Raw genomic sequence first — 56,336 nt, 5'->3', positions numbered from 1 at the left:
CGAACCGACCAACGGTCTCGACCCCGTCGGCCGCGACGAGATGCTCGGCCTGATCCGCCGTATCCATACCGACTTCGACATCTCGGTCCTGGTCACCTCCCACCTTCTGGGCGAACTCGAGCGCACCTGCGACCACGTGGTCGTCGTCGACGGCGGCAAGCTGCTGCGCTCCAGCTCCACCACGGACTTCACCCAGATCACGACGACTCTCGCGATCGAGGTCACCGACACCGACGAGCACCCCGACGGCACCCGCGCGGTGCGCGACGCGCTCCACGCGCGCGGGGTGACCGTCCAGGACGGCAGCGGGCTGCCGGGCTCCGGACACGTCCTCCTGCTCACCGCCCAGGGTGAGGAGACCTACGACCTGGTGCGGGACGTGATCGCCGACCTCGGACTCGGCCTGGTGCGCATGGAACAGCGCCGCCACCACATCTCCGAGGTCTTCACGAACGACACGGACACCGGCGCAGGCACGGATACAGGAACAGACAAAGACACCGGGGCCGGCGGCGGCAACGGCGAGCAGCGGAAGGAGGCGGTCGGCCATGGCGGTTGAGCAGCCCCTGCGGACACCCGCACCGACGCCGGGTGACCAGACCCGGATCCACAACATCGGCTACCGCTCCTACGACGGGCCCCGCCTCGGCCGCTCCTACGCGAGGCTCTCGCTGTACTCGCAGTCCCTGCGCGGCTCCTACGGACTCGGCCGCTCGGCGAAGTCCAAAGTGCTGCCGATGCTGCTGTTCGTGGTGATGTGCGTGCCCGCCGCCATCATGGTCGCCGTCGCGGTCGCCACGAACGCGAAGGAACTGCCCGTCGAGTACACGCGCTACGCGATCATCATGCAGGCCGTCATCAGCCTGTACGTCGCCGCGCAGGCACCCCAGTCCGTCTCGCGCGACCTGCGCTTCAAGACGGTTCCGCTGTACTTCTCGCGGCCCATCGAGACCACGGACTACGTGCGCGCCAAGTTCGCGGCACTGGCCTCGGCCCTGTTCATCCTGACCGCCGCTCCCCTGCTCGTGCTCTATGCGGGCGCGCTGCTGGCCAAACTCGATTTCACCGACCAGACCAAGGGATTCGCGCAGGGGCTCGTCTCCGTGGCACTGCTCTCACTGCTTTTCGCCGGCATCGGCCTCGTCATCGCGGCGGTCACCCCGCGCCGCGGCTTCGGCATCGCCGCCGTGATCGCCGTCCTGACCATCTCCTACGGCGCGGTCTCCACCCTCCAGGCGATCGCGGACGTCCAGGACAGCTCCGGTTCGATCGCCTGGATCGGGCTGTTCTCGCCCATCACCCTCATCGACGGTGTGCAGGCCGCCTTCCTGGGCGCGAGCACCACCTTCCCGGGCGGAACCGGACCCTCGAACGGCGAGGGCGTGGTGTACGTCCTCTTCACCCTCGGCCTGATCGCGGCCTGCTACGGCCTTCTGACGCGCCGCTACCGGAAGGTGGGCCTGTGACCACGCTCTCCATCGACCACGTCTCCCGCTGGTTCGGCAACGTGGTCGCCGTCAACGACATCACCATGACCATCGGCCCCGGCGTCACGGGCCTCCTCGGCCCCAACGGCGCCGGAAAGTCCACCCTCATCAACATGATGGGCGGCTTCCTCGCCCCCTCCACCGGCACCGTCACCCTCGACGGCCAGGCCGTGTGGCGCAACGAGAAGATCTACCGGCACATCGGCATCGTCCCCGAGCGCGAGGGGATGTACGACTTCCTCACCGGCCACGAGTTCGTCGTCGCCAACGCCGAACTGCACGGACTGGGCGCCAAGGCGGCCCAGCGGGCCCTGGCGACGGTCGAGATGGAGTACGCGCAGGACCGCAAGATCGCCACGTATTCCAAGGGCATGCGGCAGCGCGTGAAGATGGCCTCCGCGCTCGTCCACGAGCCGTCCCTGCTCCTGCTGGACGAACCGTTCAACGGAATGGACCCGCGCCAGCGCATGCAGCTGATGGACCTGCTGCGGCGCATGGGCGACGAGGGCCGCACCGTGCTGTTCTCGTCCCACATCCTCGAAGAGGTCGAGCAGCTCGCCTGGCACATCGAGGTCGTCGTCGCCGGCCGGCACGCGGCCAGCGGTGACTTCCGCAAGATCCGCCGCCTGATGACGGACCGCCCGCACCGCTACCTGGTGCGCTCCAGCGACGACCGTGCCCTCGCGGCCGCGCTGATCGCCGACCCGTCCACGTCCGGCATCGAGGTCGACCACAACGAGGGCGTCCTGCGCGTCCAGGCCGTCGACTTCCCCCGCTTCACGTCCCTGCTGCCCAGGGTCGCGAAGGAACACGGCATCCGCCTGCTCACGGTCTCGCCGTCCGACGAGTCCCTCGAGTCCGTCTTCTCGTATCTCGTCGCGGCGTAGGAGGCCGAACCATGTACGACCCCACAGTCGCCCGACTCACCTACCGGGCCCTGCTCGGCCGTCGCAGGGCCCTCATCCTGGGCGCCCTGCCCCTGCTGCTGATCGCGATCTCCCTGGCGGTGCGCGCCCTCGCCGGTGCCGACGACCAGACCGCGGCCGACGTGCTCGGCGGGCTGGCGCTCGCCACCATGGTGCCGATCATCGGTGTCATCGCCGGCACCGGCGCCATGGGGCCCGAGATCGACGACGGCTCGGTGATGTACCTGCTGTCCAAGCCGATCAAGCGGTCCACGATCATCTTCACCAAGCTGATCGTGGCGATCGCCGTGACGATGGTCTTCTCGGCGGTGCCCACCCTGATCGCCGGCTTCATCCTCAACGGCAACGGCCAACAGGTCGCCGTCGCCTACACGGTGGCCGCGCTGGTCGCCTCCATCGCGTACGCGGCGCTCTTCCTGCTGCTCGGTACGGTCTCCCGGCACGCGGTGGTGTTCGGGCTGGTCTACGCGCTGGTCTGGGAGGCCCTGTTCGGCTCCCTGGTGCCCGGCGCCCGCACGCTGAGCGTCCAGCAGTGGTCGCTCGCGGTTGCCCAGAAGGTCTCCGGCGGTGACCTGGTCACCTCGGACGTCGGTCTGACGACCGCGACGGTCCTGCTGGTCGTCGTCACCGTCCTGGCCACCTGGTACGCCGGTCAGAAGCTGCGCACGCTGACGCTCGCGGGAGAGGAGTGACCTCACCTCGTTCCGCACTCTGTTCCACTCCGGCACACCGGGTACAGGGGGACACCGAGAGCTACGGCTCCTGATCCGGCGGAAGGACCGATCGCGATGGCGGGTGGGGCGTTCGGGCACGACGAACGACGGGTGCACGGGAGCGACGACCGGCCCCACCCCGGCCCGACGACCCGTTCGACCTCCGGCCCGACGACCGGGCCCGTGGCGGGGACACCGAGGCCGGGGAGAGGGCCCTCACAGCTCCGGACGACGTGATCCTGGACGAGGCCTTCATCCGCGCCGCGGAGACCGCCGAGCCGTCCGCCCGCGCCCGCCTGCTGACCGAACGCTGGCGGCACGAGGAGCCGGATCCGCGGCCCTGGCGCTCCGACGAGCCGCCGACGGGATGGTTCTTCAGCAAGGCACGCCGACGCGGGTGGCGGCGCCGGCGGGGGTGAACGCGGCGGGGCCGCCGGTGGCGGCTCGCTGGCCCATGGACGGCGGGGCTCCGGGCCCCGCCGTCCATGGGCCCTCGGCCCCGCGTCTTCGGCATGTCCTGTCGGCCGGGCCGGGCCCTAAATGAGTGGCATCCGACTCGCCCGGCGGGCAGAGTGGCTGTGTCCGCATCGCCGGGTACACCCGGTGTCGTGATCCGGGAGAGGAGCGGGACGGTGTCCATGCACGGCAGTACGTCCAGCTCCTGCCAGGGCAGCCGACGGCGGGCTCCGGGGTAGTTCCTGCTCCGTTGCCGAGCCCGCCCCACGGGGAGCTGCCCGGGGCGGCCGCTTCGAGCACGCGCATCAGTCGCGTGGGCCGCCCACCCGGAGGATTGGCCGAGAGGTAAGGCACCGGCTTGCTGAGCCGCGGTCGGGCGAAAGTCCGCGCACGTTCGATCCGTGCATCCTCCGCACGACGTTGAACCCGCGACGCCCGCTGAGTGCGGGCGTCGCCGGTTCAGGCCTCTCGGCCCAGCAGTCGCTCCAGCACCACCGCGATCCCGTCCTCCTCGTTGGAGGACGTCACCTCGTCGGCCACCGCCCGCAGTTCCTCGTGGGCGTTGGCCATGGCGATGCCGTGCGCGGACCAGGCGAACATCGGGATGTCGTTGGGCATGTCGCCGAAGGCGATCGTGTCCGCGGCCTTCGCCCCGAGCCGGCGAGCGGCCAGGGACAGCCCGGTGGCCTTGGACAGGCCGAGGGGAAGCAGTTCCACGATGCCTTCGCCCGCCATGGCGACGGTGACGAAACCGCCCGCGGTACGGGTGGCCACCTCGGTGAGTTCGTCGTCGGTGAGTGTCGGGTGCTGGATGTACAGCTTGTTCAGGGGCGCCGCCCACAGGTCCGACGCGTTCATGAGCGGCGTCGAGGGCAGCCTGCCCGTCACCTCGTAGCCGGGGCCGACCAGCACTTCGCCGTCCAGACCGTCGCGGCTCGCGGCCAGGTGCAGCGGACCGACCTCCGCCTCGATCTTGGCCAGCGCCACTGAGGCCAGCTGCCGGTCCAGTGTCACCGACGTGAGCAGCCGGTGCGCCCCGGCGTCGTACACCTGGGCGCCCTGGCCGCAGACGGCGAGCCCTTGGTAGCCGAGGTCGTCGAGGATGGGCCGGGTCCAGGGGACCGCGCGGCCGGTGACGACGATGTGGGCGGCGCCCGCCGCGGTGGCGGCGGCGAGCGCGTCCCGGGTGCGGTCGGAGACCGAGTGGTCGTCACGCAGCAGTGTGCCGTCGAGATCGGTGGCGACAAGCCGGTACGGGAACGGCGCGCTCACGCGGTGACCGGTTCCAGGAGCTCCCGGCCGCCCAGGTACGGGCGCAGCACTTCAGGGACCCGCACCGAGCCGTCGGCCTGCTGGTGGTTCTCCAGGATGGCCACGATCGTGCGCGGCACGGCACACAGGGTGCCGTTGAGCGTTGCCAGCGGACGCACCTGCTTGCCGTCCCGCACGCGGATCTGGAGCCGACGGGACTGGTACTCCGTGCAGTCCGAGGTCGAGGTCAGCTCACGGTACTTGCCCTGGGTCGGGATCCACGCCTCGCAGTCGTACTTCCGCGCGGCGGAGGAACCCAGATCGCCCGAGGCGACGTCGATCACGCGGAACGGCAGCTCCAGCGACGTCAGCCACTGCTTCTCCCACTCCAGCAGCCGCTGGTGCTCCTCCTGCGACTCCTCCGGAGCGACGTAGGAGAACATCTCGACCTTGTCGAACTGGTGTACGCGGAAGATGCCGCGGGTGTCCTTGCCGTGCGAGCCGGCCTCGCGCCGGAAGCAGGGCGAGAAGCCCGCGTACCGGAGCGGCAGCCGGTCGGCATCGATGATCTCGTCCATGTGGTACGCGGCGAGCGGCACCTCGGACGTGCCGACCAGGTAGAGGTCGTCCTTCTCGAGGTGGTAGACGTCCTGGGCCGCCTGGCCGAGGAAGCCGGTGCCCGCCATGGACTGGGGCCGGACCAGGGCAGGAGTCAGCATCGGGGTGAAGCCGGCCGCGGTCGCCCGGGTGATCGCGGCGTTCACCAGCGCCAGCTCGAGCAGGGCGCCGACGCCGGTCAAAAAGTAGAAGCGCGACCCGGAGACCTTGGCGCCGCGCTCGACGTCAATGGCGCCGAGAATCTGGCCGAGCTCCAGGTGATCCCTGGGCTCGAAGCCCTCGGCGCCGAAGTCACGGGCGGTGCCGTGCGTTTCCAGCGTGACGAAATCCTCCTCGCCGCCGACCGGGACGTCGGGGTGGACGAGGTTGCTCAGCCTGCCCAGAAGCTCCTGCGTCTCGGCCGCTGCCGTGTCCCGTGCCGCGTCGGCCGCCTTGACGTCGGCCGCGAGTGCGCCGGCCTTCTTCAGCAGTTCGGCCTTCTCGTCGCCGGCCGCCTTGGGGATGAGCTTGCCGAGCGCCTTCTGTTCGGCGCGCAGTTCGTCGAAGCGGACGCCGGACGACCTGCGCCGTTCGTCGGCGGACAGGAGGGAGTCGACGAGCGCGACGTCCTCTCCACGGGCGCGCTGCGAAGCGCGCACACGGTCGGGGTCCTCACGGAGCAGGCGAAGGTCAATCACGCGGTCAAGGCTACCGGTGCGGGGTGACGCCCCACGACTCACTATTCGACCGGAGCCACTCTTCGACCGTTATAGGTGAATTGCGCCCTGTGTCCATAAGAGTTGATTCGAGGTCTCCATGGGGCGCCTCGGTGGCGACCCGGGGTCGCCCCGGGATCAATCGAGGCCGATCGAGGACAGGGGGTGGCCCTCTCCCTGAAAAAAGGGGGCAGTCCGCAGGCAGCCCGTTGACTGCAATTCCTTACGGGAACCGGGACGTGGCGCCCGGTTGTCCACAGGCATCCACGGACTTCCGGAAGTTATCCACAGGGTGTGAAGAAGATCTGTGGACTTCGGAATCGACCGCTCCGAAACCTGCGACCGGAGGCGAGGATTCCCATCGCGAACCCCCCTTTTACCTCCACTTTCGGGTGGAAAGAGGCCACCCCAAAGGATTGACGAAAGGGAAAGGGCGAACGAAGGGCGATCCCCGGGCGAGTAGACGTGATCATGGACAGTAGGGCGATTTGTCGATGAAACGGCACAACGCTGTCGACTTGTCCCCAGGTCGAGAAGTGGGCCTGTGGATAACTTCTGTGGATAACGAAAATCAGAAGATAAGACTGGTAAGACCGGCCACAAGCAACCCAGGGCCGCCCGCGACCGATCTCCCACCTGGCCTCAGGCCCTCAGAACCGGCCGTCCTGGCAGCGTGCCACCCAGTCCGCCGCGGACGCGAATTCGTCGTCCGAGGTCCCGGGCTGGAGATCCCGCACCACCGTCGGCCCTGCATCCGCACGCGGGTACGAACCGAGGAAGCGCACCTGAAGGCAGACACGCTTGAGACCCATCAGCGTCTCGGCCACCCTGCGGTCCGAGATATGGCCCTCGGCGTCGATGCAGAAGCAGTAGTTGCCGATACCGGCACCGGTGGGCCGGGACTGGAGCAGCATGAGGTTGACGCCGCGCGTGGCGAACTCACCCAGTAGATCGCGCAGGCCACCGGGGTGGTCGTCACGCTGCCACAGCACGATGGACGTCTTGTCCGCACCGGTGGGCGCGGCGGGCCGTGCGGGCCGTCCGACCAGGACGAAGCGGGTCTGGGCGTTCTCCGCGTCGTGGATCCCGGCCTCCAGGGCCTCCAGCCCGTACCGGGCCGCCGCGAACTCACCGGCGAAGGCCGCGTCGTACCGGCCCTCCTGCACCAGCCGGGCCCCGTCCGCGTTGGAGGCGGCCGATTCCCAGACGACGTCCGGGAGGTGCTTCTTCAGCCAGTTGCGGACCTGCGGCTGGGCGGCGGGGTGGGCGGTGACGGTCTTGATCTCGGACAGCCTGGTGCCGGGGCGGACGAGCAGCGCGAAGGTGATCGACAGCAGCACCTCGCGGTAGATGGTCAGCGGGGTGCCCGCGACCAGTTCGTCGAGAGTGGTGGTGATGCCGCCCTCGACGGAGTTCTCGATGGGGACGAAAGCGGCCTCGGCCTCCCCGGCGCGTACCGCGTCGAGCGCGGACTGCACGGACACGTACGGGATCAGTTCCCGGGTGGCGGCCTCCGGGAGAGTACGCAGGGCGACTTCGGTGAAGGTGCCCTCGGGGCCGAGATACGCATAGCTCGCTGGCATGACCTCACCCTAATGGGCCCACGCCGGGGGCATCCCCGGACGCCCGCTCAGGAGGTGGCCCCGCGAGTGGCATGTGCGTGACACGAGGGGCCTCAGCCCTCCAGCAGCCGCTGCCCCACATACTCGCCCTCCGCCGCGCCGCCCGGCACCGCGAACAGTCCGCTCGCCTCGTGCCGGAGGAACGGCGTCAGCGCGTCGCCCCGGTCGAGTTTGCGCTGCACCGGCACGAAGCCGCGCAGCGGGTCGGCCTGCCAGCAGACGAACAGCAGACCCGCGTCGGGCGCGCCGTCCGCGTCCATGCCGTCGTGGTACGAGAGGGGTCGCCGGAGCATCGCCGCGCCGCCGTTCTGGTCGGGGCGGGTGATCCGGGCGTGGGCGTTGATGGGGACCACCGGATTGCCCGTGGAGTCCGTCTTCTCCAGGTCCATCTCGGACGTCTCGGTGCCTCCGGACAGCGGCGCCCCGTCGGACTTGCGGCGTCCGACGACGGCCTCCTGCTCCCTGACCGCGAGCTTCTCCCAGTCGTCGAGCAACATGCGGATACGGCGGACGACCACGTAGGAGCCGTGCGCCATCCAGGCGGGGTCACCGTTCGCCGGTACGAAGACCCGCTGGTCGAAGTCGGATTCGGAGGGCTTGGGGTTACGGGTGCCGTCGATCTGGCCCATCAGGTTGCGTGCGGTCATCGGGCGGGCGGTGGCGCCGGGTGAGCGGTTGAACCCGTTCATCTGCCAGCGCACCCTGGCCGCGGAACCGGCGTCCCTCTGCACGGCGCGCAGTGCGTGGAAGGCGACCAGGGCGTCATGGGCACCGATCTGCACCCACAGGTCGCCGTTGCTGCGGGTCTTGTCGAGGTGGTCGGAGGAGAAGTCGGGCAGCGGGTCCAGGGCCACCGGACGCTGCTTCTCCAGTCCGGTACGGGCGAAGAAGCTGTGGCCGAAGCCGAAGGTGAGGGTCAGCGAGGAGGGCCCGGCGTCCTGGGCCACACCGGTGTCCCCATCGGCGCTCGGCTCGCCTGCCATGAGCCGCCGGGCCGTGTCCGACCAGCGGCGCAGCAGGGCAGCCGCTTCCTTGCGCCCGGCGCCCGGCGCGAGGTCGAAGGCGATGAGATGGCCGCGGGCCGGGAGCCCGTCGGTGATGCCGGGCTGATGTTTCCCGTGAAACACTGCCCGGCCCTCGCCCACGGAGGTCAGCGGGGTGGCTTCGGCGGGTGCGGCGGCGGCGTAGCCCACCGCACCGCCCGCGGCACCGAGCACGATCCCGGTGGCTCCGGCGGTGCCGAGCAGACGGCGCCGGGAGATGCCCTCCCGGTCGGCGGGCGCGGCGGTGCCTCCCCGGGGTTCTGGCGCCGCAGTGGTGCGGGCCTCCGGAATGGACTGGTCAGCCATGGTGGTTCAGCCGATCTGTGCGTTCTTGGAGACGGTCACCTGGTCGATGTCGGAGGTCCGTACGGTCACCTCGACCGTCCAGTCTCCTGCCACGGGGATCTGTACTCCGCTCGCCGACCAGTGTCCGGTGGCGAGGTGGTCGGGGACGACGGGCAGCGGTCCGACGTCCTTCGCGTCGAGGGTGAAGGCGACTTTGAGCTCGGGGACGTCGAAGGCCTTGCCGTCGGTCCGCTCCACATAGACGTGCATGTCGTTGCCGCCCACCCGTGCGGGGTCCAGGTCGACGGTGACGACGCCCTTGCCGTCCTCGCCGCCGGTGTCGAACGGCATGTTCAGGGTCAACGCACCGGTTCCCTGGGCGGACGAGGGCGACGACGTGGCCGAGGACGACGAGGCGGCCGACGCGGCCTCCTGCTCCGTACGCCCCGGCTCGGTCTGCGTCAGCACGGTGGTGACCGCGAGCAGGACGACGGCGATACCGGCCTCGGCGAGCACGGAGCGACGCAGCCCGAAGCGGTTCGGGTCGGAATCCCGCAGCCGCTTCTGCCGGGCGGTCGCCACGGCGGCCCGCTGCCGGGCGAGTTGCACGGCCCGCGCGGAGTCCACGCCGGCCTCCGCCCCGGCACCGGACTCCTCCGAACGAACCTCGGCAGGCCCCGTGTCGTCCGCGGCCTTCTCCCGTTCCGCCTCGGTGTCGGTGTCGGTGTCGGTGTCGGTGTCGCCCTTCTCCGTACCGGTCGCCCCGGCACCGCCCTTCCCGGCTGCCGCCCCGCCCTTCGCGGCCGGCACCGCCGCCACGGTTTCCTTCGGCCCCTCCCGGAGTGCCACCGACGCGCCGGGCTCCGCCAGCCGCGCCGTCCACCGGCGGGAGGCGTACGCGATCCCGACCATGACCACCACGAGCCCGATCTTGGCGAGCAGCAACTGCCCGTACCGGGTGTCGGTGAAGGCCGACCAGGAGCCGAGCTGCCGCCAGCTCTGGTAGATCCCGGTGACGACCAGCGCGACCACACTGCTGAACGCGAGCCGCGAGAACCGCCGGACGGCGGCCGCGTCGACCGCGGTGTCGGCAGGGGCCCGGTAGAGCGCGACGAGCAGGGCGGTAAGCCCGCCGAGCCAGGCGGCGACGGCCAGCAGGTGGACGACGTCGACCGGCATCGCGATGCCCGGCTGGAGTCCCTGGGAGGCGTGCTCGGACATGGCCCAGCTCGCGGCGAGCCCGGCCGCCACGACCGTCCCGCCGATCGCGAGCCCGAAGGACAGGTCCCGCTTCTCCTCGTCGTTCCGCTGGTACTGGGCGGCGCCGAAGAGCACCGCGATGAACAGGGCCGCCGCGGCGAGCAGCAGCAGCCGTGACACGAGAGCCGCGCCGGTCTTGGTCTGCAGTACCTCGCTGAGCAGCGTCAGGTCGAAGACGTCGGCGACCTTCCCGGAGCTCGTGTAGGAGCCGCGTAGGAGCAGCAGTGCGAGGGTGGCCGCGGTGAGTGTGAGCCACCCGGAGACGACCAGCCGCTGTACCGCCCGTACGCCGGAGCCGCGCCGCCAGCAGGCGAGCACGAAGGCGGCTCCGCCGACCATGATCACGAACCCGGCGTACGACAGGTACCGCCCGATGCCGTACAGCGAGCCGACCAGTCCGTCGTCGGAGGCCTGGGCGGTGGCCTCGACGGAGGTCTCCGAGGGGGCCCCGACGGAGAAGGTGAAGGCGCCGGCGACGGGATGGCTGTCCGCGGAGACCACCTGGTAGGTGACGGTGTAGGTGCCGTCGGGCAGCCCACCGAGCAGCCGCACGGTGTATGTGGTGCCGCTCGCGTCGGCCGGGTCGCCCTTGTCGACCCGCTCGCCCTTGGGGTCGAGGACGCGCAGGGCGTCGTCGCTCACCGCGACCGGTTCGGAGAAGGTGAGCGAGACCTGGGCGGGGGCCTTGTCGACCACCGCCCCCTGCCGGGGATCGCTGCCGGTCAGCGCGGCGTGCGCGGAGGCGGGAGCGGCCCCGGCCAGGAGCGCGCCGGTGACGGCCAGGAACAGCAGCACCAGGATCCGGACGCGGGGGGCGATGGTCTGGGTCACAGGGGTTTCTCCCTCAGTGTCCGTGCTTCGGGGTGTAGGTGGCGGGCTTCACCGGAATCTCGACCGTGACGGGGTCGGAGTGGGCGAAGCGCAGCTCGACGGAGACCTTCTGACCCTGTTTCGGCTGCCGTTTCAGCTGCTCGAACATCAGATGATTGCCGCCGCTCTCGAGGACGAGGCTGCCGTGGGCCGGGATGTCGAGCGCGTCGACCTCCTGCATGGCCCCGTCGACGGTCTCGTGCACGGTGACGTGGCCGGCGGCGTCACTGCTGACCGAGGTCAGCTGGTCGGCCGCGCCGCCCTTGTTGCTGATGACGAGAAAGCCGGCCGCCATGTCCGACACCGGCTGCGGCATGTATGCGGAGCCGACGGACAGGTCCGCCTCGCCGCCCGAGCCCGAGTCGTCCGGGTCCGAGCCGCCACAGCCGGCCAGGGTCAGCATCCCGGCGAGGACCACCACCGCGAGGCCGTGCGGCCTCCCGAGGAGCTGTCTCGCAGGCGGCTGCCTTTCCGCGAGCCGTTTCCCCGCAAGCCGGTTCACGGGTTCTCACCCTTGATGATCTTGGGGAGGTCCGCGGTGTAGTCCTCGACGGTGGCGTCCTCGCCGTAGAGGAGGTAGCCGCCGTCGGTCTTCGGGGAGAAGGCGATGACCTGGGTGCCGTGGTCTGAGACGACCTGGCCCTTGTCGTCCTTGCGCGGCGCGTCGATCGAGATGCCGAGGGTGCGGGCGCCGGCCTGGATCGTGTCGAAGTCGCCGGTCAGACCGACGACCTGGGAGTCGATGCCCTTGAGCCACTTGCCGAGCGCGGCGGAGGTGTCCCGCTCGGGGTCGGTGGTGACGAACACGATCCGCAGTTCGTCCTGCTGGTCCTGGGGCAGCTGCTTCTTGGCCACCGCGAGGTTGTTCATGGTCAGCGGGCAGACGTCGGGGCAGTGCGTGTAGCCGAAGTAGACCAGCGTGGGCTTGCCGGCGGTCTCCGCGCGGAAGTCGTACTCCTTGCCCTGCGTGTCGGTGAGGACGAGGTCCGGCTTCTCGAACGGATTGTCGAGGGCTGTGGCGGCCTTCTCCGCACCGGCCTCCTCGGAGACCATGGCGATGGGGTTGTCGCTGTCGCCGCTGCCGCAGGCGGAGAGGGTCAGGGTGGCGGCGGCGAGCAGGGCCGCCGCCGCGAGGGTCTTCTTGCGCATGATGAGGTCCAGAAGGTAGGTGCTCCGGCGCGCACCGGGGCTCCACGGGGCCGTGGACGGCCCTGGCGCGCGCCGTTGAACAGGGGAGGGCTCAGGCGTCGGCGCGTCGGCGTCCGGCGAGTACGCCGTAGGCGACGCCCGCGGCGCCGACCACGATGCCGACGATGCCCAGGATTCGGGCGGTGGTGTCCGCGCCGTCCGCGTCGTCGGAGCCGGCCGCCGTGGTGCTCTCCGCGGAGGTGTTCTCGGCCTTCTCGTCGGCCTCGCCGTCCGACGCACCGTGCGCGTGACCGTCGGCGGAGGCCTCGGCCAGGGTGAGCACGGGGGCCGGGAAGTCGGGCTCCTCCTGGCCCTCCTGCGGCACCTCGATCCAGCGGACGACCTCCTTGTTGGAGTATGTCTGCAGCGCCTTGAAGACCAGTTCGTCGGCGTCCTCGGGCAAGGTGCCGACGGACACCGGGAACTTCTGGAAGAAGCCCGGCTCGATGCCGCCGTTGTCATCGCCCGCGGTCCAGGTGACCTTGGTGACGGCCTCGTCGATCTTCTTGCCGTGCATCTCCAGCGGCTTGTCCAGCTTGGACTTGGTGACCTTGATGTCCCAGCCGTCGACCGGCTGCGGCATCACGGAGGCCAGCGGGTGGTCGGTGGGGAACGTCACCTCGAGCTTGGTCGTCGACGCGTTGTCGCGCTCGTTGGGGACCTTGAAGTCCACGACCGCGTAACCGCCCTTGGCCGCCTCGCCCTCGGGCTGCACGCTGACGTGCGCGAAGGCGGGGGCGGACAAGGTGAGGACGGCGACACCGGCGACAGCGCCGACGGCGGCGATACGGGAAGTCTTCATGGCAGAAGCACTCCGCTTCAGTTGGGTTTCGCTGACGGTGAGGGATCCGCGTACGGGCGTACGTCCCCGCCGGTCGTCGGCGGCCGGGGCCGCAGACGGCTCGCTCGTGCGGAAGAAGTACGGGCGAAGCAAGCGGGAAGCAAGCGGGAAGTGCGCGGGAAGTGCGCGGGAAGTGCGCGGGAAGGCGGACGCACACGCGCGTGCCGTGCCGCACGCCGGCGCCCCTCTCCCGTCCGGAGGTCCGGCGGTGGCGGAGTGGTGGCCCGGCCGCGTCAGGCGGCGAGGGCGAGTGCGGTACCGGCCGGGGGCGGACCCCGGCGGATCACCGTGTGCTGGAGTGCGGTGATCCGGGGCGTGGGCGGTACGGGCGGTGCGGTGTGCAGCCGGCGCGGGGCCACCCGCGGAGCCCCCGGGAGACCCGCGCGCAGGGCAAGCACCAGAGCGAGCGCCGCGCGGAGGGACCGTACGAGGGCGCCCTCGGCGACTCCGTGCGCCGACAGTTCGGTGAGCCGCAGCAACGCCAGGTCGCCGCGGCGCAGCAGCCAGCCGGTGGCGAGCGCCGCGAGGACGTGCACGAGCAGCATCGGCAGGGACGGCAGCAGCGGCACCACCGAGCCCGCGGTCGAGGGGTCAGCGGCCAGGGACAGGGCGCCCTCTTGGGCGTGCCCCGCGTGGGTCCCGCCGACCGTGCTCTCCGTGCCGGTCGTGCCGGGGTGGATCCGGGCGTCGGTGAGGATGCGCTGAGCCTGCGCGGGGCTGATGGCCGCCGTGCCGGCACCGCACATCAGCCGGGCCGCCTGCTCGATCAGCGAGGCGTCGGACACGGACCCGGTCACGGAGGGCGACGCGGCCGACGACACGTTCGCGGTGGCCGTGGCGCCGTGCTGGCCGATGCCGAACACGGTGTGCAGCACCGCCTGGCCGACCGCCAGCAGGGTGGCGACGCCGGGCAGGGACCGCGCACGTCCGGCGAGCGGCAGCGCGGCCACGAACGTCCCGAGGAACCCGACGCCCAGCGTCCACAGCGGAACGGCGGCGTGGGAGGCGAGTGTGTGACCTGCCCCGGCCAGCACGACACAGACCGCGGCGAACACCGCGGCCCGCGGCATCCGGAGCCCGCGTCCGGAGCGCATCGTGTGCGGGTGGGGGGCAGTCATGGCGGGCTCATCATCGCACTGGGCCTCCGGCTGCCGTACGGCAGGTCCGCAAGGAGAGCTACGGCCGGAAGGTCGCCTCTGTGGCGGGACGTCCCACATACACCGGTCGGCCCCATGATGCACCCGCCGTATGGGGGTTATCACGTCAGCGGGACGCTTACAAGCGTGTACGCAGGGCAATAGGTAACGGTATGTCGAGCCGCGGCCGGGAGGCTGGAGCATGAGCATCTGGTGGTCACTCCATCTGCGCCGTGATGCTGCGAGCGTGCCGCTCGCGCGTCGCCTTCTTCTCGGCGCGATGGAGACCGCGGGCGTCGACCCCGACATCTCCTACGATCTCTCCGTCGCCCTCACGGAGGCCTGTGCGAACGCCGTCGAGCACGGTGGGGGCACCGTCCGGGGCGGATTCGCGGAGGCGTACCGGGTGACCGCCTACCTCGAGGGCGAGAAGTGCCGTATCGAGGTCGCCGACGCGGGTCCCGGCTTTCCCGCCGTGGCCGGTGGCCGCGCCCACCCGCCGGTCCGCCCCGCGCCCTCCGACGCGGAGCACGGCCGTGGCCTCGGTCTCATCCAGGAACTCGCCGACCACGTCCACATCGGCAACAAGCCCGACCGGGGCGGCGCCGTGGTGAGTTTCGACAAGATCCTCAAATGGCGGAAGGGCGCGCCGCTGATGGCGGTGTGACCCCACCACCCGATCGCACCGAACCCGATCGCACCAACCCCGTCGCACTGCGGCCGGGCGCCCCTCCCGGGCGCCCGGCCGCAGTGCGACGTGCGAACATCGGCTCGTCGAGCGGCCGCTCGAGCGGTTCATCAGCCCCTTGGGAGTCCTTGAGAGCCCTTCGAGAGCCCTCGAGCCGTGATCAGCCCTTGAGGGCCGCCATCCACGCCTCGACCTCGTCCGACCGCCTGGGCAGCGCGGCGGAGAGGTTCCGGTTGCCGCCCTCGGTCACCAGGATGTCGTCCTCGATGCGGACGCCGATGCCCCGGTACTCCTCGGGGACGGTCAGGTCGTCGGCCTGGAAGTACAGGCCCGGTTCGACCGTGAGCACCATGCCCGGCTCCAGGGTGCCGTCGACGTACGTCTCGGTGCGCGCGGCGGCGCAGTCGTGGACGTCCAGGCCGAGCATGTGGCCGGTGCCGTGCAGCGTCCAGCGGCGCTGCAGACCCAGCTCCAGCACCCGCTCCACCGGGCCCTCGACCAGACCCCACTCGACGAGCCGCTCGGCCAGGACCCGCTGGGCGGCGTCGTGGAAGTCGCGGTACTTGGCGCCGGGCTTCACGGCCGCGATACCGGCCTCCTGGGCGTCGTACACGGCGTCGTAGATCTTCTTCTGCAGCGTGCTGTACGTGCCGTCGACCGGCAGCGTGCGCGTGATGTCCGCCGTGTAGTACGTGTGCGTCTCCACGCCGGCGTCGAGCAGCAGCAGGTCGCCGGAGCGGACCGGGCCGTCGTTGCGCACCCAGTGCAGGGTGGTGGCGTGCGGGCCGGCGGCACAGATGGAGCCGTAGCCGACGTCGTTGCCCTCGACCCGTGCGCGCAGGAAGAACGTGCCCTCGATGTAGCGCTCGCTGGTGGCCTCGGCCTTGTCGAGGACCTTCACGACGTCCTCGAAGCCGCGCGCCGTGGAGTCGACGGCCTTCTGCAGCTCGCCGATCTCGAAGGCGTCCTTGACCAGCCGAGCCTCGGAGAGGAAGACCCGCAGCTCCTCGTCGCGCTCGGCGGTGACCTTGTCGGTCAGCGCCGTCTCGATGCCGGCGTCGTGGCCCCGCACGACGCGCACCGGGCCGGTGGCCTCGCGCAGGGCGCCGGCCAGCTCGCGCACGTCGGCGGCGGGGATGCCGTACCGCTTCTCGGCCTCGGTGAGGGAGAGGCGGCGGCCGACCCACAGCTCGCCCTGGCCGTCCAGCCAGAACTCGCCGTTCTCGCGGTTCGAGCGCGGGAGGAGGTAGATCGTCTCCTGGTGGCCGTCGGCCGTCGGCTCCAGGACGAGGACGCCGTCCTCGGTCTGGTTGCCGGTGAGGTACGTGTACTCGACCGATGCGCGGAAGGCGTACTCGGTGTCGTTGGACCGCGTCTTCAGGTTGCCCGCGGGGACGACCAGGCGCTCGCCCGGGAAACGCGCGGACAGCGCGGCGCGGCGGGCGGCGGTCTCCGTGGCCTGGGGGATCGGCTCGAGGTCGCGCAGCTCGGTGTCGGCCCAGCCGCTCTTCATGTTCTCGGCCAACTCGTCGGACACGCCGGGGTAGAGGCCGTTCTTGCGCTGCTTGACGGGCTCTTCCTCGGCAGTCTCGGGACCCGCCGTGGCTTCGGGACCTTCGGGGCCTGTCGTCCCGGCGGTCTTGTCGAACGCGGTCGGGAACTCTTCTGCCACAGCGGTCATCCTCCTCGATAAGGCTCTGGACCTCCCCCAGGGTGTCGGTTGCGTCCGAGCCGGGGGACCTTCCCCATCGTACGGTTACCGGCGAAACGGTCACCGGGGGAAGGGCCTGTTACCAAGGGCGCGCGGAGGGCGACGGAAACGGGCAAAGGAGCGGGTACGGGAGCGGACAAGGGAAGGGGCGCAAGCGCAGATACGGGCATCGAGCCGGCCGTGGACCAGTACCGCGAACCGGCACCTTCCTGCCTCTCCGGTTCCCGCCTGCCCGGCATCGTCTCCTTCCCGCCCCGCCCCGGCCCGGCCCCGCACGGGGCGGCTATTCGAACCGCGCGGCCAGCAGGACGACGTCCTCCGTGGAGTCCGTCGTCTGCACGCCCTCGGGCAGCACGGTGCGCAGAACGTGGTCGGCGATCGCGCCCGGGTCGCGGCGCAGCGCCTGGGGCACTCCGGCCGCAGCCGCGTGCAGCCGCGCGAAGGCGCGGTCGGTGGGGTCACCGGTGCGGTGCAGCAGCCCGTCGGTGTAGAGCAGAACCGTCTCTCCCGGTTCCACGTGAACCTCCACGCTCGGCGCCTCCCAGCAGGCGAGCATGCCCAGGGGGGCCGAGACCGACGTCTCCACGAACTCCGTACGGCGCTCGCCGAGCAACAGCGGCGGGCTGTGCCCGGCACCGGCCAGCGTGACCCTGCGCAGCGCGGGTTCGCAGTAGCCGAACAGCGCGGTGGCCGACCGGGCGGGTTCGGTGAGCCTCAGCAGCAGTTCCAGGTCGGACAGGACGGCGACCGGGTCCTCGCCCTCCATCACGGCGTAGGCGCGCAGGGATGCCCGCAGCCGCCCCATCGCGGCGACCGCGCTCGGTCCGGCCCCGGTGACCGACCCCACGGCGAGGCCGAGGGCGGCGTCCGGCAGTGGCAGCGCGTCGTACCAGTCCCCGCCGCCGTGCGGGGAGGTGCGGTGCCGGGCGGCGAGCTGGACGCCGGGGATCCGGGGCAGGCGCGAGGGGAGGAGCTCCTCGGACATGGTGGCCATGGACGCACGCGTGCGCTCGAGTTCCAGGAGGCGGGCGAGATGCTCGGCGGCGTAGCGGGCGTAGAGGCCGACGAGGTGCCGCTGGCGTTCCGACGGCTCGGCGGGTTCGTCGTAGAGCCACACCGCGGCGCCCAGGCGACGCGCTGCCTCCGCTGTCCGCGCGGCGTCCGTGCCGGCCCCGGGGGCGAGGGGCAGCGTGTAGCTCGCGGCGTAGCCGAGGCGGGCGGCGACCTCGCGGTGGCGGGGGTCGAGCCCTTTCTCGGCGAGCAGGTCGGGCACGGCGACGCCGTCGTCGGTACCGGGCAGTCCCTCGAGGATCCTGCCGTACGGCACCGCGCTGCGCGGGATCGTCTCGATGTGGCCGAGATCCGCACGGGCCAGGCCGAGACCGATCATGGTGTCCGGTCCGTGACCGTCGGCGGGTTCCAGGACGACGAGACCGCGCCGGGCGCCCACCAGGGCGGCGCCGGCGCGCAGCAGCTCCTGGAGCGCCTCGTCGAGGGAGCTCGTGCGGGCCAGGTGCTCGGTCAGCTCATGGAGGGTCGTGAGGTCGGAGACCCATCCCGCGAGTCGGTCCTGCAGGAGCACACCCGGTGCGTTCTGGGGGTTTGCCGGGGCGGCCGGAGAGGTACTCGTGGCTACGGACGCGACAGTGTGTGCGGGGGCCGGAACCGTCGAATCGATTCCAGCCACTTTCGGAGGGTGCGGGGCGTTCATGGCGTCCGGCTTTCATGCCGGTACAAACTGCTCAAAAGCATCGCAAACCCCCATGTCATTCTGCGTCGCCGGCAGTGTCTCCACATGTACACGTTCTCGTGAGGAGATGTCCAGCATTGTCCTGCTGGGATTAGTGGTGTCCGCGAGGTCGGAGGGAGTCCGGAAGACTTCGCTCCCGCCCTCTTGCCGAAAAGGGAACTTGGCTTGAAACTGCCTCAGGGGGAGGCTGATTGCGGTCGACTGGGCTCGCTCGACGGAGCGTCACAGCGGTCGTGATGGGTACGCACTCGGAGAAGGCCAGGGGTGGTTGGGAATCACCCGGGAACCTGGTGACGGACCCGGGCGTCTTAACCACCGACGACCGTGCCCCATCCTCCCGTGGCGGAGGCGGAGAGAAACACGCGCGACGGTAAACGCCAGACTTCGCCACCCCTACGCCACCCCCGTGCTTCCGATCGACGCAGTATGGGTGGTACGGCCGCGGAGGCAGTCCTTGTTCGGCCCGTGGGGCTCCCCCTGCCCGGTGCAGGGGTGTGATGCGCCAACAGGTACGCACAGTAGGTACGCACAGTGCGGTGATCGACACATGTTGTGATGTGGACCACGGTGTTGCCAGGCGTGCAACGGAAAGGAACGAGCGCTCATGCGCGAGATCCTCGGAAGGCGACGCAGGCTCCTGTCCCAGCGAGGCGACAGCGGGCCCCAGCTGATCGAAGCGGCCCTGACCTTCGCCTCGGACTGGCAGTGGCCGGTACTCCCGGGTGTGGCGACGGACCCGCAGGGCGGGTCCCGCTGCGGCTGCCCGGACCCCGAATGCACAGTGCCGGGCGCCCATCCCTTCGACCCCGGGCTCCTCGCCGCCACCACCGACGCGCGCATGGTGCGCTGGTGGTGGGGCAACCGGCCCACGGCGCCCGTCGTCCTGGCCACCGGGGGCAGGGCACCTTGCGCGGTCTCCCTGCCCGCCGTGCCGGCCGCCCGCGCCCTGGGCGTCCTCGACCGGCTCGGCATGCGGCTCGGCCCGGTCGTCGCCTCGGCGGACCGTTGGGCGATCCTGGTCAAGCCGTACTCCCTGGAGCAGCTGGGCGAGCTGCTGTACGCCAAGGACTTCGTCCCGGGCTCGCTCCGCTTCCACGGCGAAGGCGGCTATCTCGCCCTGCCCCCGTCCGCCACCGGCCTGGGCGATGTCCGCTGGGAGCGCGCGCCGCTGCCCGGCTCGGCCTCGCCCTGGGTACCGGATGTCGAGGCCGTTGTGGACGCCGTGGTCGAGGCCCTCACCGGTACGGGTGTGAGCGCGCCCGAGCTGTAGTGGCTGCCGACGCGCGCGGCGTCCGGTACTCCCTGTCGCCGCGCGCGGCATCCGGCGGCCTGGCCGGCCCCATGGTTTCCACTGTCTCCGCCGGAGCCCCAGTGGGGGATGGCCTCTCGCGGCACCGCACGCGCTGGTCGCGCAGCCGCCGAGTTCGCCGACCGGGCCGGACGGGGGCCGTCGGCCCCTGTCGCGCTGCCGACCTGAGTTCCGGGAGAAACCGTCCCATGGGAACCGGTGGTTGACGCGCGACCGCGTTCTGTGGAGAAGCGCGGTCAAGCAAAGACCCGGTTGCTGGCGACGGGGGATGCACCAGCAACCGGGCTACTGGAACGGTAACAAGAGATCGGCTGTTAGCAAATTCGATCTCAGCTTTTCCGGTCACCGACTGGCTTGTCTCCACCGGGAGTTGTGGGCGAAGCCGGTCATGCGGACCGGGCGGTCGTACGGGCGGGCCAGGCAGCGCGACCGGGAAGTGTGCTTGTGCCTCAGCTGAGGGTGACCTGGCGGTTGGTCAGGCCGCCGCGTGCGCGGCGCTCGTCGCCGGTGAGCGGGGCGTCGGTGGCCAGGGCCGCGGCGAGGCGCTCGGCGAACTCGGCCGCAGGCTTCTCCATGTCCTCGGCGCCGACCCCGCTGGGCAGGTCCCAGACCGGGACGGTGAGTCCGTGAGCGCGGAAGGAGCCCACGAGACGGGTCCCCTCGCCGAGGGAGGAGCGGCCTGCGGCGTGCAGCCGCGCCAAGGCGTCCAGAAGCTGCTCCTCGGGATGCGGCATGACCCACCGCAGATGGTTCTTCTCGGGCGTCTCGCACCAGTACGCGGAGTCCACGCCCGAGAGCTTGACGGTCGGGATGGCCGCCGCGTTGGCCCGCTCCAGGGAGGCGGTCACGTCCGGGGCGGCGTTCTCCGGGTCGGGGACCCAGAACTCGAAGCCGCTGTGCACCACCGGCTCGAACGCGCCCTCGGGGTCGAGGAGATCCTGCAGCCGGGGCCCCTCGGCCGGAGCACGGCGGGCCTGCACCGGGGTGCCCGGAGTGGCGGTGAGCGCCCGCTGGAGGGTGTCGGCGAGATCGCGACTGATGTCACCGGACGAGGTGTCGTTCTGCAGGCCGAGGAGGACCGAACCGTCGTCACGGCGCAGTGCGGGCCAGGCCATCGGCAGCACGGTGGCCAGGGTGACCGACGGGACGCCGTCGGGCAGGCCGCCCTTGAGGGGCAGTTCGACGGTGGCCGCCGGCACCAGTTCGCGCAGCGCCACCCAGTCGCACTCGCCCGGAAGTCCCTCGAACGGGCGCTGCACCAGTTCGGTCACGGCGTGTGCGGCGGCACGGCCGTGGCAGGCCTTGTAGCGGCGACCGCTGCCGCAGGGGCAGGGCTCGCGGGCGCCGACGACCGGAAAGTTCCCGTCAGCGCCTGCGGCGCGGGCTCCGTCCGTGAGCTGCGGGCGCTTGGCCTTGGTCTGAGGGCGCTTCTTGGCCATCGTGGGTGTCTCCCGGTTACGGCTCGTCTCGTACGGGCGGGAGCCTAGTCGTTCACGACGCGGCCGAAGGGACCCTGTGGACAACGCGCCGCCTGTGGACGACACGCGAGCAGTACGGGACCGGGGCCTGCGAAGCGGCCGCGAGGACACCGCGAGACGGCTGGCAGCGGTGGCCTCGCGGCCGACGGCGGACGACCACGCGAGGGTGTTCCCGGGGCCCCGGGCGCGTGCGCCGGTCAGTCGAGGCGGTCGAAGGCGTCCGCGAACTCCAGGCCGGACATCTCGGGCATCCCGGTCACCGTGGGGGCCGTCACGCGCGTGGCGAAGTCGTCGCGCCGGTGTCCGGCGTCCGGGTCGTACACGTCGTCGTGGACGACGACCCATACCGTGACCTCGCCCGGCACCTCGTCGCGTACGCCCCAGTCGTCGGCCAGGGCCGTGATGATGTTCAGCCCCCGGCCGCCGTGCGCGGTGACCGACGGGGTCGCCGGGGCGGGCCGGGTCGGGCCTCCGCCATCGGTGACCTCCACGATGAGCCGGCCGCGGGGATCCACCTGCCAGGCCGCGCGGACGTCGCCGTCCCCGGCCAGGGCGTCACCCAGGGGTCTGCCGTGCTTGCACGCGTTGCTCAGCAGTTCGGAAAGGATCAGTACGGCATCGTCGATGACCGTGTCCGCCACGCCGCCGTCGCGCAACTGCAGGCGCATGCAGCGCCTCGCCTTCCCCACGCCCGCAGGGCCATGGGGTACGGCCATGCTCGACGACGTGGGCACCTCCTGTGCCACCACCAACGCCACCCCCGAGACCTCCTTCGCCCCACGCCACGGTGTGAATGCCCCATGGGCCCGAACCGGAAACCGGCCCATCCATGTGCGGTGACGCACTCGAAACAACTGGGCACGTACCGAATGCGCCGGAGCACTCCCCGTAACCAAGTGGCTGGATTTCGTCGATGTGGCCGAGATGTGAGGATGGAGTGAGGAGGGCCCTGCGGTCAAGAGCCCTGCACGGACAGCACGGCTGCCTGGCTGGTCCACCCCGTGCCGCTCAGCGGCCGAGCTGGTCGAGCACCGCGCGGGGGCGGTTGGTGATGATGGCGTCGACCCCGAGACCGACACAGGCGTCCACGTCCTGGGGATCGTTCACGGTCCACACGTGTACCTGGTGGCCGGACTGCTTCAGGCGCTCGATGTACGCGGGGTGGCTGCGGACGATCCGGATCGAGGGGCCCGCGATCGGCACCCCTTCCGGCAGCCGCCCCTCGCGCAGGCGGGGCGAGACGAACTGCATGAGGTGGACCGTCGGCAGGGTGGGCGAGGCGGCGCGCACACGGTGCAGCGACCGTGCGGAGAAGCTCATCACGCGTACCGGTGACTCTTCAGGGGAGCCGGGGGTGTCCAGGCCGAACCTCTTCAGCAGGAGCAGCAGCCGCTCCTCCACCTGTCCCGCCCACCGCGTGGGGTGCTTGGTCTCGACGGCCAGCTCCACCCGGCGGCCGGCGTCGGAGACAAGCTCCAGCAGTCGCTCCAGGGTGAGGACGGAGGTCGCTTCCCGGTCCTCCGGTCCGTACTCCCAGTCGGGCTCCTCGACCCGTCCCCCGAGCGGCGCGCGCGTCTTCCAGGAGCCGAAGTCCAGGGTGGACAGATCGGAGAGTTCCAGTGCCGACACCGCACCGCGGCCGTTGGACGTACGGTTGACGCGACGGTCGTGAACGCAGACGAGATGACCGTCCGCGGTCAGGCGTACATCGCATTCGAGCGCGTCCGCACCGTCCTCGATCGCCTTGCGATACGCGGCCAGGGTGTGCTCGGGCGCGTCCTCGGAGGCTCCGCGGTGGGCGACGACTTGGGTCGGACGCTGACGTGCATGGGTCACCGCGTCATGGTGCCATCGCGTAGGGGGTACCTGTGCGGTCGCGTGGGTGCCGAAGGTCCGGGCGACGTGGAGGTCCGACCGAAGACATGGGGATGGTGCACCCTTAGTGAGTAATGCCCTATATAAGGGAGGGTCTCGCACCCACAGGAACGGCTTATGGTGCCCTGACGGCCCATGGGAAAAGCTGACGTCATACAAAGAGACATGCACAGCTGAAGCGCGCCGGACTCGTCGACATGCGTGAACGAGCGTGGATGAGTGTGACCGAGTGCGACCTGGAACAACAGCCGTGGATCGAGGAGAGAGAGCTGTGAGCACCGAGAACGAGGGCACAAGCGAGGGCGCATCGGCACCTCCGGCCCCGTCCGTACCACCCACGCCGGTGGAGGCTCCCGCTGCTCAGGCGCATCCGCAGCGCCAGGCTCCGGACGGGGGCAGCCCGACGACCCCCCTGCCCCCGGTCCCGCCGAACGCGCCGGGGACGGCGCAGGGCCACGGCTCGTCGCAGTACCCGGCATACGGCGATGGCGACCGTGGCGGATACGGCGAACCGGCCGGACATACCGCTCAGGCTGCCCCCATCGGCCAGGGAGGTTACGGCGCCCAGGACCAGCCCCCGTCCGGCCCTCCGCCGGGAGCTCCCTCCTCGCCCGACGCCTCCTGGCCCCCGCCACCGGCGCCGGGCACCCCGTCGTACGGCGGCGGCGCAGGTCACGGCGCGGACGGCTGGGGCTCTTCCTACCAGCAGCCGCCGGCGCCGAAGAAGGGCGGCAGGCGCGGCCGCCTGATCGCCACGGTGCTGCTGGCCGCGCTGGTCGCGGGCGGCCTGGGCGGCGGCCTCGGCTACACGCTGGCCAAGAACAACGACAGCAACGGCTCGACGACCGTCTCGTCGTCCACCAGCGGCGGCAACGTCAAGCGCGACCCGGGCACGGTCGCGGGCGTGGCCGCCACGGCGCTGCCGAGTACGGTCACCATCGAGGCGGAGAGCAGCAGCGGTGAGGGCGGGACCGGCACGGGATTCGTGTTCGACACCCAGGGGCACATCGTCACCAACAACCACGTGGTGGCGGACGCCGTGGACGGCGGCAAGGTCGCGGTGACCTTCCCGGACGGCAAGAAGTACGACGCCGAGGTGGTCGGCAACGCCCAGGGTTACGACGTCGCGGTCATCAAATTGAGGAACGCCCCCTCGAACCTGAAGCCCCTCACGCTGGGAGACTCCGACAAGGTCGCCGTCGGTGACTCGACGATCGCCATCGGCGCTCCGTTCGGCCTGTCCAACACGGTGACGACCGGCATCATCAGCGCGAAGAACCGCCCGGTGGCCTCCAGCGACGGCACCGGCAGCCAGGCTTCGTACATGAGCGCCCTGCAGACCGACGCCTCGATCAACCCGGGCAACTCCGGCGGACCGCTGCTGGACGCCCAGGGCAATGTCATCGGCATCAACTCCGCCATCCAGTCCACCAGCAACGGCGGCTTCGGCACCGGCCAGTCCGGTTCCATCGGCCTGGGCTTCGCCATCCCGATCAACCAGGCGAAGTACGTCGCCCAGGAGCTGATCAAGACGGGCAAGCCGGTGTACGCCAAGATCGGCGCGTCGGTCTCCCTGGAGGAAGGCACGGGCGGGGCGAAGATCACCGAACAGGGCGCCGGCGGCTCCGAGGCGGTCGATCCCGACGGTCCCGCCGACCAGGCCGGCCTGCGGCCCGGTGACGTCATCACCAAGCTCGACGACCGCGTCATCGACTCCGGCCCGACCCTGATCGGCGAGATCTGGACCCACAAGCCGGGCGACGAGGTCACCCTCACCTACGAGCGCGGCGGCAAGGAGCAGACCACGGAACTCACACTGGGCTCCCGCGTCGGCGACAGCTGACCCCACCCCGCCCGCACCGACCCGTTACCCTTGTCCCCGCGTCGCCGATCACCCGGCGAGCGCGGGGAGGTGTGCCCGAGCGGCCTAAGGGAACGGTCTTGAAAACCGTCGTGGCAGCGATGTCACCGTGGGTTCAAATCCCACCGCCTCCGCACGTGAGTGGCCTCTGACCGGGATGAACGGTCGGGGGCCGCTCTCGTTCCCATGTCCCGCGCCCGACCGCTGTTCCCCGTGGGTCCCGCCCGGTCGGGCAGGCGGGGGCATGTGCGCCGTCGGTGCGTGCCGCGGGATGCGCTTACCCGTCAGGTCATCGACCCCGGTGCGTCGGCATGACAGGCTCTCGGCGTACGGAGCTCGACCGACCGGAAGGACGTCATGCCCGCCTACGCCATAGCTCACCTGCAAGAGGCCGCCCCGCACCCGGAGATCGCCGAGTACATCGAGCGACTCCCCGCCACCTTCGAGCCGCACGGCGGCCGCTACCTCGTGCACGCCACGCAGCACGAGGTGAAGGAAGGCAGCTGGCCCGGGCACCTCGTGATGATCGGCTTCCCCGGGATCGCCGAGGCGCGGGCCTGGTGGGACTCCCCCGCATACCGGGAGATCGCACCGCTGCGCTCTCGGCACATCGAGGGCGACATCATCCTGGTCGAAGGCGTCTCCGAGGGCTACGACCCGACTGCCGTCGTGAAGGCGATGCGGGAGGCCCTGCCGGCCGAGTAGCCCTCGGGCTCAGCCGAGTCCAGCGGCAGACGACGAAGCGAGAGCGGCGGAGTCTCACATGACCGGGGCAAGCCAACGGGCGCCGTCCCTCTTGAAACCGCCGTGGCAGCGGTGTCACCGTGGGTTTCGAATCCCACCGCCTCCGCTCGGATCAATGCCTGCGTAGGTCCGGTCTGCAGCACGTGCGGCCATGCTGTGGTCAGGAGGCCGCTCGTAGCAGGCGGAGTTGGCCTATTTCTGTTGCGTTCTTCAGGAGTTCGGTGTTCACCCAGGCGATCGTGTGGGCCAGGGTGTACGCCGGGTCGTCCGGCCACGGGAAGGGTGCGGTGGTGTCCAGGTCGGTGTCGGTGATGCCGTCCAGGGTCGCGAGCCACTCCGTCCGCAGGCCGCGCAGCCACTGGACGGTCGGAGCTCCCTCGCCGGGCCAGGTGACGTCGGTCCGCTCCCGGGGCCGGCGCCCGCGTGTGTGGTCCAGGGTCACACTCCACCACCAGCCGATGTGCCAGCTGACCCAGGCGATGGTGGGGACGGGGACGGGGACGGGGTCGGGCTCGGTCTCCGCCCAGTCCGGGGCCCAGGTGCCGTCGGGGGAACGGTGCATCGTCCAGCAGTGGACGGTGGGCTCCCACAGGAAGTCGTCCGGCTCCAGTCGCTCCAGGTGGTACTCGAACAGGGACCAGGTCAGTTCGAACTGCCAGCGCAGCAGTTCTGTTCGGGAGACAGGGACAGGGACAGGGGTGTGGGCGCTCATTCGGGGGCTTTCCAGGGGTGTGGGTGTGCGGGGCGTGCGGTCAGATCTCCTCGTCCTCGGCCAGTTGCTCCCAGGACACCTCCTGCAGTGCGGGCTCCGTGCCACGTCCGGACGGCACGTGGGCGGCCGGCTGGAACCGGACGACGGTGAGGCGGGAGCGGTACAGGGCGCGGTCGTGGGCCGGGCCGAGGGCCTCGGAGCGGAAGTGGCCCGGGCACGTCACGGCGGGGACGACCTCCATGGGGCCGAAGGCGCCTGCGTACTGGTCGGGGTGCTCGCGCGGGGCGGAACCAGGTGGACCGGGGTTCCGGGGAAGGCGTCTTCGGCGGACCGCAGTGCCGAGGTGATCTTCCGGTCGTCGAGGGCTTGCAGGGGCAGCCCTCGAGCATGCCGCCGTACGTCGACGACATCCGCAGCTCGGAGAGGTCGACCGAGCGGCCTGAGGCGAGGACGACGCGCGTGAGTGACATGGTCGGCACTCTAGGGCGGTGGTGTGTCCGGGGCTTCCGGTTTTTCGTGGGGCGGGGAGGGCGGGCTGTGCGTGGGTGTCAGGGGTGGTGGCCTGTGATGCGGGCTGCCGAGGCGATCGTCGCGCGGGCCTCGCGTTCGGTCAGGCCGGTGTGGAGGGCCGCCTCCACCAGGGGGCCCACCAGGGCGGGACCGATGCCCTCCTCGTAGGCGCGGCAGGCCGCCCAGAACAGACGGGTGTTGCGCTGGCCCTCGTGCGCCGCGAGGACGAACTGGACGAGTCCCTGCCCGTGACCGTCGGCCGCCGGGGGCGTGGGGCGGTGGGCGCGGGGCGGGGGCAGCAGGAGCCGCAGGAGGGCGGGCGGGCACGCGGCGGGGGCGAGGCGCGCGGTTCCCGGGGCAGCGGTGTAAGCGCCGTGGTCCGTACGGGAGCCCGGGCCGACCAGGTAACCGCCGGCGCCCCGGATGTCGATGCCGGGGGCGAGCCGGCTCGCGGAGTTGGGGACGACGACGTCCGGCGGTCCGCTGAGCCACAGGTGGCGGCCGCCACTGGGGGTCAGGACGACCACCGTGGCGGGGATCGTGAACAGGTGGCGCAGGGCCAGTTCGCGCAGGGCGGCGGAGGAGTCGGTGCTGCTCTTCGTGTCCAGGTCGACGCCGATCAGATGGTGCGGGGGCAGTCCGCAGGCGATGCCGTAGCCGGTGGCCCCGGGGGCGGCGGCGAACAGTTCGCGGACACGGGTGGGGTCGGTGGAGGCGTCGTGGACACCGTGCCCGAAGCGGCCGCACTCGCCGCGGCAGCGGGTGGCGGGGCCGGGACCGGGGTGGGGATCGGGTTCGTCGCGGTGCGGAGAACGCAGTGCGGGGAGTTTCGTCCGGGACAGGGGGATGACGGCCAGTCCGCGCTCGGCGGCGGACAGGGCGTGTGCGAGGGCCAGCGTCGTGGCCTGCCGATCGGTGGTGGCCATGCCTCTATTTTCGTACCTATGTTCGATTAAGGGAAGAGGGAGGGGATGGCGCGCCGGGTTCGCGCGGTCGGCGAGAAATGTGCCGGAACGTTTTATCTCTTGTGGGGCTTGGTGTGGGGGTGTCCTTGTCGGGTGGATGAGATGGATTAGGGGGCGAGTAGGGGTTTATCGACTTGTCCTCACGCTTGCGTGCGAATGATGGCTTCAGGGGTGGTTCGCAGCGATTCGGTGGGCAATCCTGATCTTGCGACGTCGAGTACAGCCCGGGCGGTCGGCCAACCTCCCTGGTGACAGCCGTACATCGGGCACACACGGTCATGAGCCGGTGCGTCCTTGGTTCTGGAGGAAACACAACATGGCAAGCATCCGTACTGCCCGCGTCATCGCCGCCGTCTCCGCCCTTCCGCTGGCGGCAGCCCTCTTCACCGGCGTCGCGGCGGCGGACAACGGCGCTCTCGCGGAGGACGGTTCGAGCGCCACGGCCGCGAGTGCCACGGCGGGCGTGGTCGGCAGCGGCGTCGGCGGGGACAACTTCGGCACCTCGGCCACCTCGCAGCAGCAGGCCGTCGGTTCCGGCGCCTCGAACCGGAGCAACACGGCCCAGGTCAACGGCTCCGTGTTCACGGCCGTCAACCAGGGCAACGACAACGTGGCGATCAGCTTCACTCCGCTGTGGTGGTGAGGTGAGAGGGCCGGCGGCCCTCTGACGACCTGTGCGGGGTGTGCTTCGTGGGGTGCGGGGCGTGTGCACGTCGGCGCTTCGGCGCCGCCGCGCACACGTCTCGCGGGGCCGGGTCTGTCGATCGGGTGGGGGCCGGTCGGTGTGCCTGTGCCTGTGCTTGTGCCTGTGTGTGCGTGCGTGAGGGGAGTGGACAGGAGGTGGTACCTGACGACCAGTCGAAATTGCGCAGGGGGCGCAGGGGGCGCAGGGGGCGCAGGGGGCGCAGGGGGTGCCGGTGGGGGACGGCGAGGGGGCCGCGTGAGCGGGAGGCCGGCGGCGAAGGAGGAGCCGGGGAGCCGCCGGGGGTCTGGCGCGCCCGATGCGCTCGAAGCGCGGTGAAGTCGCACGAGGGGCGGCCTCTCGTGGTGGAGGGCACAGGCGTGCCCCGACCTCGGCGCTCAGGGGACGGGGCTCCCAGGGGCGTCGGAGAGCCTTTGGGCAACGGGTGGGGCCCCGGGGTGCCTGTGCGCTTCCCCCAGGGGTGAACCCGCAGTGGCTCTGCACCGCTCGTCCACCTTCAGGAGGTGCAGCAGGCACCACCCCTACAACCTGAGAGGGACGAGGCTTCGGGACCTGCGGCCGATCCGCCGGACGCGCCCCGCTCATAGCGTTGAGCCATGACCACACCCGTCTGCACCAGCGCTTCGAACGCCGCTGCTCCAGTGACGCAGACCCTCCCGTACCCGTCGTTCTCGTCGTACATGAGGGCCCGCCAGCCGGTGCTCCTGCGTACCGCCCGGTCCCTGACCGGGAACCCGAGCGACGCGGAGGACCTGCTGCAGACCGCGCTCGCCAAGACGTACGTCGCCTGGGAGCGTATCGAGGACCACCGTGCGCTCGACGGGTATGTGCGCCGGGCGCTGCTGAACACCCGGACGTCGCAGTGGCGCAAGCGGAAGGTGGACGAGTTCGCCTGTGAGGAACTGCCCGAGCCGGACCCGGTGTCCGCGGCCGACGACCCGGCCGAGCAGCAGGCGCTGCGTGACGCGATGTGGCGGGCGATCATGCGGCTGCCCGCGCGGCAGCGCGCCATGGTCGTCCTGCGGTACTACGAGGACCTCAGCGAGGTCCAGACGGCCGAGGTGCTCGGCGTATCGGTGGGTACGGTGAAGTCGGCCGTGTCGCGGGCGCTCGGCAAGCTGCGGGACGACGCTGAGCTGGGGCTTGTTCGATCCTGAACCGAAATGTCGTTTCGTGACAGGTGATCGATCATCCGCTCCTCTAGTGACATACCGCGCGGTATGTGCGCAGAATCAGCACATCCGTTACCGCCGCGTAGGCAATGTCGCCCGGGAGGACGCCGTGCTGAGCACCATGCAGGACGTACCGTTGCTGATCTCGAGGATCCTGGCCCATGGGTCGACGATCCACGGCACGTCACAGGTGACCACCTGGACCGGCGAGAGCGAGCCGCACCGCCGTTCCTACGCGGAGATCGGCACCCGCGCGGCGCAGCTGGCCCACGCCCTGCGCGACGACCTCGGAGTGACCGGCGACGAGCGGGTCGCGACCCTCATGTGGAACAACGCCGAGCATGTCGAGGCGTACTTCGCGATCCCCTCCATGGGCGCGGTGCTCCACACCCTGAACCTCCGCCTCCCGGCCGAGCAGCTCGTGTGGATCGTCGACCACGCCGCCGACCGGGTGGTCCTGGTCAACGGTTCGCTGATCCCGCTGCTCGCTCCGCTGCTGCCGCACCTGAAGTCGCTGGAGCACGTCGTCGTGTCCGGTCCCGGGGACCGTTCCGCGCTGGCGGACGCCGCGGCGCAGGCGCGGGTGCGGGTGCACGAGTACGAGGACCTGATCGCCGGGAAGCCCACCGCCTACGACTGGCCCGAGCTGGACGAGCGTGCCGCCGCCGCCATGTGCTACACGTCGGGCACGACCGGGGACCCCAAGGGCGTGGTCTACAGCCACCGTTCGATCTACCTGCACTCGATGCAGGTCAACATGGCCGAGTCGATGGGCCTGACCGACCAGGACACCTCGTTGGTGGTGGTACCCCAGTTCCACGTCAACGCCTGGGGTCTGCCGCACGCCACCTTCATGACCGGCGTCAACATGCTGATGCCGGACCGCTTCCTGCAGCCCGTGCCGCTCGCCGAGATGATCGAGGGCGAGCGTCCGACCCACGCCGCCGCCGTCCCCACCATCTGGCAGGGCCTGCTGGCCGAACTGCTGGCCAAGCCGCGGGACGTCTCCTCCCTCACCCAGGTCACCATCGGCGGTTCGGCCTGTCCGCCCTCCCTGATGGAGGCGTTCGACCAGCTGGGCATGCGGGTCTGCCACGCCTGGGGCATGACGGAGACCTCCCCGCTCGGCACCATCGCCCGCCCGCCGGCCCACGCCGTGGGAACCGACGAGGAGTTCGCCTACCGCCTGACCCAGGGCCGCTTCCCGTCCGGTGTCGAGGCCCGGCTCACCGGCCCCGGCGGCGAACGCCTCCCCTGGGACGGCGAGTCCGCGGGCGAGCTGGAGGTGCGCGGCTCCTGGATCGCCGGCGCCTACTACAACGGCACCGACGCCGAACCCCTGCGCCCTGCCGACAAGTTCAGCGAGGACGGCTGGCTGAAGACCGGGGACGTCGGCACGATTTCGCCCGACGGTTTCCTCACCCTCACCGACCGGGCCAAGGACGTCATCAAGTCCGGCGGCGAGTGGATCTCCTCCGTCGATCTGGAGAACGCTCTGATGTCCCACCCGGACGTCGCCGAGGCCGCCGTCGTCGCCGTCCCGGACGACAAGTGGGGCGAGCGCCCGCTGGCCACCGTCGTCCTCAAGGAGGGCTCCACCGCCGACTTCACCACGTTGCGCGAGTTCCTCGCCGGCGAGGGCAGGATCGCCAAGTGGCAGCTGCCCGAGCGCTGGACGGTGATCGAGGCGGTGCCGAAGACGAGCGTCGGCAAGTTCGACAAGAAGGTGCTGCGCAGGCAGTACGCCGAGGGCACGCTGGACATCACCCAGCTCTGACGCGCTCCGGCGTGCGTCCCTGCGCGCGCCGGACACTCCATGACGCGCCCCGCGCACGCCGACCGGTCACGGGGCCGGCGTGCGCGGGGCCGCGTCGACGTGCGCCCGGAGGGAAGGCGCGGGCGGCACCCTCGGTACGGCCCCGGCGCGGCTCAGTTGGTGCCGATGCGCGCCAGCAGGTCGACGATCCTGTCCTGCACCTCGTCACTCGTGGAGCGCTCCGCGAGGAACAGCACCGTCTCGCCGGAGGCCAGCCGCGGCAGGTCCCTCTGGTCGACGGCGGCGGTGTAGACGACGAGCGGGGTGCGGGTGAGCTGTCCGTTCGCCCGCAGCCAGTCGACGATCCCGGCCTGCTGACGGCGTACCTGCATCAGGTCCATCACCACCAGGTTCGGCCGGAACTGCCCCGCCAGCGCCACCGCGTCCGCGTCACCCGCCGCCCGCGCGACCTGCATGCCGCGCCGCTCCAGCGTCCCGGTCAGCGCGAGCGCGATCTCCGCGTGCTCCTCGATCAGCAGCACCCGCGGCGGATGCTGCTCGCTGTCCCGAGGCGCGAGGGCCTTCAGCAGTACCGCGGGATCGGCGCCGTAGGCGGCGTCGCGCGAGGCCTGCCCCAGCCCGGCCGTGACGAGCACCGGCACGTCGGCGGCCACCGCCGCCGTCCGCAGCGACTGGAGCGCCGTACGGGTGATCGGCCCGGTCAGCGGGTCCACGAACAGCGCGGCGGGGAACGCCGCGATCTGGGCGTCGACCTCCTCGCGCGAGTGCACGATCACCGGCCGGTAGCCGCGGTCGCTCAGCGCCTGCTGCGTGGCGACGTCCGGCGCGGGCCACACCAGCAGCCGACGGGGGTTGTCCAAGGGCTCAGGCGGCAGTTCGTCGTCCATCGGCTGCGGACGAGGGGGGTCCGCCACCTCGACGGCCCCGCCCGGACCGTCCAACGGCTCGGGCCCCTCGGCCGCGTCCGCGTCCGGCGCTCCTATGGCGTACGAGCGTCCCGTTCCCTCGGTCGTCGGCGCGAGCCGCGACTGGCCCGGCTGACCGGCGATCGGGTGCTGAGGCTGGGCCTGGGACTGCGACGGGGAGTACGGCTGAGGCTGCGGGGGCGGTGTCTGCGCGGGTGCCTGGGCGCGGGCAGGGGACTGGGCCGCTGCCTGGGCCTGCCGCTGGGCGGGGGCGGAGCCGTTCGTCGCGTGCGGGTGCGCGCTCTGCTCCTGGCCCCCGGCCGGGTCGGGGCGCGTACCGAGTTTGCGGCGGCGGCCCGAGCCGCCAGGCTGATGCGGGGGAGGCGTGGCCGACGGCAGCGGCTGCTGGACCCGGGCGGCCTGCCGGGTGAACGGCACGCCCTGCCCCAGTGTGCGCACGCTGAACGCACGCCCCTGGGTCGAGTCCGGGTCCACCGGCACCGGCGGCACCGACGGTGCCGCCGTCTCGACGGGGAGCGGCTGAGCGGCCCGTTGCGCGGGCGCCGCGTTCTCGGGAGGCAGCGGGGTGGCCGGCACGGGCGTCGGCATGCCGTTCGGCGGTACGGGAGCACTCTGCGGCGGTACGGGAGTTCCGGCGCCGGAGGTGTCACCGGCGGCGGGCCACGGCGGCTGTGCGGACGGGGTGCCCTGGGGCGGAGTTCCCTGACCGGGCGCTGCCTCGGCGGGCAGCGGCTGGGCCACGGAGGCGGGCTGCTCCGCGGCCGGAACGACGGGCTGCGCCTGTCCTTGTGCCTGGGGTTGTCCCTGGGCAGCGGGCGGCAGCGCTGCCGGCTGGGGCAACGGCTGTCCGGCGGAAACCGCCTGGAGCTGATCGGGGGATGCCGGTGCTGGTGCCGGCACCTGTGCCTGTGGCGGCTGTCCCGGGACGGCGGCCATGCGCTCCTGCCCGGTGATGCCCTGTGGCGGAACGGCCGGCGGAAGGGCCGCTCCCTGCGGGGCAGCCCCCTGCACCGGCGCGACCGGTGCGGGAACCGGCTGAGCGGCACCTCCGGCCGGAACCTCTGGAACCTGGACCGGGACCCCCGGGGTCTGGACCGGAACCCCTGGGGCCTGAGCCTGAGCGGCCTGCGTCGGTGAAGGGGCCGTGCTCTGCTCGGCCGGCTGGGCGGCGGCCCGTCGGCGGCGGCCCGTCGGGGCGCTGGTGGGGTGCGGCTGCGGAGGAGTGTGATCGTCGGACTGGTCGTGCGGGGCGGCGTCATGGCGCCCCCCGTCGATCAGCGCGTCCTCGGAAGCAGCCGGTCCGGGCACCGCCACGGGAACCGAGCCCGGTGCCGGTCCCTGCGCCGGGCTCTGCCCGGCCGCGCCGACGGCCCCGCCCTGTTCCCCCTGGTCCGCCTCGGCGGGCGGCAGGGCGAACACCGTACGGGGCGCGGCCTCCTGCGCCGCCGCCCGCTCGGTGGCCGCCGCCAGCGCACGCCGGCGTCGCCCGGCCCCCTGAGTCTGCTGCCCCTCCCCCTGGCCAGGCTCCTGCCCTTGCCCCTGGGAGGCACCGGCCGTTCCGTCCCCACTGCCCACCGCGGGCAGCGCGGGCGGCAGGGCGTGCTGCTCACCGGAGGCCTGCCGGGGACGCTGTCCTCCGGCGGGGACGGGTACGCCCTGCGGCGGTACGGTCCCGCCCAGCCCGGTGTTCGAGGCGGCGGACCCCGCCGCGTACTCGGCCGCCGTGACGACGGCCCCCTCGGACACCCCGGCCCCGGAGCCGATCGCACCGACCGGGCCGACGGCCCCGCCCGGACCCGCACCCGGGACGACAGCGGCGGCAGCGGCCTCCGCGCCCTCGGCCGGCCGGCCACGCCGCCGTCCGGTCCCGCCGGACGCCTGAGCCGGAATCTGCGCGGGCGGTACGGGTTGTACGGGCGGTACGGGCTCCGCGGCTTCCGCGGCCGCCCGGCGCCTGCGCCGGCCGGTGGGTGCCGTGGCGTCCGTACCGGCGCCGGAGCCGTCGTCGGCTCCCGGCACCTCGCTGTCCAGGAACGCGTCCACCGAGGACCGCCGGGCCCTCCGCCGTCCGCCACCGGAACCCTGCTGACCGCCCGCGGCAGCGGCAGCCTCCTCGGCCGGGACCGAGCCCGGCACAACTCCCGGCACCGGTGCCACGCCCGGTCCCTCGGCCGCCGGTCCCTCGGCCGCCGGTACTCCGGCGGGCAGTGCGAGCTGGGCAGGCGCCTGGCCTGCGGCGACGACACCCGCACCGGCCCCGATGGGCACCTCGAGGACGAACGCGCTGCCGCTCATCCCCGGTACTTCGTGCGTCTGCAGCACACCGCCGTGCGCTCGTACGATCCCGCGCACGATCGGCTCGTGCACCGGGTCGCCGCCGCTGTACGGCCCGCGCACCTCGATACGTACGACCTCGCCGCGCTGTGCGGCCGCGACCACGACCGTGTTGTCCAGGTAACCGCCCGCCGACACGGGAGTGTTGCCGGTGGCGTCGACGCCCGCGACATCCGCGACGAGGTGGGCGAGGGCGGTGGCGAGCAGCCGCGCGTCGACCTCGGCCTCGATGGGCGGCGCGTGCACGGCGAACTGCACCCGGCCGGGCCCGATGAGTTCCACGGCCCCGTCGACACCGGCGGCGACGACGGCGTCGAGCATCACCTTCGTACGGGTGATGTTCCCCGTCCCGGAGTCGAGCCGCTGGAAGCCGAGGACGTTGTCGATGAGGGTGGTGATCCGGGAGTAGCCGGCCGACAGGTGGTGGAGTACCTGGTTGGCCTCGGGCCACAGCTGTCCGGCGTCGTCGGCGGCCAGCGCGGCCAGCTCGCGGCGGAGTTCCTCCAGCGGGCTCCTGAGGGACTGCCCGAGCAGCGTCAGCAGCTGCTCGTGCCGGCCGGCGAGGGCCTCGAAGCGGTCCTTCTCCCGCTCGCCGAGCGCGGCGTACCGCTCCTCGTTCGCGGCGAGTCCCTCGGTGTGCGCCTCCCGCAGTTCCTCCAGCTCGCGGACGTGGTTCTGGCGCAGGGCGGTGAGCTCGGAGGCGTGCTCCTCGGCGAGCCGCTCCAGTTCCTCGGCGTGCTGTCGCTCGGTCTCCTCCTTCTCCTTGACGAGCGTGTCGTACGGACGCCGGTCGGTGAAGGTCATGACGGCGCCGACGAGCTGGTCGCCGTCGCGTACCGGCGCGGTCGTCAGGTCGACCGACACCTTGTCGCCGTTCTTGGAGTACAGCACCTGCCCGCGCACCCGGTGCTTGCGTCCGGAGCGCAGGGTGTCGGCGAGCGGGGACTCGTCGTACGGGAAGGGGGAGCCGTCGGCGCGCGAGTGGAGGACGAGGGTGTGCAGCTCACGTCCGCCGAGGTCGCTGGCGCGGTAGCCCAGTATCTGGGCGGCGGCCGGGTTGACGAGGACGATCCGCCCGTCGGTGTCCGTCCCGACGACGCCCTCGGCGGCGGCTCGCAGGATCATCTCGGTCTGCCGTTGCGAACGCGCCAGCTCGGCCTCGGTGTCCACGGCGCCGGACAGGTCGCGTACGACGAGCATCAGCAGTTCGTCGCCGGTGTAGCCGTAGTTGTCGTAGGCCTGTTGGCCGGTCTCCAGATTCGCACTGGTGACCTCGACCGGGAACTCGGTCCCGTCGGTCCGTCGGGCGATCATCCGCGTCGGCCTGGTACGGGCCCGCGGGTCGATGTGGTCGGGCCGGCGCATGGAGCCGGGGATGAGCTTGGAGTCGAACTCCGGCAGCAGGTCGAGCAGCCCGCGCCCCACCAGCGCCGTACCCGGAGTCTCGAAGGCCTCGAGGGCGATGGTGTTGGCGTTGACGACCGTCCCGTTGGCGTTGACCAGCACCAAGGCGTCCGGAAGCGCGTCCAGTATGGCTGCGAGGCGAGCAGTGCCTCGGGATGGCCTGCTGCTCACGAGACGCTTCCTTCCTGTTCCGCTACGTGCCGATTGTTCGGGCCATCTTGCCAACCGGCCTTCAACGTGTCACGCGAGGGAGTCTAAGGGCTGGGGTTGCGCTCGCGACGCCGGATGAGACCGAGGTCGCACGTAACGTGACGGTGATGTAACGCCTCCGCCGCCCGTCACCGGCCACGGACCGCCCCGCCGCACCCGAACCGTTGCGGGACCTCCACGCGGTCCGGCCTGCCCGCCGGCGACGACGACGCGCCCGCCACACGCCCGTCGGAAGAGCTTTGCTCTGCGGCCGTCGCGCCTAGTACCGTGGGGGGCGATTGGTGACACCACGCACGACTGTGTCATCATCGGCACGCACCACTGAACCGCGCTCGCGCGAGGAACGTCGTGCACGGAGGCGTCGCCTAGTCCGGTCTATGGCGCCGCACTGCTAATGCGGTTTGGGCCTTAAAGCCCATCGAGGGTTCAAATCCCTCCGCCTCCGCACCGATTGCGAAGCCCCGGCCCACTCGGCCGGGGCTTCGTCGTGTACCCGGCCCGAACCGCTGTTTCCCCAGGTCACAAGGGATGGGCCAAACGGATTTCACATGGCGGCGGCGGTCATGTAATGTTCTTCCTGTCGCCGCGAGCGAGCCCGCAGAGGGCCGGGAGCGGCGAGAAAACTGAAAAACACGCACTCGTAGCTTAACGGATAGAGCATCTGACTACGGATCAGAAGGTTGCAGGTTCGAATCCTGCCGAGTGCACAGAAGACGAGAGCCCCGCCGGTTGAACCGGCGGGGCTCTCGCGTGTTGGAAACGGGATCGGGCGGGATCAGGATGTGTGCTCGTGGTCGGTTCTGTGGCGGAGGAGCTTGGTGCGGAGTTGGCGGCTCAGGGCGGTGGCCGCCGCGGTGAGGAAGATGAAGGTGTAGAGGATCTGGAGCATGGTGACCAGGCGGGCCGCCTGGCCCTGGGGGGTGATGTCGCCGTAGCCGATGGTGGCGAGGGTGACCAGTGTGAAGTAGAGGGCGTCCAGGCGGGTGGTGAGACCGATGAGTTCGCCGGGATGCTGGGCCAGGGCCTGGTAGGCCGTCGCGAAGACCAGGATGGACAGGCACATCAGCAGGGGGATGACCAGTCCGGGCCGGGCGTGCGGGTGGTCGAACAGGACGTGGCCGATCTGCTGGAGCAGCAGGACGGCGATGAAACCCAGTGCCAGGCCGAAGAGGGTCCAGCTCAGGACGGGCCGGCGGGGGCCCAGGTGGTCGAGGGGGAGCAGGAAGTAGGCGGTGACCAGGACGGTCGCGCCGGCTGTCTGGGCGAGCCGGCGCCACAGGATGCTCGATGCCGTGGAGGGCTTCTTCTCGCTGCTTTCCATGGGACGGGGAGGAAGTCCGGGGTGGTGTTCCTAGGCCTGGGGCGTCGTCTCGCGGCGTGGTGAGCACAGGGCCCAGATGATGAAGCCGTCGATGACGATGAGGACGATCGACCAGACCGGCGCGTAGGGCAGCCACACGAAGTTGGCGATCATACTCAGGCCGGCCAGTGCGACGCCTGCGACGCGGGCCCAGACCGCCCCGCTGAACAGGGCGAGCCCGGCGGCCAGGACGAGGGCGCCGAGGATCAGGTGTACCCAGCCCCAGCCGGTCAGGCTGAACGCGTAGGTGAAGTCGCTGGTGGTGACGAAGACGTCGTCCTCCGCGATGGCCGCGATGCCCTGGAAGATCGCCATGATCCCGCCGAAGGTCATCAGCACCGCCGCGGCCGCTGTCCAGCCCGCCGCCCAGGCGCTGCGCGGCTCCCAGCCGGCCCGGTGGTGCGTTTCGCCGACGTTGCTCGCCATGTGCTCGCCCTTTCGGCTGTCCCCGAGCGGTGCATTCCCGAGCGGTATGTTCCCGAGCGGGCCCCGAGTGGGCGCCGAGGTGTGCGGCACCTCCTCCAGGTTTGCACCCCGGGGGGCGCTCGGCACCTCGGTGCGGACGGACAGGGAGTGGATGCGGGGCGTTGTCAGTGCCCGCCTCTACTCTCGTCGGAGATGGCACAGGCATGGAGATGCTCGGGGCTGCGCTGGTCGGCGGACGGTCCCGTGCTGATGTGGGAGGGCGGGCGGCGTACCGCGCTGACCTGGGGGAAACGGGTGGCCTTCGCGGTCGAGGAAGGAGGCGTACGGACCTGTGTCGGGGCACGGGGGCACACGTGTCCGCTTGCCGCGGTGGTGCCGGCGCGGAGTACGGGGGCGCGCTGCGAGGAGTGCGCGCGGCTGGACCGGGCGCACTCCGTGGCCGCCGACACCGTCGCGGACGATCCGCGGCCGTACCGCGTGTATCTGGCGTGGTTCGGGCCGGGGATGGTCAAGGTCGGGATCACCGGGGTGGCCCGGGGCTCGGCGCGGCTGCTGGAGCAGGGCGCGGTCTGCTTCAGCTGGCTGGGGACCGGGCCGTTGATGGCGGCCCGGCGTACCGAGGCGCTGCTGAGCGCCGCGCTCCGGGTGCCCGACCGGATTCCGTACGCCGACAAGCGTGCGGTGCGGGCGGCGCTTTTCGACACGGAGGGGGAGCGCGCGGCCGAGCTTGCGGAGCTGCATGGCCGGTCGGTCGCCCTGACCGGATGGCCCGAGTCCCTGACCCGTGAGCCTTTCCAGCCCGTCGATCATGTGCGGGTGTTCGGGCTGGCGGGGGTGCCGGCCGCGCTGGGGGAGGTGGGCGAGCTGGTCGCCGGGGGTGCGGTGAGCGGGGAGCTGGTGGCCGCGGCGGGGCCGGATCTGCATCTGCGTGTCATGACAGCGGGTGGGGGGCGGGCCGACGTCGTGGTGCTTGATACGCGGTTGCTGGGCGGGTGGGGGCTCGTGCCGGGTGGGGGGCGGGCGTTCGATCTGCCGGTGAGACACCCGAAGGGAGTGAAGGGCGTCGGAGGAGCGAGGGGGGACGGCGGGCGGGCGGGGGTGCAGGACGGGTTGTTCTGATCCGGACCGGTGCCTGCCGCCGGACTCGGTCGCCGGGCTCGGCCCCGGGACTCGGTCGCCGGGATCGGTTCTCCGGTCTGTTCGTTGGTTCTCGCCGTACGGGGGTGGACCCGGGGTGCGGCCACGGGCGATCGTGGCGGTATGGGTGATCACCTCATGGCGTCGGAGCCGGAGCCGGAGCCGGAGCCGGAGCCGGAGCCGGAGCCGGATCCGGAGTCGGAGTCGGCAACGGACTCGGCCGTTGCCTCGGAATCCGTCGAGGTGCGGCGGTTCTGGGAGGGGCTCGGGCTTCCCGGGCTGGTCGACGTGCACACGCACTTCATGCCGGAGCGGGTGCTGCGCAAGGTGTGGGCCTACTTCGACGCGCTCGGGCCGCTGACCGGCGGGGTCGAGTGGCCGATCACCTACCGGCAGGAGGAGAGCGAGCGGGCCGGGCTGCTGCGGGAGTTCGGGGTGCGTGCCTTCACGGCCATGCTCTATCCGCACAAGCCCGGCATGGCGCGGTGGCTGAACGGCTGGGCGGTCGACTTCGCCCGTCGTACGCCCGGCTGCCTGCACACCGCGACGCTGTTCCCCGAGCCCGGGGCCGAGAGCCTGGTCAGGGACGCCGTCGAAGAGGGGGCGCGGGCCTTCAAGGCGCATGTGCAGGTGGGGGCGTACGACCCGGCCGACGCGTTGCTCGACGGCGCCTGGGGCGTGCTCGCCGAGGCAGGTGTCCCGGTGGTGATCCACTGCGGCTCCGGGCCCGCGCCCGGCAAGTACACCGGCCCCGGGCCGGTCGCGAGGGTGCTGGCCCGGCATCCCCGGCTGCGCCTGGTCGTGGCGCACCTCGGGATGCCCGAGTACGAGGACTTCCTCGACCTTGCCGAGCGCTACCCGCAGGTGCGGCTGGACACCACGATGGCGTTCACCGACTTCGCCGAGCGCATGGCGCCGTTCCCCCGGCGGGCCCTGCCCCGGCTGGCCGACCTGGGCGACCGGATCCTGCTCGGCACCGACTTCCCCAACATCCCGTACCCGTACCTCCACCAGCTCCAGGCCCTGGAGCGGCTCGGGCTCGGGCCGGCGTGGCTGCGGGCGGTGTGCCACGACAACGCGGCCCACCTCTTCGGCCTGCGGGAGAACGCAAGCGGAAGCCGGAGCGCCGGTATCGGCGGCAATGCCGACAGCGCCGGTATCGGCGGCAGCGCCGGCTGAAACGCGCGCTCCCCCGTCGCGTGCCGGGATTCTCAGGGAAAACACAGACTTACGAAAGGGCGCTCTCAGAGGTCCCCGCGACGGTGTGCAGCATGACCACGACCTCGCCCCAGGGGCGCACCGAACTGCTGAGGCCGGACGGGAGCCCCGTCCGCGTGCTGGTGGTGGACGACGAGCAGTCGATCACCGAACTCCTGTCCATGGCCCTGCGCTACGAAGGCTGGCAGATCCGCAGCGAAGGGGACGGCCAGGGCGCCGTCCGGGCCGCGCGCGAGTTCCGGCCCGATGCCGTCGTCCTGGACATGATGCTGCCGGACATGGACGGGCTGTCCGTGCTCGGGCGGCTGCGCCGCGAGCACCAGGACGTGCCCGTCCTGTTCCTCACCGCCAAGGACGCGGTCGAGGACCGTATCGCGGGCCTGACCGCCGGCGGCGACGACTACGTGACCAAGCCGTTCAGCCTGGAGGAGGTCGTCGCGCGGCTGCGCGGGCTGATCCGGCGCTCCGGCGCTGCCGACCGCCGGTCCGAGTCCATGCTGGTCGTCGGCGACCTCACGCTGGACGAGGACAGTCACGACGTGACCCGGGCCGGGGCGAGTATCCACCTCACCGCCACCGAATTCGAACTGCTGCGCTATCTGATGCGCAACCCGCGGCGCGTGCTCAGCAAGGCGCAGATTCTCGACCGGGTGTGGTCCTACGACTTCGGCGGACAGGCGAACGTCGTCGAGCTGTACATCTCGTATCTGCGCCGGAAGATCGACGCCGGCCGGGAGCCGATGATCCACACCCGGCGTGGTGCCGGGTACCTGATCAAGCCCGCGGTGTCGTGAGCGGACGGCGACGGCCGCGTCCACGGCGGAGAGCGGGCACACCGCGCACGCTCCGGACCCGGCTCGTCGTCGCGTCCGTGGTGCTGATCGCCGCGGTCTGCGCGGTGATCGGCACGGTGACGACGCTGGCCCTGCGGTCGCATCTGTACGAGCAGCTGGACGGGCAGCTGCGCGAGGTGGCGATGCGTGCCGTCGGCGGGCCCGACGACGGCGGGCCGCGGCCCCAGCACCTGGACGGCCAGGACCCGCTCGAATTCGTCGTGATCGGCCCGCAGGGCATCGGCACGATCGGTGCGACCGTCGAGGACGGCCAGGTGGACGAAGGGGTCGTCAGCCAGCTCAGGAGGGAGAACGGGGCCACGACGCCCGAGGCCGCGCCGCTCACCGACGCCCGGCTCGCCGCCCTCGCGGCCGTCCCGCGCGACGAGAGACCGCACACCGCACTGATTCCCGGGCTGGGCGAGTACCGCGTGCAGTACTCGAGCGGCCGGAACGGTGAGTTCTACGTCGCGCTGCCGACCGAGAACACCGACGACACCATCAGCACCCTCATCCTGGTCGAGGTGAGTGTCACCGGCGCCGGGCTGGTGGCCGCCGGGATCGCGGGGTTCGTCCTCGTCGGCGTCGCGACCAGCCCGTTGCGCAGGGTCGCCGCCACCGCCACCCGTGTCTCCGAACTGCCGCTGCACCGCGGCGAGGTGACCCTCGAGGAGCGGGTGCCGGAGGCCGAGTGCGATCCGCACACCGAGGTCGGCCGGGTCGGCGCCGCCCTGAACCGGATGCTCGACCACGTCCACGGCGCGCTGCACGCCCGGCAGGCGAGCGAGACGCGGGTACGGCAGTTCGTCGCGGACGCCAGCCATGAGCTGCGTACGCCCTTGGCCTCCATCCGGGGCTACGCCGAACTCACCCGGCGGGGGCGGGAGGAGGTCGGCCCCGACACCCGGCACGCGTTGCGGCGGATCGAGTCCGAGGCGGGCCGGATGACCCTGCTCGTCGAGGACCTGCTGCTGCTCGCCCGCCTGGACGCCGGGCGGCCCCTGCAGTTCGAGGAGACCGACCTCGTGCCGCTCGTCGTGGACACCGTCAGCGACGCCCGCGCGGCCGGTCCGGATCATCACTGGCGGCTGGAACTGCCCGACGAACCCGCCACCGCGCACGCCGACGCGGCCCGCCTCCAGCAGGTGCTCGTCAACCTGCTCGGCAACGCCCGCACCCACACGCCGCCGGGCACCACCGTGACCGCGGGGGTGCGGCTCCGCGGCCCCTGGCTGTACGTGGAGGTGGAGGACAACGGGCCCGGCATCCCGCCGGCGCTGCTCCCGCACGTCTTCGAACGGTTCGCGCGCGGAGACGCGGCGCGCACCCGCTCGGCCGGCTCGGCCGGCTCGGCTTCCGTGGCCTCCTCGGCCGGTGGTTCGACCGGTCTGGGGCTGGCCATCGTGCAGGCCGTCGCGACCGCGCACGGCGGTGCCGTGACCGTCCGGAGCGTGCCGGGGCGGACGGTGTTCACGCTCCGGCTGCCCGCCCTCGCACCGCTTCCCCCGCTCGCACCGCAGCCGGCGTCCGCCTCCCACCCGTCCCCGTACCTCTGCGCGCCCGGGTCCCCGGCTCCGTACTCACAGGTGCAGCACAGCCTCAACACACGGGCAGAACAGGGGACTTGAGAAGAGTCGGTGCCATGCGAACCGACTCTTCTTCCGGCCCCGGGCCGGCGTGGGAGCAGCTGCCGTCCCGGGAGCACCTCCCGGTCGCGGGAGCCGCCACGCCGGTTCTGGACGTAGTGATCCCCGTCTACAACGAGGAGAAGGACCTCCAGCCGTGCGTCCGCAGACTGCACGAGCACCTCACCCGCACCTTCCCCTACGCGTTCCGCATCACGATCGCGGACAACGCCTCCACGGACACCACCGCACAGGTGGCGGCGGGGCTGGCGGAGCGGATCGCGGAGGTGAGGTCCTTCCGGCTGGAGCAGAAGGGGCGGGGCCGGGCCCTGCGGACCGTCTGGTCGGCCTCGGACGCCCCCGTCCTCGCCTACATGGACGTGGACCTCTCCACCGACCTGAACGCCCTGCTGCCGCTGGTCGCCCCGCTGATCTCCGGCCACTCGGACCTCGCCATCGGCTCCCGGCTGAGCCGGAGTTCGCGGGTCGTGCGGGGCGCCAAGCGGGAGTTCATCAGCCGCTCGTACAACCTGATCCTGCGGGGTTCGCTCCAGGCCCGCTTCTCCGACGCGCAGTGCGGTTTCAAGGCGATCCGCCGGGACGTCGCCCAGGTGCTGCTCCCGCTGGTGGAGGACAGCGGCTGGTTCTTCGACACCGAACTGCTGGTGCTCGCCGAGCGCGCGGGGCTGCGGATCCACGAGGTGCCGGTCGACTGGGTCGACGACCCCGACTCGACCGTGCACATCGTCCGGACGGCGACCGACGACCTCAAGGGCGTGTGGCGGGTCGGCAGGGCGCTGGCCACCGGCTCACTGCCGCTGGACCGACTGGCCAGGCCCTTCGGCGACGACCCGCGCGACCGCGAGCTGACGGGCGTACCGCAGGGGCTGGCACGGCAGTTGGTCGGCTTCTGCGTCGTCGGCGTCCTGTCCACCCTGTTCTACCTGCTTCTCTACAGCGGCTTCCGGAGCTTCACCGGCTCCCAGACCGCCAACGGGCTCGCCCTGCTGGTCTCGGCGGTCGCCAACACTGCTGCCAACCGCAGGCTCACCTTCGGGGTGCGGGGGCGCGGCGGCGCGGTACGGCACCAGGCGCAGGGGCTGGTCGTCTTCGGTATCGGCCTCGTGCTGACCGCCGGCTCGCTCGCCGCGCTCAACGCCGCGGCCGGCGACCCCGCCCACTCCACCGAACTGGCGGTCCTCATCGCCGCCAACCTCGCCGCGACGGTGCTGCGGTTCCTGCTGTTCCGGTCCTGGGTGTTCCCGGACCGCGACCGCCATGCCTCCCGTCACCACGGTGACACCGCGCCGCAGACCCAGGCCTCCGACGCCTCCGACGCCTTCGACGCCTTCGACGCCTTCGACACCGACCGCTCCTGGCGGGACGCGACCATGCGGCTCCAGCCGGTGCGCCCGCCCGCCGTGCCCCACGCCACCCACGCCTCCCACCCGTCCGGCCCGGCCGGCACCGACCCGAGGAACCCTCGATGACCACGCAGTCCGATCAGACGAGTCCCGGGGCGAGTCCCGGCACGAGCCCCGGGGCGGACCCCGCCACCTGGGGACCGCCCCGGTCGGCCCCTCACCCCGCCCCTGCCCCCGCGGCGGGTGAACCGCGGCAGCCGCTCGCCCGGAGACTGTGGTGCGGCAGGCCCGATGATCCCCGCTGGGTCCGCCCGGCCCTCCTCGGCCTGCTGCTGGTGACCGGACTGCTGTACCTGTACAACCTGAGCGCGTCCGGATATGCCAACTCCTTCTACTCGGCGGCCGTGCAGGCGGGCAGCGAGTCGTGGAAGGCGTTCTTCTTCGGTTCGCTGGACGCGGCGAACGCCATCACCGTGGACAAGCCCCCGGCCTCGCTGTGGCCGATGGAGCTCTCGGTGCGGATCTTCGGCCTGAACTCCTGGGCGATCCTCGTGCCCGAGGTGCTGATGGGCGTCGGCACGGTCGCCGTCGTGTACGCGTCCGTGCGCCGCCGTTTCGGTCCGGCCGCCGGTCTGATCGCGGGCACCGTGCTGGCGTTGACGCCGGTCGCCGCACTGATGTTCCGGTTCAACAATCCCGACGCCATGCTGGCGCTGCTGATGTCCCTCGCCTGCTACCTCGTCGTCCGGGCCCTGGAGGACGGCCGTACGAAGTGGCTGGTGTGGGCCGGTGCCGTGATCGGCTTCGCCTTCCTGGCGAAGACGCTCCAGGCCTTCCTCATCCTCCCGGCCCTCGCGCTCGTCTACGGCGTCTGTGCCCCGGTGAAGCCGGGGAAGCGGATGGTGCAGCTGGCGTGGGCGACCCTCGCGCTGGTCGTCTCCGGCGGCTGGTGGGTGGCGGTCGTCGAGCTGTGGCCCGCGTCCTCCCGCCCGTACATCGGCGGCTCGCAGAACAACAGCTTCCTGGAGCTGACCTTCGGCTACAACGGCCTCGGCCGGCTCAACGGCGAGGAGACGGGCAGTGTCGGCGGTGGCGGCGCCGGTGGGCCCGCTGGTGCCGGTGCCGGTGCCGGTGCCGGTGGCGGTGGCGGGCAGTGGGGTGAGACCGGCTGGGACCGGATGTTCAACTCCTCGATCGGTGGCCAGATCTCCTGGCTGCTGCCCGCCGCGCTGATCCTGCTGGTCGCGGGGCTGGTTCTCACCCGCAGGGCCGGGCGGACCGACCCGGCGCGCGGCTCGTTCCTGGTCTGGGGCGGCGCGCTGCTGATGACGACTGCCGTCTTCAGCTACATGGCCGGCATTTTCCACGAGTACTACACGGTGGCCCTCGCGCCGTACATCGCGGCACTGGTCGGCATGGGCTCGGTCGCCCTGTGGGAGAGGCGCCGTTCGGTTCCTGTCTCCCTCACCCTCGCGGCCGCCGTGACGGCCACCGCCGCCTGGGGGTACGTCCTGCTCCACCGCACGCCCGAGTACCTGCCCTGGCTGAGGTGGCTGGTTCTGGCGGGTGGGCTGGCCGCGGCACTCGGACTGGTCTTCGTGGGCCGTCTCGGCCGCCGCCTGGGGCTCACGGTGGCCGGGGCGGCGCTGGTGGCGGCGCTGGCCGGTCCGACGGCGTACACGCTGAGCACGGTGCAGGAAGGGCACACCGGTTCCATCGTCACGGCGGGTCCGGCCGGCGCGAGCATGGGCGGCCGGGGTGGTCCGGGCGGCGGGGGTGACGGTCCTGGCGGGGGCGGTGGTCTCCCCGGCGGGGACGGTCAGGGCCGGCAGAACCAGCAGGGCCGGACCCCGCCCGGAGGCGGCACCGACGGCACTGGTGGCACCGACGGCAACGGCGGCTTCCCCGGCGGCGGGCCGATGGGCCAGGACGGCCAAGGGGGCCGGAATCAGCAGGGCGGTACCGGCGCCAGCGCCGAGAACGGCATGCCGGGCGGCGGCGGTGGCATGGGCGGGCTGCTCGGCGGCGCGAATGTCGACTCCGAGGCCGGGGAACTGCTGGAGACCGACGCCGAGCACTACACCTGGGCCGCCGCCGCGATCGGCGCCCAGAACGCCGCGAGCTACCAACTCGCCACCGGCGAACCCGTGATGGCGATCGGCGGCTTCAACGGCACCGACCCGTCGCCGACGCTGGCCCAGTTCCAGCAGTACGTGGCGGAAGGGAAGATCCACTACTTCGTCGCCGGTGGTGGCATGGGTGGCGGTGCGGGCGGAGGTACGGGCGAGGGCGACGACTCCGGTGACTCCAGCACCTCTTCGCAGATCACCTCCTGGGTGGAGGAGAACTTCAAGGAGGTGACGGCAGGCTCGGCCACCTTCTACGACCTCACACGGAAGGCCGACGGCTGACGATCACTCAGCGGGCGTCGGCAGGCGCCGGCAAGCGGGCGGAGGGCGGTGGCACCGGAAGCCACCGCCCTTTCGCTACTCCCCTTCGACCAGCCGTGCCGGGAAGCCGCCCGTCGCCACCGGGCCCCACCGCTCCGGGGTGATCCGGATGATCGACTTGCCCTGCTTGACCATGGCCGCCCGGTACTCGTCCCAGTCGGGGTGCTCACCGGCGATGTTCCGGTAGTACTCCACGAGCGGCTCCACCGACTCGGGCGTGTCGACGACCTCGGCGGTGCCGTCGATCTGTACCCAGGGCCCGTTCCAGTCGTCGCTGAGGACGATCAGGCTCACGCGGGTGTCCCTCTTGGCGTTGCGGGTCTTGGCGCGCTCCGGGTAGGTGGAGAGCACGATCCGGCCGGAGTCGTCGACCCCGCAGGTCAGCGGCGACCCCTGCGGGCTTCCGTCGGCCCGCCGGGTCAGCAGGATCGCGCGGTGCCGGGGCCGTACGAAGTCCAGCAGTTCGTCGAGGGAGACGCGGGTGTTCGTCGCGATGTTCGGTGCCATGGCGCCAGCCTAGGGCCGACGGGCTCCCCTCACCCGTGGCGAAGAAGAACGGCCCGCGGCGGGGCGCGCCTCCGCCGGGAGCGCGCCGGCCGCCACGGGCCGGGGTCGTAGGGACCGGACGGTCCCGGATTACTTGTCGGAGCCGGAGCCGGAGCCGGAGCCGGAGCCGGAGCCGGAGCCGGACCGGCTCGGGACGTTCGCGGCGTCGGCGTCGGCGTCGGCGTCGGTCTCTGCCGCCCCGCCAGTGGTCCCGCCCGTCGCACCGGCAGCCACCGGGACCGGCGCGGCGGAGAGCGACTCGGCGGCCTGGGCCAGCGCGCCCGAGGTCCGCAGCGGGACCTCCTTGATGAACAACGTCACCAGGAAGGCGAGGAAGGCGACCGGGGCGACGTACAGGAAGATGTCGGCGATGCCGTGCCCGTAGGCGCTCTCCAGCCAGGTGCGGATGCCGTCGGGCAGCAGGTCCATGTCCGGCAGTTCACCGGAACCGGCCGACCGGGCGGCGGCGGCCTGCTCCTGCGGGCTCAGCGAGCCGATGGTGTCCTGGGCGTAGTGGTTGATCCGGGTGGACATGACCGAGCCGAGCACCGAGACGCCCACCGCGCCGCCGAGCGACCGGAAGAAGGTGACGACGGAGCTGGCGGCTCCGAGGTCGCTCGGTTCGACCTGGTTCTGCGTGCACAGCACCAGGTTCTGCATCATCATGCCGATGCCGAGGCCCATGATCGCCATGAAGACGCCGATGTGCCAGTACGGGGTGTCGTGACGTATGGAGCTCAGCAGCCCCAGAGCGGCGGTCAGCAGCGCGCCGCCGACGACGAGCCAGGCCTTCCACCTGCCGGTCCGGGTGATCACCAGACCGGAGACGGTCGAGGAGACGAACAGGCCGCCGATCATCGGGATGGTCAGAACACCCGACATGGTCGGGGACTCGTTCCGGGCCAGCTGGAAGAACTGGCTGAAGTAGATGGTTCCGGCGAACATCGCGATACCGACGAACAGCGAGGCGACCGAGGCCAGCGTGATGGTGCGGTTGCGGAACAGCCGCAGCGGGATGATCGGCTCGGCGGCCTTCGTCTCGACGAACAGGAAGACCAGGGTGAGCAGCAGCGCGCCGCCGACCATCGTGTACGTCTGCCAGGACACCCAGGCGAACTTGTCGTCGGCGAAGGTGACCCAGATGAGCAGCAGGCTGACGGCCGCGGTGACGAAGAAGGCGCCGACCCAGTCGACCTTCGCCCTGCGCCTGGTCTCCGGCAGCTTCAGGGTCTTCTGCAGCACGACCAGGGCGATCAGCGCGAACGGCACACCGACGTACAGGCACCAGCGCCAGCCGAGCCACGAGGTGTCGGTGATCACGCCGCCGATCAGCGGGCCGCCCACGGTCGCGACGGCGAAGGTCGAGCCCAGGTAGCCGGAGTAGCGGCCGCGCTCCCTGGGGGAGATCATCGCGGCCATGATGATCTGGGCCAGCGCGGTCAGACCGCCGGCGCCGAGACCCTGGATGACCCGGGCCGTGATCAGCATGCCGGGGTTCTGTGCCGTGCCGGCGACCACGGAGCCCACGATGAAGATGACCAGGGCCGTCTGGACCAGCGTCTTCTTGCTGATCAGGTCGGCCAGCTTGCCCCACAGGGGGGTGGACGCCGTCATCGACAGCAGCGCCGCCGTCACGACCCAGGTGTAGGCGCTCTGGCCGCCGCCGAGGTCGGTGATGATCTCGGGCAGGGCGTTGGAGACGATGGTGGAGGACAGGATCGCCGCGAACATGCCGAGCAGCAGGCCCGACAGTGCCTCCAGGATCTGCCGGTGGGACATCGAAGCGCCGCTTCCGGAGGAGTCTCCCCCGTGCCCGGCCTGAGCCCGCACACCGGTCGGTGTGGTCGTTGCCATGGACTTCCTTCTCTTACGCGTTTACGGGTGTACGGGTGTTCGGGTGGTCTCGGTGTCCTGCGGGACGCGGGGCGCCGGTGCCGCGGAGGCTGTGGAAGCCTCGGGCGGCGCGAGGTCCGAAGGGCCTGCGGGGCCCGGGGCGGAGGCGGGAGCCGCGGGTGGTGCGGTGTCCGGCGGTGGTGTCGCGCGGGGCGTGGGCCGGCAGTCGCCGAAGCTGTCCCGGAGCCGGGACATGAGCCGGGCGAGCAGGCCGATCTCGTCGTCGGACCAGTCGTCCAGGCGCTCGGCGAGCAGATGGGTGGCCTGTCGGAACAACGCGTCGAGCTGGACTTGGCCCGCGGGGGTCAGGCGCAGGATGCGGGAGCGCTTGTCGGTCGGGTCGGGGGAGCGCTCGATCCAGCCGCGCTCGGCCACATGGGTGACATGACGGCTGGTGACCGACAGATCGACGGCGAGCAGCTCGGCGAGCCTGCTCATACGCATGTCGCCGTGGCGGCCGATGGCCGCCAGCACGGCGGCGGAGCCGCTGTGGAAGTCGGCCGGCATGCTCCGGCGCAGCTCCCGCTTCACCGCGCCGAAGGCACTGAGCTGCCGTACCAGCTCCTCGTACTGCGCCTGCTCGGCCATGACACCTCCCATTTGTTGCTTAGGGCAACGGTAGAAGTGGATGGTTGCTGAAGGCAAATAAAAACGAGGTTCAAGCGCCCAAAACTTGGCAAAGGCAAGCATGGCGAATCGTAAATGCGCAGGTGGGGCGGATCATCGGTCATTCCGCACCACCGACCGGACGCTCCGACCCCGCCCCGGGCCGCACGCAGCCCGTACCGTCGAACGACGCTCGCCTCCGCGACCGCACCCCGCGACCGCACCCCGCGACCGCACCCCGCAACCGCCCCGTGCGGGCGCCCGTGCGGGCGCCTGGGAGGCGCCCCCGCTTGGGACTTGTGCGCGCGGTTCGCTAGTGTCTCGGGCCATGGCTAACTCCCAGGCCCCGCAGGGCAACCACGACCCCGCCGGCAGCACCCAGATGTTCCGCGCGTTCGTCGACGACGCCCCTCAGGGGCAGCAGGCCGCCGCGACGAGCGGTGGCGGTCCGCGTATCGGTCTGATCATCGGTGTCGTCGTCGCCGTGGCGATCGTCGCGGCCGTGGCCTGGCTGGCGCTGGGCTGACCCGGCAGCAGGACGCGCGGAGGCCGCCGTTGCGCCCGTGAGGGGCGCCCCGGCGGCCGCAGGTCCGCGTCCGTGCCGGTAGCCGATGAACCGATGGCGAGAGCCAGTGGCCGTCGGCGGCCGGTGTGTCTCGGTCCGACCGTTGTCTCGGTCCGACCGTTGTCTCGGTCCGACCGGTGTCTCAGTCCGCGATGAGGCCCTCGCGCAGCTGGGCCAGGGTCCGGGTGAGCAGCCGGGAGACGTGCATCTGGGAGATGCCGACCTCCTCGCCGATCTGTGACTGCGTCATGTTGGCGAAGAAGCGCAGCATGATGATCCGCCGCTCCCGGGGCGGCAGCTTGGCCAGCAGGGGCTTGAGCGACTCCCGGTACTCCACACCCTCCAGCGCCGTGTCCTCGTAGCCGAGGCGGTCCGCGAGCGAGCCCTCGCCGCCGTCGTCCTCGGGCGCCGGGGAGTCCAGCGAGGACGCCGTGTACGCGTTGCCGACCGCGAGTCCGTCGACGACGTCCTCCTCGGACACGCCCAGCAGCGCGGCGAGTTCGGGGACCGTCGGGGAGCGGTCGAGCTTCTGGGAGAGCTCGTCGCCGGCCTTCGTCAGCGCCAGGCGCAGCTCCTGCAGCCGGCGCGGCACCCGCACCGACCACGACGTGTCGCGGAAGAAGCGCTTGATCTCGCCGACCACCGTCGGCATCGCGAACGTCGGGAACTCCACGCCCCGTTCGCAGTCGAAGCGGTCGATCGCCTTGATCAGCCCGATGGTGCCGACCTGGACGATGTCCTCCATCGGCTCGTTGCGCGAGCGGAAACGGGCTGCCGCGTACCGCACCAGTGGGAGGTTGAGCTCGATCAGGGTGTCCCGGACGTAGCCGCGCTCCGGACTGTTCTCGTCGAGTGCGGCGAGCCGCAGGAACAGGGAGCGGGACAGAGTGCGGGTGTCGAACGCCGCCGTGTCCGGAAGGGTTGCCTCCGGAAGGTCTGGAGCGGGCGCGGCCGCGAGGGCCTGAGCGTCGTCGATGGGGCCGAGTACGTCGAGAGCATTGGGAGCTGTCTCGCTCTCCGCGAGCGTGAGCACCTTCGAGCTGCCCTGGTCTGCGGACATGCCACCCCCTTTGGGTCGCGGGACGGTCGCGGCGAACGTTCCCGTCCGAGGAACGCAGCCTTCACCTGAATACCGGAGCCGGGGCTTCGGCAAACGCGCTTCCGGCAGAATGTCACATGTCGGCAACGCGCTGTAGTGACATGTCGACATCGATCCTGCGAATCAGCCCTGGAAACAGAGGATCTGGCGGTATTTCAGACCGGAAGCACAGGTAAAGGCACTGGTGAGCGATTCGCTCTCAGGGGTTACGCATCGATCCTGTTTGCGGACCGCAGTCGCTGGAAGCTGCGTGCGAGCAGCCGGGACACGTGCATCTGGGAGACGCCCAGTTCGGCGCTGATCTGCGACTGGGTGAGGTTGCTGTAGTACCGCAGCAGCAGGATCCGCTGTTCCCGCTCGGGGAGCTGGACGAGCAGGTGCCGGACGAGGTCGCGGTGCTCGACGCCGTCCAGTGCCGGGTCCTCGTAGCCGAGCCGGTCGAGGATCCCGGGGAGCCCGTCGCCCTCCTGCGCGGCCTCGAGGGAGGTGGCGTGGTACGACCGCCCGGCCTCGATGCAGGAGAGCACCTCCTCCTCGGTGATGCGCAGCCGTTCGGCGATCTCGGCGGTCGTCGGGGAGCGCCCGAAGGCGGTCGTGAGGTCCTCGGTCGCGCTGTTGACCTGCACCCACAGCTCGTGCAGCCGGCGCGGTACGTGGACGGTGCGGACGTTGTCACGGAAGTACCGCTTGATCTCGCCGACCACCGTCGGCATCGCGAACGTCGGGAACTGCACGCCCCGCTCCGGGTCGAAGCGGTCGATGGCGTTGATGAGCCCGATGGTGCCGACCTGGACCACGTCCTCCATCGGCTCGTTGCGGGAGCGGAAACGGGCGGCCGCGTAGCGCACGAGCGGCAGGTTGGCCTCGATGAGCGCGGCGCGTACGCGGGTGTGCTCCGGCGTGCCCGGCCGAAGGTTCTTGAGCTGGCCGAAGAGCACCTGGGTCAGCGCCCGGGTGTCCGCCCCGCGGCGCTTGGCGGGGGACGGGGCGGCGGCGGACGGTGGAGTGTCGGGAGGAGGGGTGGGGGAGACGGGAGGGGTGGGGGGGACAGGAGGGATGGGAGGGGCGGCGGGCGTGGCCGGGGTGTCCGGGGACTGAGCCGGAGCCGGAGTCAGGGCGGACACCTGGTCCTGGGGCGGCGCAGTACTGGCCGACACGGTCAACGCCACCTCTTCATCGGTCGACTCATCCGTCAAAAGCGGTCATAGCATCACAAGACATGCTCACTGTGTGCAAGCACCGCATATTCCGTGTTGAGGGCGAGCAGTGCCGAGAATGCGGGAAAGCCCCCCGTCATCGCGACGGAGGGCTGCTGGGGCGAGGACTCAGAACTCGTAGTCGGCGATCACCCACGTGGCGAACTCGCGCCACAGGCCGACGCCCGCCTGATGCTCCGGGTGCTCCACGTACCGGCGCAGCGCGTCGGCGTCGTCGAACGCCGAGTTGATGGCGAAGTCGTAGGCGATGGGCCGGTCGCTGATGTTCCAGGCGCACTCCCAGAAGCGGATCTCCGGGATCCTGCCCTCGAGCGAACGGAACGCCTCCACGCCCGCGACGACGCGCGGGTCGTCGCGCTCCACGCCCTCGTTCAGCCTGAAGAGGACCAGGTGGCGGATCATCAGTCTCCTCCGTTGGCGAGCCATGTCATGAAGTCCCCGACGGCGGTCGCGGCGTCGGATATGCCCTCGAACGCTATCTGGACGTAGTCCGCCGCCCTGGCGGGATCCGTGATGATCACATACAGCGCGAAGACCACGAGGACGTAGACGGCGACCCTCTTCGCGTTCACCGCCATCGCGGCCCTCCCCTGTCACTGTTGTGCACCGGTGTCACTGTCGCCACCGGCGTCACCCCCGCGTGCCGAGCGGGGCCCATGATCGCACGAAGGGCCCCGCCTGACGACGGGGCCCTTCACCAGCGGTAGCGGAGGGATTTGAACCCTCGGTGACTTGCGCCACACTCGCTTTCGAGGCGAGCTCCTTCGGCCGCTCGGACACGCTACCGAGAGAGACCTTACAGCACACGGCGCGATGCTTTGAAATCGGTATTCGGGGTGCGGCGGCCCCGCCGTCAGCGGTCCCGGAAGAACGCCGTGAGCAGGTGCGCGCACTCCTCTGCGAGCACTCCTTCGACGACTTCGGGCCGGTGGTTGAGCCGCCGGTCGCGGACGACGTCCCAGAGGGAGCCGGCCGCGCCCGCCTTCTCGTCCCGGGCGCCGTAGACGATCCGGTCGACCCGGGACTGCTGGAGGGCGCCCGCGCACATCGTGCAGGGCTCCAGCGTCACCACGAGGGTGCAGCCGGTCAGCCGCCACTGTCCGAGCGTCGCCGCGGCCCGCCGCAGGGCGAGCAGTTCCGCGTGCGCGGTGGGGTCGCGGCCGGCCTCGCGCTCGTTGTGCCCGGAGGCCAGCACGGTGCTGCCGTCCGGCGCCAGGACGACGGCGCCGACGGGGACGTCCCCGCCCCGGACGGCCCGCTCGGCCTCGGCCAGGGCGAGCCGCATCGCGGTCCGCCAGGGGTCGCGCACCGGGTCGGGTGGGGTGGGCCCGGTCAGCGGACGGTCTCCAGGACCTCCGCGGCGCCCAGGACCTCGGCGATCTCGCCCAGTGCGTCCCCGGACAGCGAGCGCAGGTCCATCTCGCTCACGCCCAGGTCGTCCAGGACCATGGCGTCGCCGACCGGCCCGTGCGGCACGGAATCGGCGGAACCGGTGTCCGCCGCACCGTCCCCGCCCGCGCGGTCGTCGTCCGGTTCGCCGTCCTCCGTGCCGTCGAGGTCGAGGGCGTCCAGGTCGGGGCCGTCGTTCCCCGGTTCCCGGCCGAGCAGCTCGTCGGTGAGCAGGATCTCGCCGTAGCTGCTGCGGGCGGCGGCCGCGGCGTCGGACACGTAGATACGAGGGTCGTCCTCGCCGTCCACGCGGACGACGCCGAACCAGCCGCCCTCCTGCTCGATCAGCACGAGCACCGTGTCCTCGTCGGGGGCGGCTTCCCGGGCCAGGTCGGCCAGATCCGACAGGGTCTCCACATCGTCGAGCTCCGTGTCGCTCGCTTCCCACCCGTCTTCGGTGCGCGCGAGCAGTGCGGCGAAGTACACCGTGACTCTCCCACTGGTCTTAGGTGTGCCGGTTGGGAATCCCCCCGGCGGAGGTGTGTGGACGAGGAGTGCTCTACGAGCCCCGCCCACTCGGAATCGTGGCAGAAACAAGGCCGACAGGGGACGTCTTCGACTCCCTGTGTCCGGCAGTTTTGACCCCGCGCCGCCGAGTATTCCCCCGGAGCCTGCCCGGGACCCGTCGGCGCGCTCGCCGCCGCCACAGCGGATCGTACGCGGCTCGGACTGCCGTCCTCGTACGGCCACTCGGCAAACACCCGCATGAGCCGCGATCTTCCCGCAGCCGGGCCTGTTTCCGCCGGGTCCGCGGTGCCTCGCTCACCGGGGGCGCCCCGTCCCGGGACGCCATGGGAGTCCTACCAGCGGAAGGTCCGCATGCGCATCGCGTGCCGCAGCCGGGCCGCCTTGGCGCGGCGTGGCTGGACCCGGTCGCGCAGTTCTCTGGCCTCGGCGAGTTCGCGCAGAAACCGGGCGCGCCGCCGCCGCCGTTCGGCGTCCGTCTCGTCAGCCCCGGGCGGCCCGGTCATGCCGGGCACCCCGGAGACGCCGGACACCTCCGATGCGCGGGCCGCGCGGCCCGAGCGGCCCGCGCGGCTCGTGCCGGCCTCTCCGGGCGCGCCGCGCAGGCCGCCGGGTGTCTCCCGCACCGACGGCTCATCTCGGGAATTCCGCTCAGACATTGCTTCATCACCCCAGTCCGTCCCTGCCACCTTCCCCCGGACGAGCGTTTTGACGCCACCGAAGGAGTAGCGGCGGGCCGTGGGGCTTGCCGTGTGCGGGGGAGCCGAGCCCGGCCCCGCCCGGTTAATGTGGGGGCATGCGTCTCCACGTCGTCGACCACCCCCTGGTCGCACACAAGCTCACCACGCTGCGCGACCGGCGCACCGACTCCGCGACCTTCCGCCGTCTCGCCGACGAGCTGGTCACCCTCCTCGCCTACGAGGCCACGCGCGACGTGCGCACCGAGCAGGTCGACATCCACACGCCGGTGGAGCGGACCACGGGCGTCAAGCTCTCCCACCCGCGCCCGCTGGTGGTGCCGATCCTGCGGGCCGGTCTCGGCATGCTGGACGGCATGGTCCGGCTGCTGCCGACCGCCGAGGTGGGCTTCCTCGGCATGATCCGCAACGAGGAGACGCTGCAGGCCTCGACGTACGCCACCCGGATGCCGGAGGACCTCTCCGGGCGTCAGGTGTACGTGCTGGACCCGATGCTCGCCACCGGCGGCACGCTGGTCGCCGCGATCCAGGAGCTGATCAAGCGGGGCGCGGACGATGTGACCGCCGTGGTGCTGCTGGCCGCGCCGGAGGGCGTCGAGGTCATGGAGCGCGAGCTGGCCGGCACTCCGGTGACCGTCGTGACGGCGTCGGTCGACGAGCGCCTCAACGAGCACGGCTACATCGTGCCGGGCCTCGGCGACGCGGGGGACCGGATGTACGGGGCGGTCGAGTAGCCGAGCAGGCCCGCCCGTCGCCGGTACGCAGCCGGTACGGAGCCGTACACAGGCGATACGCAGCCCGTACGAAGCGGGGGGGCCCCGGGGGGGGGGGGGGGGCGGCGGGGGGGGCCGGGGGGGTTGTGGTG

The 56,336-nt window shown here is 71.5% G+C and carries 48 protein-coding genes, 5 tRNA genes and 2 pseudogenes (1 of these 55 running past the window's edge); 24 read left to right on the top strand and 31 right to left on the bottom strand.

Features of this window, described 5'->3' with window-relative positions; all coding sequences use genetic code 11:
* From ACFWVE_RS16195 to ACFWVE_RS16170, 6 genes are all read left to right on the top strand, one after another.
* Positions 1-559, top strand: partial view of an ABC transporter ATP-binding protein gene (locus tag ACFWVE_RS16195; protein ID WP_384013892.1) — the 3' portion only. Its footprint begins 512 nt before the window's first position; only the last 559 of its 1,071 coding nucleotides appear in the window; its start codon lies beyond the left edge, outside the window; its stop codon occupies positions 557-559.
* On the top strand, positions 549-1,466 hold the full coding sequence (locus ACFWVE_RS16190; RefSeq protein WP_384013852.1) for an ABC transporter permease: 918 nt from the start codon (positions 549-551) through the stop codon (positions 1,464-1,466). The genes ACFWVE_RS16195 and ACFWVE_RS16190 overlap by 11 nt, the downstream gene beginning before the upstream one ends.
* Complete coding sequence (locus tag ACFWVE_RS16185; RefSeq protein WP_384013849.1) at positions 1,463-2,374, top strand: ABC transporter ATP-binding protein; 912 nt, start codon at positions 1,463-1,465, stop codon at positions 2,372-2,374. The genes ACFWVE_RS16190 and ACFWVE_RS16185 overlap by 4 nt, the downstream gene beginning before the upstream one ends.
* A gap of 11 nt (positions 2,375-2,385) precedes the next feature.
* Entirely contained in the window at positions 2,386-3,105 is a 720-nt protein-coding gene (locus ACFWVE_RS16180) for an ABC transporter permease subunit (protein WP_384013846.1), read from the top strand.
* A 254-nt stretch (positions 3,106-3,359) separates the two neighbouring features.
* Entirely contained in the window at positions 3,360-3,545 is a 186-nt protein-coding gene (locus ACFWVE_RS16175; RefSeq protein ID WP_384013843.1) for a hypothetical protein, read from the top strand.
* Between the two features lie 365 nt (positions 3,546-3,910).
* Positions 3,911-3,995: transfer RNA gene (locus ACFWVE_RS16170), tRNA-Ser, on the top strand.
* 46 nt (positions 3,996-4,041) lie between these two features.
* Here ACFWVE_RS16170 and ACFWVE_RS16165 read toward each other — a convergent pair.
* The 9 genes from ACFWVE_RS16165 to ACFWVE_RS16125 all read right to left on the bottom strand — a co-directional run bounded on the left by ACFWVE_RS16165 (position 4,042) and on the right by ACFWVE_RS16125 (position 14,373).
* Positions 4,042-4,854: an HAD family hydrolase gene (locus tag ACFWVE_RS16165; RefSeq protein WP_384013841.1), complete on the bottom strand. Its 813-nt coding sequence runs from the start codon at positions 4,852-4,854 to the stop codon at positions 4,042-4,044.
* Positions 4,851-6,128: a serine--tRNA ligase gene (gene serS, locus ACFWVE_RS16160; RefSeq protein ID WP_384013838.1), complete on the bottom strand. Its 1,278-nt coding sequence runs from the start codon at positions 6,126-6,128 to the stop codon at positions 4,851-4,853. Before serS ends, ACFWVE_RS16165 begins: the two co-directional genes overlap by 4 nt.
* 668 nt (positions 6,129-6,796) lie before the next feature.
* Entirely contained in the window at positions 6,797-7,729 is a 933-nt protein-coding gene (pheA, locus tag ACFWVE_RS16155) for a prephenate dehydratase (protein WP_384013835.1), read from the bottom strand.
* Between the two features lie 92 nt (positions 7,730-7,821).
* Positions 7,822-9,117: an iron uptake transporter deferrochelatase/peroxidase subunit gene (gene efeB, locus ACFWVE_RS16150; protein ID WP_384013832.1), complete on the bottom strand. Its 1,296-nt coding sequence runs from the start codon at positions 9,115-9,117 to the stop codon at positions 7,822-7,824.
* A gap of 6 nt (positions 9,118-9,123) precedes the next feature.
* Complete coding sequence (locus tag ACFWVE_RS16145) at positions 9,124-11,187, bottom strand: copper resistance CopC/CopD family protein (RefSeq protein ID WP_384013829.1); 2,064 nt, start codon at positions 11,185-11,187, stop codon at positions 9,124-9,126.
* Between the two features lie 13 nt (positions 11,188-11,200).
* Positions 11,201-11,629 carry a copper chaperone PCu(A)C gene (locus ACFWVE_RS16140; protein WP_384013889.1) on the bottom strand — a complete coding sequence of 143 codons (429 nt, stop codon included), beginning with the start codon at positions 11,627-11,629 and terminating at the stop codon, positions 11,201-11,203.
* A 95-nt stretch (positions 11,630-11,724) separates the two neighbouring features.
* Positions 11,725-12,375, bottom strand: a complete 651-nt coding sequence (locus ACFWVE_RS16135; protein WP_384013826.1) for an SCO family protein — start codon at positions 12,373-12,375, stop codon at positions 11,725-11,727.
* A 91-nt stretch (positions 12,376-12,466) separates the two neighbouring features.
* Complete coding sequence (locus ACFWVE_RS16130; RefSeq protein ID WP_384013823.1) at positions 12,467-13,216, bottom strand: YcnI family protein; 750 nt, start codon at positions 13,214-13,216, stop codon at positions 12,467-12,469.
* Positions 13,217-13,488: 272 nt separating this feature from the next.
* Positions 13,489-14,373, bottom strand: coding sequence for a hypothetical protein (locus ACFWVE_RS16125; protein ID WP_384013821.1), 885 nt, complete (start codon positions 14,371-14,373; stop codon positions 13,489-13,491).
* A gap of 220 nt (positions 14,374-14,593) precedes the next feature.
* Here ACFWVE_RS16125 and ACFWVE_RS16120 point away from each other — a divergent pair, with 220 nt between their 5' ends.
* A complete protein-coding gene (locus ACFWVE_RS16120) occupies positions 14,594-15,058 on the top strand; it encodes an ATP-binding protein (protein ID WP_384013818.1) in 465 nt (154 codons plus the stop codon).
* A 181-nt stretch (positions 15,059-15,239) separates the two neighbouring features.
* Here the strand turns inward: ACFWVE_RS16120 and ACFWVE_RS16115 are convergent, their stop codons facing one another.
* On the bottom strand, positions 15,240-16,760 hold the full coding sequence (locus ACFWVE_RS16115) for an aminopeptidase P family protein (protein WP_384013816.1): 1,521 nt from the start codon (positions 16,758-16,760) through the stop codon (positions 15,240-15,242).
* Positions 16,761-17,073: 313 nt separating this feature from the next.
* Positions 17,074-18,501 (bottom strand): PP2C family protein-serine/threonine phosphatase, encoded by a 1,428-nt coding sequence (locus ACFWVE_RS16110; protein WP_384013813.1) that lies wholly within the window; start codon positions 18,499-18,501, stop codon positions 17,074-17,076.
* 643 nt (positions 18,502-19,144) lie between these two features.
* Here ACFWVE_RS16110 and ACFWVE_RS16105 point away from each other — a divergent pair.
* Positions 19,145-19,810 carry a bifunctional DNA primase/polymerase gene (locus ACFWVE_RS16105; protein WP_384013810.1) on the top strand — a complete coding sequence of 222 codons (666 nt, stop codon included), beginning with the start codon at positions 19,145-19,147 and terminating at the stop codon, positions 19,808-19,810.
* Positions 19,811-20,298: 488 nt separating this feature from the next.
* Here ACFWVE_RS16105 and ACFWVE_RS16100 read toward each other — a convergent pair whose 3' ends face one another.
* From ACFWVE_RS16100 to ACFWVE_RS16090, 3 genes are all read right to left on the bottom strand, one after another.
* On the bottom strand, positions 20,299-21,288 hold the full coding sequence (locus ACFWVE_RS16100) for a DUF5926 family protein (protein WP_384013807.1): 990 nt from the start codon (positions 21,286-21,288) through the stop codon (positions 20,299-20,301).
* Positions 21,289-21,524: 236 nt separating this feature from the next.
* The gene (locus tag ACFWVE_RS16095; RefSeq protein WP_384013805.1) at positions 21,525-22,172 is read right to left on the bottom strand and encodes an ATP-binding protein; all 648 of its coding nucleotides are present in this window, start codon (positions 22,170-22,172) and stop codon (positions 21,525-21,527) included.
* A gap of 163 nt (positions 22,173-22,335) precedes the next feature.
* Positions 22,336-23,163, bottom strand: a complete 828-nt coding sequence (locus ACFWVE_RS16090; protein WP_384013802.1) for a glycerophosphodiester phosphodiesterase — start codon at positions 23,161-23,163, stop codon at positions 22,336-22,338.
* Between the two features lie 310 nt (positions 23,164-23,473).
* Here ACFWVE_RS16090 and ACFWVE_RS16085 point away from each other — a divergent pair, with 310 nt between their 5' ends.
* The 3 genes from ACFWVE_RS16085 (at position 23,474) to ACFWVE_RS16075 (ending at position 25,768) form a co-directional block, all read left to right on the top strand.
* Positions 23,474-25,045, top strand: coding sequence for a S1C family serine protease (locus ACFWVE_RS16085; protein WP_384013800.1), 1,572 nt, complete (start codon positions 23,474-23,476; stop codon positions 25,043-25,045).
* Positions 25,046-25,110: 65 nt separating this feature from the next.
* Positions 25,111-25,197 (top strand) — tRNA-Ser (locus ACFWVE_RS16080).
* A 223-nt stretch (positions 25,198-25,420) separates the two neighbouring features.
* Positions 25,421-25,768 (top strand): DUF1330 domain-containing protein, encoded by a 348-nt coding sequence (locus tag ACFWVE_RS16075; RefSeq protein ID WP_384013797.1) that lies wholly within the window; start codon positions 25,421-25,423, stop codon positions 25,766-25,768.
* 199 nt (positions 25,769-25,967) lie between these two features.
* On the opposite strand, the gene ACFWVE_RS16070 is transcribed toward ACFWVE_RS16075, so the two are convergent.
* The 3 genes and pseudogenes from ACFWVE_RS16070 to ACFWVE_RS16060 form a co-directional block, all read right to left on the bottom strand.
* Positions 25,968-26,519, bottom strand: coding sequence for a DinB family protein (locus tag ACFWVE_RS16070; protein ID WP_384013794.1), 552 nt, complete (start codon positions 26,517-26,519; stop codon positions 25,968-25,970).
* A gap of 40 nt (positions 26,520-26,559) precedes the next feature.
* A pseudogene (locus tag ACFWVE_RS16065) lies at positions 26,560-26,989 on the bottom strand (hypothetical protein).
* A gap of 78 nt (positions 26,990-27,067) precedes the next feature.
* Positions 27,068-27,955: a bifunctional DNA primase/polymerase gene (locus ACFWVE_RS16060; protein WP_384013790.1), complete on the bottom strand. Its 888-nt coding sequence runs from the start codon at positions 27,953-27,955 to the stop codon at positions 27,068-27,070.
* Between the two features lie 355 nt (positions 27,956-28,310).
* On the opposite strand from ACFWVE_RS16060, the gene ACFWVE_RS16055 reads away from it, so the two are divergent.
* From ACFWVE_RS16055 to ACFWVE_RS16045, 3 genes are all read left to right on the top strand, one after another.
* Positions 28,311-28,637 (top strand): hypothetical protein, encoded by a 327-nt coding sequence (locus ACFWVE_RS16055; RefSeq protein WP_384013787.1) that lies wholly within the window; start codon positions 28,311-28,313, stop codon positions 28,635-28,637.
* Between the two features lie 656 nt (positions 28,638-29,293).
* Positions 29,294-29,854 carry a SigE family RNA polymerase sigma factor gene (locus ACFWVE_RS16050; RefSeq protein WP_384013784.1) on the top strand — a complete coding sequence of 187 codons (561 nt, stop codon included), beginning with the start codon at positions 29,294-29,296 and terminating at the stop codon, positions 29,852-29,854.
* Positions 29,855-29,990: 136 nt separating this feature from the next.
* Positions 29,991-31,646, top strand: a complete 1,656-nt coding sequence (locus tag ACFWVE_RS16045) for a long-chain fatty acid--CoA ligase (protein WP_384013886.1) — start codon at positions 29,991-29,993, stop codon at positions 31,644-31,646.
* 152 nt (positions 31,647-31,798) lie between these two features.
* On the opposite strand, the gene ACFWVE_RS16040 is transcribed toward ACFWVE_RS16045, so the two are convergent.
* Complete coding sequence (locus ACFWVE_RS16040; RefSeq protein ID WP_384013781.1) at positions 31,799-36,481, bottom strand: PAS domain-containing protein; 4,683 nt, start codon at positions 36,479-36,481, stop codon at positions 31,799-31,801.
* A gap of 393 nt (positions 36,482-36,874) precedes the next feature.
* Here ACFWVE_RS16040 and ACFWVE_RS16035 point away from each other — a divergent pair.
* Positions 36,875-36,965 (top strand) — tRNA-Ser (locus ACFWVE_RS16035).
* Between the two features lie 189 nt (positions 36,966-37,154).
* Positions 37,155-37,227 (top strand) — tRNA-Arg (locus ACFWVE_RS16030).
* Positions 37,228-37,295: 68 nt separating this feature from the next.
* Here the strand turns inward: ACFWVE_RS16030 and ACFWVE_RS16025 are convergent.
* Positions 37,296-37,841 (bottom strand): potassium channel family protein, encoded by a 546-nt coding sequence (locus tag ACFWVE_RS16025; protein ID WP_384013778.1) that lies wholly within the window; start codon positions 37,839-37,841, stop codon positions 37,296-37,298.
* 30 nt (positions 37,842-37,871) lie between these two features.
* Positions 37,872-38,306 carry a hypothetical protein gene (locus tag ACFWVE_RS16020; protein ID WP_384013775.1) on the bottom strand — a complete coding sequence of 145 codons (435 nt, stop codon included), beginning with the start codon at positions 38,304-38,306 and terminating at the stop codon, positions 37,872-37,874.
* Positions 38,307-38,498: 192 nt separating this feature from the next.
* Here ACFWVE_RS16020 and ACFWVE_RS16015 point away from each other — a divergent pair, with 192 nt between their 5' ends.
* The 6 genes from ACFWVE_RS16015 (at position 38,499) to ACFWVE_RS15990 (ending at position 46,894) form a co-directional block, all read left to right on the top strand.
* Positions 38,499-39,425: a DUF2797 domain-containing protein gene (locus ACFWVE_RS16015; protein WP_384013773.1), complete on the top strand. Its 927-nt coding sequence runs from the start codon at positions 38,499-38,501 to the stop codon at positions 39,423-39,425.
* A 141-nt stretch (positions 39,426-39,566) separates the two neighbouring features.
* Positions 39,567-40,622, top strand: coding sequence for an amidohydrolase family protein (locus ACFWVE_RS16010; RefSeq protein ID WP_384013770.1), 1,056 nt, complete (start codon positions 39,567-39,569; stop codon positions 40,620-40,622).
* Between the two features lie 92 nt (positions 40,623-40,714).
* Positions 40,715-41,455 (top strand): response regulator transcription factor, encoded by a 741-nt coding sequence (locus ACFWVE_RS16005; RefSeq protein ID WP_384013767.1) that lies wholly within the window; start codon positions 40,715-40,717, stop codon positions 41,453-41,455.
* Positions 41,452-43,122 (top strand): ATP-binding protein, encoded by a 1,671-nt coding sequence (locus ACFWVE_RS16000; protein WP_384013764.1) that lies wholly within the window; start codon positions 41,452-41,454, stop codon positions 43,120-43,122. Before ACFWVE_RS16005 ends, ACFWVE_RS16000 begins: the two co-directional genes overlap by 4 nt.
* Positions 43,123-43,136: 14 nt before the next feature.
* The gene (locus tag ACFWVE_RS15995; RefSeq protein ID WP_384013761.1) at positions 43,137-44,609 is read left to right on the top strand and encodes a glycosyltransferase; all 1,473 of its coding nucleotides are present in this window, start codon (positions 43,137-43,139) and stop codon (positions 44,607-44,609) included.
* Complete coding sequence (locus ACFWVE_RS15990; RefSeq protein ID WP_384013758.1) at positions 44,606-46,894, top strand: ArnT family glycosyltransferase; 2,289 nt, start codon at positions 44,606-44,608, stop codon at positions 46,892-46,894. Before ACFWVE_RS15995 ends, ACFWVE_RS15990 begins: the two co-directional genes overlap by 4 nt.
* A 75-nt stretch (positions 46,895-46,969) precedes the next feature.
* On the opposite strand, the gene ACFWVE_RS15985 is transcribed toward ACFWVE_RS15990, so the two are convergent.
* From ACFWVE_RS15985 to ACFWVE_RS15975, 3 genes and pseudogenes are all read right to left on the bottom strand, one after another.
* Positions 46,970-47,440 carry a PPOX class F420-dependent oxidoreductase gene (locus ACFWVE_RS15985; RefSeq protein ID WP_326753792.1) on the bottom strand — a complete coding sequence of 157 codons (471 nt, stop codon included), beginning with the start codon at positions 47,438-47,440 and terminating at the stop codon, positions 46,970-46,972.
* Between the two features lie 129 nt (positions 47,441-47,569).
* Entirely contained in the window at positions 47,570-49,333 is a 1,764-nt protein-coding gene (locus ACFWVE_RS15980) for an MDR family MFS transporter (RefSeq protein WP_384013755.1), read from the bottom strand.
* 141 nt (positions 49,334-49,474) lie between these two features.
* Positions 49,475-49,960: pseudogene (locus ACFWVE_RS15975) on the bottom strand (MarR family winged helix-turn-helix transcriptional regulator); the annotation flags it as partial.
* Between the two features lie 346 nt (positions 49,961-50,306).
* On the opposite strand from ACFWVE_RS15975, the gene ACFWVE_RS15970 reads away from it, so the two are divergent.
* Positions 50,307-50,504 carry a hypothetical protein gene (locus ACFWVE_RS15970; RefSeq protein WP_384013753.1) on the top strand — a complete coding sequence of 66 codons (198 nt, stop codon included), beginning with the start codon at positions 50,307-50,309 and terminating at the stop codon, positions 50,502-50,504.
* A 181-nt stretch (positions 50,505-50,685) separates the two neighbouring features.
* On the opposite strand, the gene ACFWVE_RS15965 is transcribed toward ACFWVE_RS15970, so the two are convergent.
* The 8 genes from ACFWVE_RS15965 to ACFWVE_RS15930 all read right to left on the bottom strand — a co-directional run bounded on the left by ACFWVE_RS15965 (position 50,686) and on the right by ACFWVE_RS15930 (position 55,399).
* Positions 50,686-51,603 carry an RNA polymerase sigma factor SigF gene (locus ACFWVE_RS15965; protein ID WP_384013750.1) on the bottom strand — a complete coding sequence of 306 codons (918 nt, stop codon included), beginning with the start codon at positions 51,601-51,603 and terminating at the stop codon, positions 50,686-50,688.
* A 245-nt stretch (positions 51,604-51,848) separates the two neighbouring features.
* Positions 51,849-52,799, bottom strand: a complete 951-nt coding sequence (locus tag ACFWVE_RS15960) for an RNA polymerase sigma factor SigF (RefSeq protein WP_384013747.1) — start codon at positions 52,797-52,799, stop codon at positions 51,849-51,851.
* 168 nt (positions 52,800-52,967) lie between these two features.
* The gene (locus ACFWVE_RS15955) at positions 52,968-53,261 is read right to left on the bottom strand and encodes a Dabb family protein (protein ID WP_384013744.1); all 294 of its coding nucleotides are present in this window, start codon (positions 53,259-53,261) and stop codon (positions 52,968-52,970) included.
* A complete protein-coding gene (locus tag ACFWVE_RS15950) occupies positions 53,261-53,431 on the bottom strand; it encodes a hypothetical protein (protein WP_384013901.1) in 171 nt (56 codons plus the stop codon). Before ACFWVE_RS15950 ends, ACFWVE_RS15955 begins: the two co-directional genes overlap by 1 nt.
* Positions 53,432-53,560: 129 nt before the next feature.
* Positions 53,561-53,645 (bottom strand) — tRNA-Ser (locus ACFWVE_RS15945).
* A 67-nt stretch (positions 53,646-53,712) separates the two neighbouring features.
* On the bottom strand, positions 53,713-54,144 hold the full coding sequence (gene tadA, locus ACFWVE_RS15940) for a tRNA adenosine(34) deaminase TadA (RefSeq protein WP_384013883.1): 432 nt from the start codon (positions 54,142-54,144) through the stop codon (positions 53,713-53,715).
* Between the two features lie 47 nt (positions 54,145-54,191).
* Positions 54,192-54,734 (bottom strand): hypothetical protein, encoded by a 543-nt coding sequence (locus tag ACFWVE_RS15935; protein WP_384013741.1) that lies wholly within the window; start codon positions 54,732-54,734, stop codon positions 54,192-54,194.
* 374 nt (positions 54,735-55,108) lie between these two features.
* Positions 55,109-55,399 (bottom strand): hypothetical protein, encoded by a 291-nt coding sequence (locus tag ACFWVE_RS15930; protein WP_384013898.1) that lies wholly within the window; start codon positions 55,397-55,399, stop codon positions 55,109-55,111.
* Positions 55,400-55,569: 170 nt separating this feature from the next.
* Here ACFWVE_RS15930 and upp point away from each other — a divergent pair, with 170 nt between their 5' ends.
* Positions 55,570-56,205 carry a uracil phosphoribosyltransferase gene (gene upp / locus ACFWVE_RS15925; protein WP_384013738.1) on the top strand — a complete coding sequence of 212 codons (636 nt, stop codon included), beginning with the start codon at positions 55,570-55,572 and terminating at the stop codon, positions 56,203-56,205.
* Positions 56,206-56,336 lie beyond the last annotated feature (131 nt).

This window comes from Streptomyces sp. NPDC058632, assembly GCF_042717095.1.
Classification (GTDB): domain Bacteria; phylum Actinomycetota; class Actinomycetes; order Streptomycetales; family Streptomycetaceae; genus Streptomyces.
This window is presented reverse-complemented; position numbering and strand designations above follow the sequence as displayed.

Excerpts from the sequence above, each read along its gene's own strand:
- ACFWVE_RS16190 (WP_384013852.1), top strand. The coding sequence starts at position 549 with ATGGCGGTTGAGCAGCCCCTGCGGACACCCGCACCGACGCCGGGTGAC.
- ACFWVE_RS16180 (WP_384013846.1), top strand. The coding sequence starts at position 2,386 with ATGTACGACCCCACAGTCGCCCGACTCACCTACCGGGCCCTGCTCGGC.
- pheA (WP_384013835.1), bottom strand. The coding sequence starts at position 7,729 with ATGCCAGCGAGCTATGCGTATCTCGGCCCCGAGGGCACCTTCACCGAA.
- efeB (WP_384013832.1), bottom strand. The coding sequence starts at position 9,117 with ATGGCTGACCAGTCCATTCCGGAGGCCCGCACCACTGCGGCGCCAGAA.
- ACFWVE_RS16140 (WP_384013889.1), bottom strand. The coding sequence starts at position 11,629 with ATGCTGACCCTGGCCGGCTGTGGCGGCTCGGACCCGGACGACTCGGGC.
- ACFWVE_RS16135 (WP_384013826.1), bottom strand. The coding sequence starts at position 12,375 with ATGCGCAAGAAGACCCTCGCGGCGGCGGCCCTGCTCGCCGCCGCCACC.
- ACFWVE_RS16130 (WP_384013823.1), bottom strand. The coding sequence starts at position 13,216 with ATGAAGACTTCCCGTATCGCCGCCGTCGGCGCTGTCGCCGGTGTCGCC.
- ACFWVE_RS16125 (WP_384013821.1), bottom strand. The coding sequence starts at position 14,373 with ATGACTGCCCCCCACCCGCACACGATGCGCTCCGGACGCGGGCTCCGG.
- ACFWVE_RS16120 (WP_384013818.1), top strand. The coding sequence starts at position 14,594 with ATGAGCATCTGGTGGTCACTCCATCTGCGCCGTGATGCTGCGAGCGTG.
- ACFWVE_RS16115 (WP_384013816.1), bottom strand. The coding sequence starts at position 16,760 with ATGACCGCTGTGGCAGAAGAGTTCCCGACCGCGTTCGACAAGACCGCC.
- ACFWVE_RS16110 (WP_384013813.1), bottom strand. The coding sequence starts at position 18,501 with ATGAACGCCCCGCACCCTCCGAAAGTGGCTGGAATCGATTCGACGGTT.
- ACFWVE_RS16105 (WP_384013810.1), top strand. The coding sequence starts at position 19,145 with ATGCGCGAGATCCTCGGAAGGCGACGCAGGCTCCTGTCCCAGCGAGGC.
- ACFWVE_RS16100 (WP_384013807.1), bottom strand. The coding sequence starts at position 21,288 with ATGGCCAAGAAGCGCCCTCAGACCAAGGCCAAGCGCCCGCAGCTCACG.
- ACFWVE_RS16075 (WP_384013797.1), top strand. The coding sequence starts at position 25,421 with ATGCCCGCCTACGCCATAGCTCACCTGCAAGAGGCCGCCCCGCACCCG.
- ACFWVE_RS16070 (WP_384013794.1), bottom strand. The coding sequence starts at position 26,519 with ATGAGCGCCCACACCCCTGTCCCTGTCCCTGTCTCCCGAACAGAACTG.
- ACFWVE_RS16060 (WP_384013790.1), bottom strand. The coding sequence starts at position 27,955 with ATGGCCACCACCGATCGGCAGGCCACGACGCTGGCCCTCGCACACGCC.
- ACFWVE_RS16055 (WP_384013787.1), top strand. The coding sequence starts at position 28,311 with ATGGCAAGCATCCGTACTGCCCGCGTCATCGCCGCCGTCTCCGCCCTT.
- ACFWVE_RS16050 (WP_384013784.1), top strand. The coding sequence starts at position 29,294 with ATGACCACACCCGTCTGCACCAGCGCTTCGAACGCCGCTGCTCCAGTG.
- ACFWVE_RS16045 (WP_384013886.1), top strand. The coding sequence starts at position 29,991 with ATGCAGGACGTACCGTTGCTGATCTCGAGGATCCTGGCCCATGGGTCG.
- ACFWVE_RS16025 (WP_384013778.1), bottom strand. The coding sequence starts at position 37,841 with ATGGAAAGCAGCGAGAAGAAGCCCTCCACGGCATCGAGCATCCTGTGG.
- ACFWVE_RS16020 (WP_384013775.1), bottom strand. The coding sequence starts at position 38,306 with ATGGCGAGCAACGTCGGCGAAACGCACCACCGGGCCGGCTGGGAGCCG.
- ACFWVE_RS16015 (WP_384013773.1), top strand. The coding sequence starts at position 38,499 with ATGGCACAGGCATGGAGATGCTCGGGGCTGCGCTGGTCGGCGGACGGT.
- ACFWVE_RS16010 (WP_384013770.1), top strand. The coding sequence starts at position 39,567 with ATGGGTGATCACCTCATGGCGTCGGAGCCGGAGCCGGAGCCGGAGCCG.
- ACFWVE_RS16005 (WP_384013767.1), top strand. The coding sequence starts at position 40,715 with ATGACCACGACCTCGCCCCAGGGGCGCACCGAACTGCTGAGGCCGGAC.
- ACFWVE_RS15995 (WP_384013761.1), top strand. The coding sequence starts at position 43,137 with ATGCGAACCGACTCTTCTTCCGGCCCCGGGCCGGCGTGGGAGCAGCTG.
- ACFWVE_RS15990 (WP_384013758.1), top strand. The coding sequence starts at position 44,606 with ATGACCACGCAGTCCGATCAGACGAGTCCCGGGGCGAGTCCCGGCACG.
- ACFWVE_RS15985 (WP_326753792.1), bottom strand. The coding sequence starts at position 47,440 with ATGGCACCGAACATCGCGACGAACACCCGCGTCTCCCTCGACGAACTG.
- ACFWVE_RS15980 (WP_384013755.1), bottom strand. The coding sequence starts at position 49,333 with ATGGCAACGACCACACCGACCGGTGTGCGGGCTCAGGCCGGGCACGGG.
- ACFWVE_RS15970 (WP_384013753.1), top strand. The coding sequence starts at position 50,307 with ATGGCTAACTCCCAGGCCCCGCAGGGCAACCACGACCCCGCCGGCAGC.
- ACFWVE_RS15965 (WP_384013750.1), bottom strand. The coding sequence starts at position 51,603 with ATGTCCGCAGACCAGGGCAGCTCGAAGGTGCTCACGCTCGCGGAGAGC.
- ACFWVE_RS15955 (WP_384013744.1), bottom strand. The coding sequence starts at position 53,261 with ATGATCCGCCACCTGGTCCTCTTCAGGCTGAACGAGGGCGTGGAGCGC.
- tadA (WP_384013883.1), bottom strand. The coding sequence starts at position 54,144 with ATGCGGCTCGCCCTGGCCGAGGCCGAGCGGGCCGTCCGGGGCGGGGAC.
- upp (WP_384013738.1), top strand. The coding sequence starts at position 55,570 with ATGCGTCTCCACGTCGTCGACCACCCCCTGGTCGCACACAAGCTCACC.